General features: G+C 65.1%; 39 protein-coding genes, 4 tRNA genes, 3 rRNA genes and 1 pseudogene (2 of these 47 only partly in view). 12 read left to right on the top strand and 35 right to left on the bottom strand.

Features of this window, described 5'->3' with window-relative positions; translation table 11 throughout:
• From ACQY8M_RS25885 to ACQY8M_RS25860, 6 genes are all read right to left on the bottom strand, one after another.
• Nucleotides 1-825 carry the 5' portion of a DNA polymerase III subunit delta' gene (locus tag ACQY8M_RS25885; protein ID WP_428661661.1) on the bottom strand. The gene continues 309 nt to the left of window position 1, outside the view, so the window shows 825 of its 1,134 coding nt (coding positions 1-825); its start codon is at nucleotides 823-825; its stop codon lies beyond the left edge, outside the window.
• A 3-nt stretch (nucleotides 826-828) separates the two neighbouring features.
• On the bottom strand, nucleotides 829-1,467 hold the full coding sequence (tmk, locus tag ACQY8M_RS25880) for a dTMP kinase (protein ID WP_428661658.1): 639 nt from the start codon (nucleotides 1,465-1,467) through the stop codon (nucleotides 829-831).
• Nucleotides 1,468-1,480: 13 nt separating this feature from the next.
• Nucleotides 1,481-2,752, bottom strand: coding sequence for a D-alanyl-D-alanine carboxypeptidase family protein (locus ACQY8M_RS25875; protein WP_428661656.1), 1,272 nt, complete (start codon nucleotides 2,750-2,752; stop codon nucleotides 1,481-1,483).
• On the bottom strand, nucleotides 2,736-3,773 hold the full coding sequence (locus ACQY8M_RS25870) for a septal ring lytic transglycosylase RlpA family protein (RefSeq protein ID WP_428661653.1): 1,038 nt from the start codon (nucleotides 3,771-3,773) through the stop codon (nucleotides 2,736-2,738). The genes ACQY8M_RS25875 and ACQY8M_RS25870 overlap by 17 nt, the downstream gene beginning before the upstream one ends.
• A 34-nt stretch (nucleotides 3,774-3,807) precedes the next feature.
• Nucleotides 3,808-4,680 (bottom strand): lytic murein transglycosylase, encoded by an 873-nt coding sequence (locus tag ACQY8M_RS25865; protein WP_428661650.1) that lies wholly within the window; start codon nucleotides 4,678-4,680, stop codon nucleotides 3,808-3,810.
• A gap of 109 nt (nucleotides 4,681-4,789) precedes the next feature.
• The gene (locus tag ACQY8M_RS25860; RefSeq protein ID WP_428661648.1) at nucleotides 4,790-7,987 is read right to left on the bottom strand and encodes an AsmA family protein; all 3,198 of its coding nucleotides are present in this window, start codon (nucleotides 7,985-7,987) and stop codon (nucleotides 4,790-4,792) included.
• 120 nt (nucleotides 7,988-8,107) lie between these two features.
• Between ACQY8M_RS25860 and ACQY8M_RS25855 the strand changes: the two genes are divergently transcribed.
• Nucleotides 8,108-8,872, top strand: a complete 765-nt coding sequence (locus ACQY8M_RS25855) for a hypothetical protein (protein WP_428661645.1) — start codon at nucleotides 8,108-8,110, stop codon at nucleotides 8,870-8,872.
• A 33-nt stretch (nucleotides 8,873-8,905) separates the two neighbouring features.
• Here ACQY8M_RS25855 and ACQY8M_RS25850 read toward each other — a convergent pair whose 3' ends face one another.
• Both ACQY8M_RS25850 and ACQY8M_RS25845 read right to left on the bottom strand, forming a co-directional pair.
• Entirely contained in the window at nucleotides 8,906-11,158 is a 2,253-nt protein-coding gene (locus tag ACQY8M_RS25850; protein ID WP_428661642.1) for a hypothetical protein, read from the bottom strand.
• A 122-nt stretch (nucleotides 11,159-11,280) separates the two neighbouring features.
• The gene (locus ACQY8M_RS25845; protein WP_428661639.1) at nucleotides 11,281-11,661 is read right to left on the bottom strand and encodes a hypothetical protein; all 381 of its coding nucleotides are present in this window, start codon (nucleotides 11,659-11,661) and stop codon (nucleotides 11,281-11,283) included.
• A gap of 742 nt (nucleotides 11,662-12,403) precedes the next feature.
• Between ACQY8M_RS25845 and ACQY8M_RS25840 the strand changes: the two genes are divergently transcribed.
• A tRNA-Ser gene (locus tag ACQY8M_RS25840) sits at nucleotides 12,404-12,493 on the top strand.
• 172 nt (nucleotides 12,494-12,665) lie between these two features.
• Nucleotides 12,666-13,016, top strand: coding sequence for a hypothetical protein (locus ACQY8M_RS25835; RefSeq protein WP_428661636.1), 351 nt, complete (start codon nucleotides 12,666-12,668; stop codon nucleotides 13,014-13,016).
• A gap of 56 nt (nucleotides 13,017-13,072) precedes the next feature.
• Here the strand turns inward: ACQY8M_RS25835 and ACQY8M_RS25830 are convergent, their stop codons facing one another.
• The 3 genes from ACQY8M_RS25830 to ACQY8M_RS25820 all read right to left on the bottom strand — a co-directional run bounded on the left by ACQY8M_RS25830 (nucleotide 13,073) and on the right by ACQY8M_RS25820 (nucleotide 18,231).
• Nucleotides 13,073-13,252: a hypothetical protein gene (locus ACQY8M_RS25830; protein ID WP_428661633.1), complete on the bottom strand. Its 180-nt coding sequence runs from the start codon at nucleotides 13,250-13,252 to the stop codon at nucleotides 13,073-13,075.
• Nucleotides 13,253-13,610: 358 nt separating this feature from the next.
• Nucleotides 13,611-14,747 carry a calcium-binding protein gene (locus tag ACQY8M_RS25825; RefSeq protein ID WP_428661630.1) on the bottom strand — a complete coding sequence of 379 codons (1,137 nt, stop codon included), beginning with the start codon at nucleotides 14,745-14,747 and terminating at the stop codon, nucleotides 13,611-13,613.
• 934 nt (nucleotides 14,748-15,681) lie between these two features.
• The gene (locus ACQY8M_RS25820) at nucleotides 15,682-18,231 is read right to left on the bottom strand and encodes a tetratricopeptide repeat protein (RefSeq protein WP_428661627.1); all 2,550 of its coding nucleotides are present in this window, start codon (nucleotides 18,229-18,231) and stop codon (nucleotides 15,682-15,684) included.
• A gap of 232 nt (nucleotides 18,232-18,463) precedes the next feature.
• On the opposite strand from ACQY8M_RS25820, the gene ACQY8M_RS25815 reads away from it, so the two are divergent.
• Nucleotides 18,464-19,453: a Bug family tripartite tricarboxylate transporter substrate binding protein gene (locus ACQY8M_RS25815; RefSeq protein ID WP_428661625.1), complete on the top strand. Its 990-nt coding sequence runs from the start codon at nucleotides 18,464-18,466 to the stop codon at nucleotides 19,451-19,453.
• A gap of 4 nt (nucleotides 19,454-19,457) precedes the next feature.
• Entirely contained in the window at nucleotides 19,458-21,095 is a 1,638-nt protein-coding gene (locus ACQY8M_RS25810) for a thiamine pyrophosphate-dependent enzyme (protein WP_428661622.1), read from the top strand.
• Nucleotides 21,096-21,182: 87 nt separating this feature from the next.
• Here the strand turns inward: ACQY8M_RS25810 and ACQY8M_RS25805 are convergent, their stop codons facing one another.
• Nucleotides 21,183-22,277: a mandelate racemase/muconate lactonizing enzyme family protein gene (locus ACQY8M_RS25805; RefSeq protein ID WP_428661620.1), complete on the bottom strand. Its 1,095-nt coding sequence runs from the start codon at nucleotides 22,275-22,277 to the stop codon at nucleotides 21,183-21,185.
• Complete coding sequence (locus tag ACQY8M_RS25800; protein WP_428661618.1) at nucleotides 22,274-22,816, bottom strand: hypothetical protein; 543 nt, start codon at nucleotides 22,814-22,816, stop codon at nucleotides 22,274-22,276. The genes ACQY8M_RS25805 and ACQY8M_RS25800 overlap by 4 nt, the downstream gene beginning before the upstream one ends.
• Before the next feature lie 16 nt (nucleotides 22,817-22,832).
• Here ACQY8M_RS25800 and ACQY8M_RS25795 point away from each other — a divergent pair, with 16 nt between their 5' ends.
• Complete coding sequence (locus ACQY8M_RS25795; RefSeq protein ID WP_428661615.1) at nucleotides 22,833-23,972, top strand: alanine racemase; 1,140 nt, start codon at nucleotides 22,833-22,835, stop codon at nucleotides 23,970-23,972.
• A gap of 2 nt (nucleotides 23,973-23,974) precedes the next feature.
• On the opposite strand, the gene ACQY8M_RS25790 is transcribed toward ACQY8M_RS25795, so the two are convergent.
• From ACQY8M_RS25790 to ACQY8M_RS25780, 3 genes are all read right to left on the bottom strand, one after another.
• Nucleotides 23,975-24,736 (bottom strand): glucose 1-dehydrogenase, encoded by a 762-nt coding sequence (locus ACQY8M_RS25790; RefSeq protein ID WP_428661612.1) that lies wholly within the window; start codon nucleotides 24,734-24,736, stop codon nucleotides 23,975-23,977.
• A gap of 163 nt (nucleotides 24,737-24,899) precedes the next feature.
• A complete protein-coding gene (locus ACQY8M_RS25785; RefSeq protein ID WP_428661609.1) occupies nucleotides 24,900-26,117 on the bottom strand; it encodes an acyl-CoA dehydrogenase family protein in 1,218 nt (405 codons plus the stop codon).
• Nucleotides 26,118-26,153: 36 nt separating this feature from the next.
• Complete coding sequence (locus ACQY8M_RS25780) at nucleotides 26,154-27,029, bottom strand: MBL fold metallo-hydrolase (RefSeq protein ID WP_428661607.1); 876 nt, start codon at nucleotides 27,027-27,029, stop codon at nucleotides 26,154-26,156.
• Between the two features lie 172 nt (nucleotides 27,030-27,201).
• Here ACQY8M_RS25780 and ACQY8M_RS25775 point away from each other — a divergent pair, with 172 nt between their 5' ends.
• Nucleotides 27,202-28,137 carry an alpha/beta hydrolase gene (locus ACQY8M_RS25775; RefSeq protein ID WP_428661604.1) on the top strand — a complete coding sequence of 312 codons (936 nt, stop codon included), beginning with the start codon at nucleotides 27,202-27,204 and terminating at the stop codon, nucleotides 28,135-28,137.
• Here ACQY8M_RS25775 and ACQY8M_RS25770 read toward each other — a convergent pair.
• From ACQY8M_RS25770 to ACQY8M_RS25715, 12 genes are all read right to left on the bottom strand, one after another.
• Nucleotides 28,134-29,408, bottom strand: coding sequence for a flavin-containing monooxygenase (locus ACQY8M_RS25770; protein WP_428661601.1), 1,275 nt, complete (start codon nucleotides 29,406-29,408; stop codon nucleotides 28,134-28,136). The two genes, ACQY8M_RS25775 and ACQY8M_RS25770, sit on opposite strands and share 4 nt — an antisense overlap.
• A gap of 2 nt (nucleotides 29,409-29,410) precedes the next feature.
• Nucleotides 29,411-31,048, bottom strand: a complete 1,638-nt coding sequence (locus tag ACQY8M_RS25765) for a flavin-containing monooxygenase (RefSeq protein ID WP_428661598.1) — start codon at nucleotides 31,046-31,048, stop codon at nucleotides 29,411-29,413.
• A gap of 95 nt (nucleotides 31,049-31,143) precedes the next feature.
• Complete coding sequence (locus ACQY8M_RS25760) at nucleotides 31,144-32,277, bottom strand: acyl-CoA dehydrogenase family protein (protein WP_428661595.1); 1,134 nt, start codon at nucleotides 32,275-32,277, stop codon at nucleotides 31,144-31,146.
• Between the two features lie 23 nt (nucleotides 32,278-32,300).
• Nucleotides 32,301-33,461, bottom strand: coding sequence for a formyl-CoA transferase (locus tag ACQY8M_RS25755; RefSeq protein ID WP_428661592.1), 1,161 nt, complete (start codon nucleotides 33,459-33,461; stop codon nucleotides 32,301-32,303).
• 192 nt (nucleotides 33,462-33,653) lie between these two features.
• Nucleotides 33,654-34,487, bottom strand: coding sequence for an SDR family NAD(P)-dependent oxidoreductase (locus ACQY8M_RS25750; protein WP_428661589.1), 834 nt, complete (start codon nucleotides 34,485-34,487; stop codon nucleotides 33,654-33,656).
• A 37-nt stretch (nucleotides 34,488-34,524) separates the two neighbouring features.
• Nucleotides 34,525-35,712 (bottom strand): CaiB/BaiF CoA transferase family protein, encoded by a 1,188-nt coding sequence (locus ACQY8M_RS25745; RefSeq protein ID WP_428661586.1) that lies wholly within the window; start codon nucleotides 35,710-35,712, stop codon nucleotides 34,525-34,527.
• Between the two features lie 308 nt (nucleotides 35,713-36,020).
• Nucleotides 36,021-36,097: transfer RNA gene (locus tag ACQY8M_RS25740), tRNA-Met, on the bottom strand.
• Between the two features lie 51 nt (nucleotides 36,098-36,148).
• A 5S ribosomal RNA gene (gene rrf, locus ACQY8M_RS25735) occupies nucleotides 36,149-36,263 on the bottom strand.
• Nucleotides 36,264-36,344: 81 nt separating this feature from the next.
• A 23S ribosomal RNA gene (locus tag ACQY8M_RS25730) occupies nucleotides 36,345-39,074 on the bottom strand.
• A 235-nt stretch (nucleotides 39,075-39,309) separates the two neighbouring features.
• Nucleotides 39,310-39,385: transfer RNA gene (locus ACQY8M_RS25725), tRNA-Ala, on the bottom strand.
• Nucleotides 39,386-39,474: 89 nt separating this feature from the next.
• Nucleotides 39,475-39,551: transfer RNA gene (locus tag ACQY8M_RS25720), tRNA-Ile, on the bottom strand.
• A 152-nt stretch (nucleotides 39,552-39,703) separates the two neighbouring features.
• Nucleotides 39,704-41,192: ribosomal RNA gene (locus ACQY8M_RS25715) — 16S ribosomal RNA — on the bottom strand.
• Together the 16S, 23S and 5S rRNA genes with 3 tRNA genes alongside form the textbook arrangement of a ribosomal RNA operon.
• 429 nt (nucleotides 41,193-41,621) lie before the next feature.
• Between ACQY8M_RS25715 and ACQY8M_RS25710 the strand changes: the two genes are divergently transcribed.
• From ACQY8M_RS25710 to ACQY8M_RS25695, 4 genes and pseudogenes are all read left to right on the top strand, one after another.
• Nucleotides 41,622-42,401, top strand: a complete 780-nt coding sequence (locus ACQY8M_RS25710; protein ID WP_428661583.1) for an SDR family NAD(P)-dependent oxidoreductase — start codon at nucleotides 41,622-41,624, stop codon at nucleotides 42,399-42,401.
• 59 nt (nucleotides 42,402-42,460) lie between these two features.
• Complete coding sequence (locus ACQY8M_RS25705) at nucleotides 42,461-43,603, top strand: CynX/NimT family MFS transporter (RefSeq protein ID WP_428661580.1); 1,143 nt, start codon at nucleotides 42,461-42,463, stop codon at nucleotides 43,601-43,603.
• Complete coding sequence (locus ACQY8M_RS25700) at nucleotides 43,600-44,259, top strand: DsbA family oxidoreductase (RefSeq protein WP_428661577.1); 660 nt, start codon at nucleotides 43,600-43,602, stop codon at nucleotides 44,257-44,259. Before ACQY8M_RS25705 ends, ACQY8M_RS25700 begins: the two co-directional genes overlap by 4 nt.
• Before the next feature lie 763 nt (nucleotides 44,260-45,022).
• Nucleotides 45,023-45,145, top strand: a pseudogene (locus ACQY8M_RS25695) (hypothetical protein); the annotation flags it as partial.
• A 367-nt stretch (nucleotides 45,146-45,512) separates the two neighbouring features.
• On the opposite strand, the gene mfd reads toward ACQY8M_RS25695, so the two are convergent.
• Together mfd and ACQY8M_RS25685 are read right to left on the bottom strand one after the other, a co-directional pair.
• Nucleotides 45,513-49,067 carry a transcription-repair coupling factor gene (gene mfd / locus ACQY8M_RS25690; protein WP_428661575.1) on the bottom strand — a complete coding sequence of 1,185 codons (3,555 nt, stop codon included), beginning with the start codon at nucleotides 49,065-49,067 and terminating at the stop codon, nucleotides 45,513-45,515.
• Nucleotides 49,068-49,337 (bottom strand): succinate dehydrogenase assembly factor 2, encoded by a 270-nt coding sequence (locus ACQY8M_RS25685; protein WP_428661572.1) that lies wholly within the window; start codon nucleotides 49,335-49,337, stop codon nucleotides 49,068-49,070.
• A gap of 73 nt (nucleotides 49,338-49,410) precedes the next feature.
• On the opposite strand from ACQY8M_RS25685, the gene recG reads away from it, so the two are divergent.
• Nucleotides 49,411-51,492, top strand: coding sequence for an ATP-dependent DNA helicase RecG (gene recG / locus ACQY8M_RS25680; protein WP_428661569.1), 2,082 nt, complete (start codon nucleotides 49,411-49,413; stop codon nucleotides 51,490-51,492).
• A gap of 67 nt (nucleotides 51,493-51,559) precedes the next feature.
• Here recG and ACQY8M_RS25675 read toward each other — a convergent pair whose 3' ends face one another.
• The 5 genes from ACQY8M_RS25675 to ACQY8M_RS25655 all read right to left on the bottom strand — a co-directional run.
• Nucleotides 51,560-53,545, bottom strand: a complete 1,986-nt coding sequence (locus ACQY8M_RS25675) for a DUF4139 domain-containing protein (RefSeq protein ID WP_428661566.1) — start codon at nucleotides 53,543-53,545, stop codon at nucleotides 51,560-51,562.
• 174 nt (nucleotides 53,546-53,719) lie between these two features.
• The gene (locus ACQY8M_RS25670) at nucleotides 53,720-54,127 is read right to left on the bottom strand and encodes an iron-sulfur cluster assembly scaffold protein (protein ID WP_428661563.1); all 408 of its coding nucleotides are present in this window, start codon (nucleotides 54,125-54,127) and stop codon (nucleotides 53,720-53,722) included.
• Entirely contained in the window at nucleotides 54,124-55,344 is a 1,221-nt protein-coding gene (locus ACQY8M_RS25665) for an aminotransferase class V-fold PLP-dependent enzyme (RefSeq protein ID WP_428661561.1), read from the bottom strand. The genes ACQY8M_RS25670 and ACQY8M_RS25665 overlap by 4 nt, the downstream gene beginning before the upstream one ends.
• A gap of 111 nt (nucleotides 55,345-55,455) precedes the next feature.
• The gene (locus ACQY8M_RS25660; RefSeq protein ID WP_428661558.1) at nucleotides 55,456-57,102 is read right to left on the bottom strand and encodes an NTP transferase domain-containing protein; all 1,647 of its coding nucleotides are present in this window, start codon (nucleotides 57,100-57,102) and stop codon (nucleotides 55,456-55,458) included.
• Nucleotides 57,099-57,671, bottom strand: partial view of an XdhC family protein gene (locus ACQY8M_RS25655; protein ID WP_428661555.1) — the 3' portion only. Its footprint extends 156 nt past the window's final position; the window shows 573 of its 729 coding nt (coding positions 157-729); its start codon lies beyond the right edge, outside the window; it ends in the stop codon at nucleotides 57,099-57,101. The genes ACQY8M_RS25660 and ACQY8M_RS25655 overlap by 4 nt, the downstream gene beginning before the upstream one ends.

Here is a 57,671-nt window from a genome sequence, read left to right as displayed (position 1 = left end):
GTGCAGGCGCGGCATGTCGAGCCCGGGCAGCGTGGCCAGGACCTCGACCATCTCGCGATAGAGGCCGAGGCTGCCGGCGCTTGCGAGCTCGAGCGCACGCCCGATGCTGCCTTCCGAGAGCCGGGCGAGCGCCCTCCTCTCGTCCGGCGCCGTGTTGGGCGCATAGTCACCCAGCAAGCCGATCACGGCCTCGTCTGCGAGCGGCTGCAGGGCAAGACGGCGGCAGCGCGACCGGATGGTGGGAAGCAGTCGTCCCGGCGCGTGGGCAACGATCAGCAGCACGGCGTTGGGCGGCGGCTCTTCGAGGACCTTCAGCATGGCGTTGGCCGCATTGCGGTTCATCTCGTCAGCGGCGTCGACGATGGCGACCCGCCAGTCGCCCATCGACGGCGTCATGTGCATGAACTCGCCGAGGCCGCGCACGTCGTCGATCGTAATCTCGTTCTGGATGCGCGCCTCCTTGGGATGAAGCGTGCGCCGCAGGTGGAAAAGGTCGGGATGGGTCCGCGCATCGACAAGCGAGCGGCCCGGCGCCTCGCGCGCCACGTCGAGCGTGTCCGGCGCGCCGCCGAACAGGCCGCCGCCCTGCTGGCCGGCCAGCATGAAGCGGGCGAAGCGCCAGGCCAGTGTCGCCTTGCCGATGCCGCGCGGTCCGGTCAGCAGCCAGGCGTGATGCAGCTTGCCCGACTGCTGCGCCGCCAGCATCGCGCGTTCCGCCGGCTCGTGGCCGGCCAGCCGGTCATTGCGCCACGGCGGCGGCCAGTCGTACGGCCATTCGAGCTTCTCCATCTCGGCCGCATCGGCAGTGGTCTTGCCGCGCGCCACTGCTCAGGCTCCGAGTCGCTCGGCCACGTTTCGCGCGATCGCGGTGGCGATGGTGTCGACATCCCTGGACGCGTCGATGACGGCGCAGCGCTCAGGCTCCGACTTGGCGATCTCCAGGAAACCATTATGCACGCGCTCGTGGAAATCGCGCGGCAGGCTTTCGTAGCGTGTCTCCGTACCGCGCCGGCCGGCGGCGCGCGCAAGGCCCGTTTCGATCGGAAGATCGAGGATCAGGGTAAGGTCGGGCTGAAAGCTGCCGATCGCGACGTCATGCAGCCGGGCAAGCATGGCGAGATCGAGCCCATGGCCGTAGCCCTGATAAGCCCGTGTCGAATCGGCAAAGCGGTCGGAGATCACCCACGCGCCGCGCTTCAGCGCCGGCCAAACGGTCGACCGCAGGTGGTCGCGGCGGGCGGCATAATGCAGCAGCGCTTCGGTCGGGCCGTCCCAGCGTTCCGCCGGGCCCTCGACCAAAAGCTTGCGGATCAACTCGGCGCCGGGCGAACCGCCCGGTTCACGAGTGGCGATCACCTCACGTCCCCGCGTCCTGAGCCAATCGGCGAGGCGCACGATCTGCGTCGACTTTCCCGCCCCTTCGCCGCCCTCCAGTGTGATGAAGTGCCCCGCTCCCCCGTCCGTCACGACAGCCAGTCCGTCACGACAGCCAGCCGAAAAGGTAGTGACGCACGAGGGTCGTCATGCGTCCGACCAACCCCTGGCGTGGCACGTCGGCGCCTGCCTCGAGCGGATACTCCATCACCCGTCCATCGGGCAGTGTCAGCGCCGCGGTGCCGAGCTTGGTGCCCTTCACGATCGGTGCCGGCAGCGGACCGTCGAAGCGCGCGACCAGGCGCGGCTGCGGCGGCTGCCCGGTTGGGCTGGTGATTTGCACCGAACGCGCGACGACCAGCGGCACCTTCTCCTGCGCGCCCAGCCAGACCGGCGCCTCCACGACGGTATCGCCCGCCCGCAGGATCGTGGTGTTGGTGGAATCGCGGAAACCCCACTCCATCAGGCGCGACGTCTCCTGCGCGCGCTCGGCCATGGACGAGAGGCCGTTGACCACCAGGATCAGCCGCCGCCCGTCGCGCACCGCGGAGGTGGCCTGGCCGTAGCCGCCCTCCTCCGTATGGCCGGTCTTGAGGCCGTCGGTTCCCGGCGTGATCTTGAGCAGGCGGTTGCGGTTGTCCTGCTTGATGTTGTTGTAGGTCCAGTTGACGATCGCATAATAGGGATAGAGCTTCGGGAAATCGTTGATCGTGTGCCAGGAGAGCAGCGCAAGGTCCCGCGCCGTCGTCATCTGGCCGTCGGCGGGCCAGCCCGACGAATTCTTGAAGACCGTGCCGGTCATGCCGAGTTCCTTGGCCTTCTTGTTCATGCGCTCGGCGAAGCTCTCCTCGGTACCCGCGAGTCCTTCGGCAATCACGACACAGGCGTCATTGCCCGACAGCACGATCATGCCCTTGATCAAATCCTCGACGCTGACCTCACTGTTCAGCTCGACGAACATGCGCGAGCCCTGCATTTTGTAGGCGCGCTCGCTGACGCGAAAGCGCGTGTCAGGGTTGATCCGTCCTGCTGCCAGCTCCTCGAAGGCGATGTAGATGGTCATCAGCTTGGCCATCGAGGACGGATGCATCGGCTTGTCGGCATCCTTGAACAGCAGCACCGTCGAGGTCTGAGGATCGATCATGAAGGCGAACTGCGCCAGCGTGCCGATGCCGATCTGCGAGGGCAGCAGTGCCTCGGTCTTCGGCGGTTCGTTCTTCCCCGGCCTGGCGGCGGCCGGCTTTTGCGCAGGTTTGGCCGGCGGCTTCTGGTTTTGCCGTTTGGGCGGCTCCTGCTGCTGAGCGAGAGCTGCGGGAACGGCGCCTGCAAGAGCCAGCGCCGCCATCAGGGAGAGCAGTCGATCAATCCGCCACAACACGGGCATCACCATAGCCTGAGCGCTTCAGCCGGTCGGCGACGCTGCCGGCGGCCTCCTGCGTCGAATAAGGTCCCAAGCGCACACGATATACCTCACGGCCGCCCGAGGCCCCTTGGGAAATCTCGGACGTGCCGTAGCTGGTGATCATGCCGCGCTGCTTTTCGGCATTGCCGGCTGTCGAAAAAGCACCGGTCTGAACGTAAAATCCGCCGCCGGGTGTCCCGCTCGCAGGCGGTGGGGAGGCTGCCGTAGCGGCAACCGAGGCTACGCTCGGCGCAGCACTGGCCCCTATCCTGCCGCCCCAGCCCGGTGGGGGGCCTGGCGGCGACACCGTCGGGCTTGGCGGGCTGCTTCGATAGACCGTGACGGCGGGTGTGGGCACCGGCGGTGGCTCCACGGGTGGCGGTGGTGGCGGAGCGGGCGGTGGCGCCTGCGCGGTCGCCATGACCGCAGGTGCCCCACGCCGGCCGTTCGCGATCGCGGCGCGCTGCTCGTCGGGACCGCCGCCGCTGATGGCGATCTGCTTCACCGCCTGGCTTTCCGCCTCGAGCTGGTCGATCCGGACCCGGGCAGTGCCGTTCCGCGTCATGCCGAGCTCCTCGGCAGCCACCCGAGACACGTCGAGGATGCGCGAGCGCGCAAACGGTCCCCGGTCGTTGACCCGCACGACGGTCGACTGGCCGTTCTCGAGGTTGGTAACCCGCAGCACCGACGGCATCTGCAGGGTGCGGTGGGCCGCGGTCCTGTCGTGCTGGTCGTAGGTCTCGCCGTTGGCCGTATTCTTGCCGTGGAAGCCAGGGCCGTACCACGACGCGACCCCGGTCTCGACGTGCTTGAACTCTTCCATCGGCACGTAGGTGACGCCGTCGATCGAATAGGGCTGGCCGACCTTGTACATGCCGCGGCTCGCCACGCTGCTGCCGCCGCTTCCGGGGCTGTGCTTGCTGCCACAGGCGCCGGCCAGCATAAGAGCCAGCAAGGCCGTGCAGACGCGCGCAGTTCTCTCAAGGGCTGGGGGCATCTTCCCCCAATTATACATAATCTTGACCCGAGCGTCAGGCGGCGATGCGATCCGACAGCAGGCCCACGGCCAAGCCGAAGAAATCCGACTGGTTCCAGCGCAGGATGACCCGGAAATTCTCGGTCGTCCGGTAGGCCGGGCCATTGGGTCCGGACGGCCTCACCAGCCGCTCGCCCGGCCCGGCCGGGGCGCCGGTCGAGACTTCGCCGCCCCAGCCGAGGCCCGGCTTCCAGCCGACCCGCCGCAGGTAGTTGGCGATCGAGGCGAAGACGTCGGCCTTGTTGGTCCAGATGTCCTTGCGGCCGTCGCCGTCACCATCGGCGGCATAGGCCAGGAAGCTGGTCGGGATGAATTGGCACTGGCCCATCGCGCCTGCCCACGATCCCTTCATGGCATGGAGGCCGATATGACCCTGCGACACGATCTTGAGCGCCGCGATCAGCTGCTCGCGGAAGAACTTGGCGCGGAAATTGTTGTAGGCGAGCGTCGCCAGTGCAGCCACGACCTCGAAATCGCCGAGCCGGGCACCGTAGTTGCTCTCGATGCCCCACAGCGCGACGAGGGTCGAATCGGGGATTCCCGCGGGCGCAGCGAAGCGACTGACCAAGGCGCGGTTCTCCTTCAGCAGCGCCCGGCCGCGCGTGACCCGCTCGGGCGACACGACGATCTCGAGGTAGCGCTCGAAGGTCATCTTGAACTCGGGCTGGTTACGCGCCTGCTCGAGCACCCGAGGGATCTGCTCGACACTGCCGAGCGCGCTGTCGAGCGTCCCGGCATCGACACCGGCCTTGGCGGCGTCGGCGCGCAGGGTGCGCAGCCAGGCTGCGAACTTGGGATCACTGCTCTGTGCGTGCGCGAGGGCCGGAGCGAGGAACACGACCGAACTGAGGAGACGCCTGCTGATCATGGCCCGATTATAGGCCAGAACGCGCACCGCCTCGACCCTGCGCGCCGCCTGGTCGGTATGGATCCCTGGCCATGCTCCGGATGACACCGAGTAGCATGATAAACTCTCTTCAACGGCCAAAGATGTTCGGAAGCTGAGGCATGGGAATGTGCGGTACGGGAATCGAGAGGCTTGGCACAGGCACATGCGGCAGGTTCTGGAAGATGCTGGTCACGCCGGGCGGATCGCTGGCGGAGCCGCGCACCGCATTGAATGAGGGCGCACCCAAGGGACCGCGGGCCGTGACGATCAGGTAGGGCGCCGACGGATCCTCGTTCAGCATGAAGTTGATCGTGCTGTCGGTCGTGCCGTTGCCCAGATCGGTGCGTGTGGCGATGGTCGCCCGGGCGCCGTTCCCCTGCAGGGTCAGGTTCCGGTCGGTCAGCACGCCGCCTGCTATCTCAACATTGCCTGACAACGCATTGTCGTTGTTGACGAAGCGATTCAGCACCAGCGAGATCGCGTTCAGGAGGTTACCGACGCCGACGCCTCCCTTCTCGCCGAGGACGCTCATGACGTTGCCCAGCGTGGCGTCGATGACGCCGCCCGCCACCCCCGTCGCGGCCGACCCGAGGATTTGCAGGAACCTGTCGGCGCGTGCACGGATATGACCGTTCAACCGGGCGCCACCGGCAAGCGACTTCCTGATCTCGGCAACGGTCGTCCCATTGCCGCGAAGCGCCACACCATCGGCGCTGAGGTTGCCGTCGATCGCAATCCTGATGAGGCTGCCGATCTCGTTGGTGCCGGAGCTGCGACGCAGCACCTCGCCGACCTCGATGTCGCGTGCCTCTCCCTTGAACTCGAAGGACAGCGAAGGCTCGCGGCCGTCGACGACGCCCGCGAGGTTGATGGTTCCGCCATAGAGCCCACCCTCGAAACGGGAGACGGTGAGCACGCCGTCCTTCAGGGTCGCGGCGATTTCGGCATTGCCCAGCGGCACAGGAGCGCCGCCGAGGCTTGCCACGGAGACCTTGAGCGTCCCGTCGACGCGGCGCAGCGGTGTTCCGATGGTCTGCGAATCGAGAGTGGCCACACCGCTTTGCGGACGGCGGGCGACGCTCCCTCCTCCCAGCCGTCCGAAATCTAGCGTGGTCGTCCGGAGATCGGCGGAAATGACGGGCTTGCTGCCTGACAGGTCGGCACCGATCGCGGCCTCGATCGGCTGACCGTTGACGGCGATGCTGCCCTTGTAGGATGCCGATGTGATCCTACCCCCCTTTGCGCCGGCGCCGGGCAAGGCGAACACGCCGTTGGCCAGCACGCTCCATCCCACCGCATCGAGCGCGCAGTCGCGCAGAGTGAGGCCCTCCCAGTCGCCAGCGACGCCGCCGCGCAGGCGCAGCGGCCCCATCCCGGCCGGGGTGCCACCCGCGAGCTTCAGCACGCGATCCATGTCGGACGCCTCGAAGTCGAGGGTGAAATCGACGCGCGGTTGGGGCGTCCAGTAGCGGGCGACAGCGCCGCGGATTGCGACTCGCGCGCCGACCAGGTTCGCGACCCTGGCCTCGTTCATCCGCAGCGTGCCGGCATCCCGCGCGACATCAATGGCGACGCCGGTGATCGCATCGCCGCGGTAGTCGATCCTGCCGACCTTGAGCTTGAGCCCGATCGACGGACCCAGCAGCGCGAGGATGGGCGTGACCGAGGCCATTGCCGAAGCCTCCGGCGCCGGCGTCGAGCCGGCCGGAGGCATGTAGGAATCGAGATCGAACGCCCCGAGCTCGACCTGGGTCACGATCGACAGCGGCATGGTGAAGTTCACCACGATTCCGCCCGCCCCCTGGAGGTCATCGAGGGCGAAGATGGCGTCGGTCACCTGGACGTTGCCGCGGTTCGACCCGAGGCGTCCCTTGACACTGAGCTGCGTCAGCTTGTTGGCCGGTATCGACGAGACATCGATCGCGAGCCATGCCAGGGTTTCGCGCAGCTTTGTCCCAATCAGGCTGAAGTCACCAGACACGGTCGGTCGCGCCGGATTCCCGCCCATCGTGGATCTTGCCTGCACTGCCAGATCGCCCGGCAGGGTGGCGGTCAATCTCGGCACAGCGACGGCGCCGCCCCGTGCCTCGAGCTCCAGGGCCACGTCGCGGACGGGTTTTCTGTTGTAAATCACCTCGCCGGCCTCGAGCGACAGCCGGGCGTCGAGGGCCGCCAGCCAACCGGGACCGGACGGCGGCGCGGCCGCGGAGGGCGAACCGATCGATGCCGCGGGTGGCGCGGTTGGCAACTCTGCCAATTGGTCGGGAAGCGCGATCGCCGCCAGCCAGCGGTCGAGATCGAGCCGGGGGGCCGTGAACCTTGCCTCGACGGCGAGCGAAGGCGTTAGGGCAAGCGCGAGCGAGCCCGAACCGCTGTCTTCGCCGAGCACCAGCTTGAAGTCCTTGGCTATCACCGCCTTCGACGAAAGATCGACGGGACCATCGAACCTGAACTTGCCGGCCAGCAAGGGCGGCAAGCGAATCCGGGACTGACCGGCGATTCCGAGCAGTGTCTCGGCGAATGCCAGAAGATTGTCCGCCGACGCCGTGGCCCTGCCCGACAGGCGCGCCGCGAGTCCCAGCTCGCTCAAGGTGCCTTTGTACGAGAGCCTGCCGCCTCCTGCCTCCAGCGTGGCGTCGATGGCGTAGCCGCTGTTGGTTCTGGTGCTCGCCGCCAGGCCGATCTTCAGGGGCGCGCCGTTGACGGTCGCGCTGCCGGCCAACGAATAAGGTCCGTCGATCGACCCGACCGACGCGCTGAAGTCGGCGTTCTCGGCGGCCATCGCCAGCCCGGTCCTGGAATCATTGAAGAGAAGTGTGCCGTTCTTGACCGTGAACCGGTCGAGTGACAAGGGTTTGGACGAGCCGGGTCCTGCCGCCGCCATCGAGGGAGCGAAATCCCAGTTCGGCTTACCCTCGACATCGATCTCCAGGGCGATCTTCGGCTCCACGAGCGCCACCTCGGAGACCTCGATGTCACCTACGAGCAAGGCAAGCAGCGAAGGGGTCACGTTGACCGACTTCACCTCGACCATGTTGGGGTTCTTCGAGCCCGGCACGTTGAGAAACCTGACGCCATCGAGCTCGACGCTGGGCGTCGGCAGCAACGACAGACGGATCGGGCCATCGATGGCGATGTCGCGGCCCGTCGCCTGCTTCACCTGGGCGGCAATCTCCGGCTTGTAGGCATCGGTGTCGATCACCGAAGGCAAGACCAGCAACGCGGCGATCACCAGGCTGAGGAAGCCGGCGGCGCCGATCAGAAGCCTCTTGCGATTGAATGCCATCGAACGCCCAATCTCTCAATGACGGGATAGTAGCGCATCCCCCGTGACTGGACACAGTCGCTTCGTCGTTGCACGGATCATTGCTCGCGGTACCATCGTCCCATGTCCCGGACGATGAACATGGCAAGCCTTCAGCAGGCATGGGCCGCCTTGCGGCCCAGGCTGACAATACTGGAGCCGGTACAGTTCTCCTCCAGCCAATGGTCGATCATCGAAAGCATGCGTGCAAATTTCAATGATCGCGAGGCGCACACCCGCTTGCCCATGGCAATTGCCCGCTTTCGCGACTCTGCAAGAAAGGAGATCTACGAACACGCAAGGCGCTTCGACGAAGTCAGAACGGTATATGTCGACGACAATTGGCTGCGGGAAAATTTTGCCGACGGCGCCCCCGACACGATGGCGAACTATGCGCGTCTCTATAATGACGATGTCGATGAGATGATGAGCGTGCTCGTTCCTTCGGCACGCTATCGCAAGGAGCACTACGCGTACGGCAAATTCACCGTTCCGCAGCCGCACGGCCTGCACACCGACCATAGTGCTGAGGACCCGGCCAGCGGGGGAGAACCGATCTGCATAGCCAGAATCGAAACCCTGGGGACACACTACATTACCGGCGATTATCGGGCGCACGGCCCTGAACTGCAGAGCATGCTGAAAGCTTTGAGATACTGGATCCCCGTTCCCGAAGGCGAGCCGGAAGACATCTTCAACGCGCTGTTGAAGCGCGAAACGCTCAAGACCATTCCGCTGAACCATGTGGTGCTCATGGTCGCGGGAAACAGTTCACCGAATTCTCAGGTGACGCAGCACATCGCCGCCAGGCCGCCTGCCGGCGGGCTGCATTCGGCGTTTTTCCAGAGGCAATACAAGCTCGCCTGAGAGACTCTTTCCGCGACCGGCTGCGTCGTTGCCCTAAACTATCGAAAAGTCGCCGGCTGTCAGCGCAAGCCCGGAGGAAAGCTTTGCGAATTGTACCGCACCGCCGACCGCGCTTCCATTGCTGTCATAGAACAGCTTGCCGGTATCGGTCTCGTAGATGACCCGGTCATCGGCGTCCTGTGCGGTGCCGCTGGCATTGGCCACGAACTGGAGCGCACTCAAGGTCCCCGTGCCCACGATAGCGTCGAATATCGCGTGGCTCAGCCGGATCGTGTCGGCGGCGACACTGAAGTCGGCGATCGTGTCGATATTGCCCGCAGCCAGGCTGGTGGTGAACGCGAACACGTCCGAACCGCCCCCGCCCCTCAGCACATCGATTCCGGCGCCGCCGTCCAGCGTGTCGTCGCCGATGCCGCCGCTCAGGGAGTTGTCGAACTCATTACCCTTCAGGGCCAACCCCGCCGTCCCGAAAACCCGCAGGTTCTCGACCTCCTGGCCGGCTCCCAGGACATAGTCGACGATGCTGCGGACCGTGTCGGTTCCCTGGCCCGTGCCCTCGATGACCTGATCGCCCGGATCGTTGACGTAGTAGACGTCGTTGCCGGTGCCTCCCGCCATGACGTCGGCGCCGCCGCGGCCGCTCAGCCGGTCGTCGCCTCCGCCGCCGTTCAGCGTGTCGTGACCCGAGTTTCCGGCAATATCGTTGTCGAGCCCATTGCCTGTCAGGGTCAGCCCGGCCGCCGAATAGGCTCGCAGGTACTCGATGTCCTGGCCGTCGGCGAGGGTGTAATCGACGGTGCTGCAGATCTTGTCGATGCCCTGGCCGGTGGTCTCGGTGACCTGATCGTCCACGTTGTCGACGTAGTAGACGTCGTTTCCGCTGCCTCCCGCCATGACGTCGGCGCCGCCGCGGCCGGCCAGCCGGTCGTCGCCTCCGCCGGCGTTCAGCGTGTCGATGCCCGAGCCTCCCCTGATTCGGTTGCCGAGTTCATTGCCCGTCAGGGTCAGCCCCGTCGTCCCGCGAGCCCGCAGATTCTCGACCTCCTGTCCTGCCGTCAGGGCGTAGCTGACGGTGCTGAAGATCGTGTCGGTTCCTTCACCCACAGACTCCGTCACTCGATCGCCCGCATTGTCGACGTAATAGGCGTCGTTGCCGGCCCCACCCGCCGTCAAGTCGGCTCCGACGCCGCCGCTAAGACGGTCATTGCCTGAAGTGCCATACAGCCTGTCGCTGCCGCTCGTGGCTCGAATATGGCCCCTGCTCCACAACGGCAAGGTAAGGCCGGGCTTCAGCCCGGTCGGCCGATGAGTGCTGGGGTTGTCCGCGTAGATGCCGAACTGCTGCTCCAACCCTCCCTTCGACGGCTGGTCGAACGCGTTGAAGATGAACAGCGGTATGGTCTTGCGGCCGTTGTTGTTGTACTGGCCGTTCAGCCACGTCTTGATCTGGTCGTAGACCCTGATCTCGTTCTCCAGGGTGTAGAAGGAGGAGTAGCCCGTTTCGCCGACGTACGGCGCGAGCTTGCTGCCCAGCTTGGTGTAGAGCGACTTGTAGTACTTGATGACGGGATCGAATTCCGGACTCGCAAACTGGCCGTGCTCGTTGCTCGGCGTGTAGTCGTTGAACAGAACCACGGGGTTGCCGCCGTTCCAGGACGAGCTCCAGTGCTCATAGATGTACCGCGTGGCGCCGACCGCGACGGGGGCGCCGGCGTCCGTCCGGGTGTAGGCGGCGATGGTGGTCGAGACGGCGATGGAGCCCAGCCCCGCTTTCTTCAGCGACGCACTGAGGTTGTCGAAAGCGGAGCGGAACCAGCCCATGTACTGGCTGACGTTCGGCGGATGGTTGTCCGCCTGGTCGACTTCGTTGCCGAGGAGGATCATCGACAGGTGATCCTTCACCGCCTGCTTGCTGCCGAACGACGTGATGAGCATCTGCACCCATTTGTCGGTGTAGGCGGCGCTTGTCATCGACCCCGGACCTGACCACGCCGAGCCATAGCCTCCCTGGGCCAGGGCGCTGGTGTAGGTGCCCATCACGAGCTGGAGATCCTTCGACTGGGCGACGTACTTGATCACCTGTAGCTGGTCGGGGTCGATTACCGGATTAGCCCCTCCCGGATTCGCCACATCGTGGAACGTCTTGATCAACCCGAAGTTCTTGGTGATTGCATCGAGATCTGCGGTGATGCTGCGACCGGTTCGGCCATTCGCCCACGTCTCGTAATTGATACCGAGGTTGTAGTTGAAGGGCGTCCTGGCGGGAACGAGCGGATCAGCAGCCATTTCGTCTTCTCCCCGACTTTCATTTCTCGGGCATCGCGGATCAAGCTCGCGACCCTTTCTGCAACTAGCGCGTCCGCGGCTGTCAGGGCAATAGCGGAACTTGCGCGAAGCCCCCCTTTCGCTTATCGGGTCGGCGCCTTGGCCTTGGCGGGATAGGGCTGCCCGCGAGTCCATTCTGCGATGATGTTGCCGATCGCAGCCGCGATGTCCGCGTCTGCCATGGTTTGCGGGATCGCCAGCGCCGGTGATTTGGACGACGGTATCGCCCGTACGCGCCGCCGTCGCAATGCAACCAAGGGATGGCCCTTGCGGCGAACTCCAGGATTACAGTCGGCATGATGCTCGATCACTTCGACTTCTTCGTCTCGCAGGAAGACCGAAGCATTGTTTCTCCGGGCGTCGCGATGAGAGCAAAGATAGCTATGAAGCCGGGCGACCACCGCTGCCGCAGCCGGCAGCGGCTCGGCCGATCGTCGCGCCCCCCCCGACTTAAGCGGCACCACTTTTGCGCTCCGCTTCTCCGAGTGCGCCCTCGCGCGCCGAGATGGCGACGCCATAGATTTGCCCAGCCATAATCCGGTGCCTTCCCCGACCTGGTTGTGGTCAGGGCCGGGCGGGGAGTTTCCGAAGTTCCCCCGCCCCTGGCCCGACGAAACCGAAGCCTACGGAGGCATGATGACTGTCCAATTGCCACTGTCAGGCTCTCGGCCGCGCAACACGAGCGAGCGAGCAACCGAGGTCCGCGCACTTGCCCGTGATACCGAGCATCTCAAGGTCAGAATCATGTCGGAGCACATCGCAAAGCTGTTGGAGCAATAGCGGACAGGCAAGAAAGGAAGGGCCAGGATCACGAGGTGCGCGCGAACTGGCCAACGGCGCTGCAACCTGGGGCGCGCCGCGGCACACCCATACGCCGCAATTGATCGATGCGAACATCGACATTGTCACGATCAGCGAGCGCCTGGCCCATGCGTCGACGTTCATCACACGCCAGGTCTACGCACATCCACATCAGCGGCGCGATGACAAGGCGGGCGCGGCGGACGTCGTGGCACTCGCGCGCTTAGGATACACCCGAAAGGACGAGGTCTTGGGAATCCCGTGCCGATCGTCTTCGCGTGCTGTCGTTCCTCGGCGGGCTTATCCGGGCCGCGACCAAGCTGTAGCGGGTGGGTGCCAATCGGGTGTCATTTTCGCCTTTCGTTCCGAGCGGTGCTCAGCTAAAAGGCCCGCCACTATTGCCACGGATGGGTGGCCGAGCGGTTTAAGGCACCGGTCTTGAAAACCGGCGTGGGTTCACGCCCACCGTGGGTTCGAATCCCACCCCATCCGCCAGAACGCTATCCGCCCTGTTCCAAAGTTGTCCGAAGCATTGCTGAAAATGTGGGTTTGGTGAGGGCTATCCGTCGGTAGTTGGCTGCTGCATTGAGCGGTCGCGCGCATGATCGACTCACTCGACCCGGCCTGCCAGCATCGGCGCCAGTAGAGAGCCGATGGAGGAAAGTGCATGGAAGCTGATCCGAAGTGTCCGAAGTGCGGGAAGGACATCACGGAGTTTTCGATCCGGCATGCGATCGTAGGCCCGAAGGTCGCGACCGGACAGGCCGCGGGTGCACCAGTAGGTCCACCTGGGAATGTGGCCATGGGCGCGAATGTCACGGCGGCACCGGGCTTCTATGCGGTCGTGATGTGCTGTCCGCACTGCATGGTGATCATCAGCGTAGTCGCCGAACCGAACGCCATCGCCGCTGATGTCGTGCGACGCCTCCTCACCAATAAGACGATGCCGAGCAAAGCCGGAGGCGTCGGCGCCGTCCAGCAATCCAAGGGCAAGACATCACCCGGGGCGCCTGCATAGGCGTCCTTCGGGGCGAAAAGGGATTTGCTGCGTAAGCCGCCGGTCAATGCACGAAATCAGCGGGGCTCACGGTCTTTCTTGTTCTCGCTCTGCTCCGAGGCGCTGTAGCGGCTCGAGGCGCGCTCTACAATTTGCGCCGCTTTCTTGTCCTCCGGTGTGCCCTGCTTTCGATCCCATCGAGGATGGTTGGCGGCTTCGCCTTGGCGCTTGTCGTCGGGACGGGATGTATCGGCCATAAGGCACTCCGCTGCGGATGAATTCTCGGATTCAATGCGACGCCGTCTTCTAGGTTGCCTGGCGCACTCGTCGCCTGAAAAAATCCGGCGTGCCGTCCGGCGAATTTGAGGCTGTAGCGAGCCCAGGGCGATCGGCGGCCGGCATCATCTGGCGAGCAAACTTGGCGCCGTGGCGCGCGAGCGTGCTTGCTTTGCGTGGCGGCGGCGCAGAGCACGCCCCTGCTCGACATAGACGCCCTGTACTTGATGAACGCATGCGCCATACCGGCGCTCAACATCGCCGCGCCGAGATCCTCCCCGCGCTACATAGGGCCACGACGCGACCGTAGCGCTGGCCGACCACTGCGGTCACAGCGCCCTACTCAATCTGGAAGTGGCTGCTGGTAAGGGCAAGGCCGGCGTCCAGGGTGGCAAATTGAACGGCCGCAGCCGAGCCGCTGCCGTCGGAATCGTACGACAACGCGCCTGTGCCACTGTTGTAGATGATTCGGTCGTCGGCAGCGGCCGCGCTAACGCCAATGAAGAACGCACCGGCAGCCAGGGTTCCAGGCGCACCGGCCGCTGTGAACACCGATTGGCTTAGAAGGATGTGGTCGTCGGCGATGCTGAAAAAGCTGACGAAATCGACGTTGGTCAGCACATCAAGCGTACTGTCAAACAAGTACGAGTCCTGACCAGGGCCGCCGATCAATGTATCGTTGCCACCTCCGCCATTCAAGGTGTCGTCGCCCAATCCGGCGCTCAGCAAGTCATTTCCCGCGGCGCCATTTAGAGTGTCGTTGTCCAATCCCCCGATCACCGTATCGTTCCCGATGCCGCCACTCACAGTGTCGTTGCCCACGCCGCCGCTTACGGTATCGTCGCCTGAACCACCGTACACAGTGTCGTTGCCAGCACCGCCATCCAGGGTGTCGTTGCTCTGATCGCCGTTCAGCTCGTCATTTCCCGTTCCACCGATCAGCAGGTCGTCGCCGAACCCGCCTTTCAGCGTATCGTTGCCACCGCCGCCGAGCAGCAAATTTAACCCAGCATTGCCGGTCAAGGTGTCCCCGTACGCTGAGCCCACAAGGGTTTCGATGCTGATCAGCGCATCGATACCAGCACTGCCGGTATTCTGCGCACCGATCAGCGCCAAGCTCACTGACACCCCGGTTGTCGCGCTCGCATATGTCGCCGCGTCGGTGCCGGCGCCCCCACTCAAGATGTCGTTGCCTGGTCCGCCATCCAGCGCATCGTCACCCAAAGCACCGAGCAGAATGTCGTCGTCATTACCTCCCGACAGCACGTCGTTGCCGGCGCCTCCGTGAAGGATATCCTTCCCATTGCCCCCACTCAGGGTGTCGTCGCCAACACCGCCGAATAGAATATCTTTGCCGTTGCCCCCCGAGAAGTAATCGTCATCGTCGGTGCCGAAGCGCGTATTCTTGCCGTTGTTGCTTGAGCGCATCGCAATCCTCCCAGAAGGCTTCGACTCCACCAGCAGCCTGTCGATCACTCGTCGATCGCGGCAATAACGCTGATGCATATTGTTCGTTGCCTCTGCTCATGCGCCGTTCTGCGTGACGCTGACCTGAAAGCGCGCGACGCGCCGAGATCCTGTCGACAGACGACCCTACCCCGGCGGGCTGCCCCGGAAGTTCCCTGGCCGTAATGAGGCGAAGCAGGCGACAACCGCGCATCGTCGTGCCGTCCGGAGAGATGGGATGTTTCGCAACTCTGTTGGCCTGATCGCCCTGGCCTTTTGGCCGGCATGCGCGTGCATCGTCCTGCTTGTTGCACTTTCGTGGTTGCCCGGCAGCGCGATGGTCCGGACCGGCATGGGCGGGCACATTGAACACTTTATGGCTTACTTCGGCACAGCAATCGTAGTGGGCTTGGCCTATCGAGGGAGGGCGAGGGCTTTCGTTCTGACTGGTCTGCTTGTCGCGCTCGCGGGAATCCTAGAAGGCGGTCAGATATATATGCCTGGCCGAATCTCGGCCTTTCTTGATTTCGTGGCCAGCGGGACTGGAGCCGTCTCGGGAGGACTTCTCGTGTGGGCGCTCCGATCTGGCTTGCTCGGCTACGCAGGGCTCGATCGGTTGACAGTCGGGCGAGGCTGACGCTTGCCGCCAGGCGGCGCGCAACTGTCTCACGTGATTTTTTCGGTGAGACGAAGCCGCTGCCCTGGGCGGTCGGTGGCCGGCGACCCGCGTCAGGTCAGCCAGTGCACGAGCAGCATTTCACCGGCCAGCAGCGCGAGCGCGGCCAGGGTGATCAAAAAGACGCGGTCGCGAGGGCGATCGATCATGGCGCCTGCATAGCACCGTCGGCGGGCCTGGGCATGCGGCAGGGCGACACCGTTGGGGATGAATCGTGGGCGTGATCCTAAGTGACCGTCGGCGTGGCGCCGATCGCCGTCAAGCAAGCGGGCGAGCCGCGCCTGCTCGTCACTTCATGCCGAGGCGCGCGAAGTCCTCGGCGACCTTGGGGGCGATCTTCACGGCCGCAGCCATGTCGGCAGTCCCACCCTCCTTGTCGCCGCTCTTCGTCTTCGCCAGGCCGCGGCCGTACAGCGACCGGGCACGGTTCGGATCGAGCTGCAGCGCGGCGTTGTATTCGTTGATCGATACCGGGAAGTCGCCGAGCTTCAGGTAGATGAAGCCGCGCGTGTCGCGCGCGTCCAGGCTGGCCGGCTGGAGCTTCAGTGCCTCGTCGCAATCGCGCAATGCTTCGGTCGGGTCCTTGCCGACGATGCCGCGCGTCAGGCAGCGGTTGCTATAGGCGATCGCCATGCGCGGATTGAGCTTGATCGCCTCGCCGTAGTCGGCGATGGCGCGGTCGTATTGGCCCTTGGCAAAGTACGAGTAGCCGCGGTTGTAGTACGGGTCGGCCGCGTTCGGCAGGAGCTTGATCGCCTCGGTGAGGTCGGCAACGGCTTTGTCCTGCTGGCCGATCTGCGCATAGATCGCCGCGCGCGCGACATGGGCCTCGGCGCTCTTGGCGTCGAGCCGCAGCGCCGTGGTGTAGTCGGCTAGCGCGCGGTCGGCGCTGCCGCGCATGCTGAACAGGACACCGCGGTAATAGTAGGCGCGGGCGAACTCCGGCGACAGCTCGATCGCCCGGTTGAGATCGGCGAAGCCCTTGTCGAACTCGCCGCTGCCGCCCTCGGCGACGCCGCGATGCATCAGCGCGTTGATGTTGTCGGGCCCGAGCCGCAGCGCGGTGGTGAAGTCGACGATCGCGCGCTCGTAGTCGGCGCGGCGGGTGTACAGGATGATGCCCCGGTTAAGGTACGACGTGATGTACTTGGGGTCCCAGCGGATCGCCTGGGTGTAGTCGTCATAGGCCTTATCCGGCTCCTCGATCGCGTGATAGGCGAAGCCGCGCTGGAAATAGGCGAAGGCGTATTCGGGATCGAGCCGGATGCCCTCGTTGAAGTCGGCGATCGCGCGCTTGTATTCCTGACGGGCGAGATAGACGCCGCCGCGCGCGACGAAAACGCGGGCCTCGGTCGGGTTGAGCCGGATCGCCTCGTTGAAGTCGGCCAGTGCCAAGTCGTACTCGGTCTTCAGCACATAGGCCGTGCCGCGCTGGTAGCGCGCGTGCGCCACCTGCGCCCAGTGGCGCACCGCCTCAGGCTCCTTGGAGCCGAACTGCAGCACGTCGCCGGTCAGCAGGCCGAGGCGCAGCGCCTCCGTGAAGTCGACGATCGCCTTGTCCGGATCGCCCTTCTCGCGCCACGAGATGCCGCGGTTGATCAGGCAGTTCACTTCCTTCGGATCGATCTTCAGGCAGTCGGTGAAGTCCTTGATCGCGAGGTCGTACTGGCCTTTCTTGGAATAGTAGACGATGCCGCGATTGAGCAGCGGCGCCACGTCGAGCGGGTTGATGCGATGCGCCTCGCTGTAGTCGGCGATGGCATTGTCAGGCTCGTTGACCGAATGATAGGCGATGCCGCGATTCAGGAAGGTGTACTCGTCGCCGGGCGACAGCCGGATCGCCTCGGTGAAGTCGGCGATCGCCGCCCGGAACTCCTCCTTGTACATGTGCGCGGAGGCGCGGCCGACGAAGTGCGCCGCGGCGGTCGGGTTGATGCGGATGGCGTCGTTGAAGTCCTTGATCGCCGCATCGAACATCGGGATCGCCTGCTTCTTGTCCTTGCTGCCCTTGTCGAGAAAGACGAGGCCGCGCTGGTAGTAGGCATCGGCGAGCTGCGCGCTCTGCGTCATCGCCTGGTAGTATTGGGCGGGGAACGGCTTGCCGGACGGATCCACCGTGACCGCGGTCACCGGCGGCGAGGTTGCGGGCAGGCACTTGATGGCGTCGGTGAAATCGGCGATCGACTGGTTGAGGTTGCCCTTGCGCTTGTAGACGAGGCCGCGATTGATCCAGGCGGTCGTCTCGCAGCGATTGATCTTCAGCGCCGAGTCGAAATCGGAGATCGCGCCTTCGTTATTGTCCTTCTTGGTGTAGAGCACGATGCCGCGGTTGACGTAGGCAAGGGTTTCCCGTGGCGACAGCCGGATGGCGTCGCTGTAGTCGACGATCGCCTGATCGGCGTCGCCCATCGCGTGATAAATCAGGCCGCGCTGGAACACCAACTGGGCCGAAGGCGCCGAGCTGCGAATGGCGTCGGTGTAGAACCGCAGCGCGGTGCGATAGTCGCTGAGTGAACCCTTGGGGTCGCCGTCGTTGGCCCGCGCCAGGCCGCGATTGAAGTACGCCAACCCCAAGGCAGGCCCCTTGAGGTTGCCGCTGTCGATGACGTCGGTGCAGACCTTGATCTTCTGGCTTGGACGCAGGCCGTATCCTGCGTAGCAGATCGGCGGTGTCGAAGCCGTGTCGGCCGCGATCACCTCGGACTTTGGCTGGGCCCGAGGGGCCGTCTGAACCCTCGGCACGGAGGTCGGCGGCGGATTCTGGGCCATGGCGACGGTCGCGACTCCGCAGACGCCAAGCAGCAAGGCCAACGCGGGCTGGCAAAAGATTGTCTGCATCACCCTTCCCCAGTACTCGGACGGCGCCCCATAACCGCGCCCAAGCTCCAGCCCGCCCACACCCCACTGCCACTGCAACTCGTAGCATATAACGCGCAAGCCAATAAATAATTCCATCGGCAATGCGACAATCTTGCGGCCGTCGTGTTGACTATATTTATAGAAACTCCCCCTCGACCGGATGCTGTTGCTTTGGCACGCTTGCGCCGGAGTAATGGGAGGAAGAAAAAAAATGACAAGCGTACGTGCCGCGCTGCCGCGGCGCGCCTTCGTGGGCGGAATGCTGGGAGCGCTCGCTGCTCCCGCGATTGTGCGGGCGCAAGGCACCTATCCGAACAAGACGGTGCGGTACATCAATCCGTTCCCGGCGGGTGGCGCCACAGACACGCTTTCGCGCCTGTTCTGCGCCAAGCTGACGGAACTCAGCGGGCAGCAATGGGTCGTGGAAAATCGCGGCGGGTCGGGCGGCAATGTGGGGATGGATCTCCTCGCCCAGTCCGCGCCCGACGGCTACACGCTGGGCCTAGGCGGCATCGCGAGCCACGCGATCGCTCCCACCCTCTACGCCAAGCTGCCGTTCAAGGTGCCGGACGACTTCACCTTCATCTCGACCATCTGGTCGCTGCCCAACATGCTGGTGGTCAACCTCGACATGCCGGTCAAGACCGTCCCGGAGCTGATCTCCTTCCTGCAGAAGAACCCGGGCAAGTACTCCTATGCCTCGGCCGGCAACGGCACGACGCTCCACCTCTCGGGCGAGCTGTTCAAGGTGATGGCCAAGGTCGACATCCTGCATGTGCCTTACCGAGGCGCCGCACCCGCGATGCAGGACCTGCTGGCAGGTCAGGTGCACATGATCTTCGACAATATTCCCGGTGCGCTGGCGGTCTCGCGGCCCGGCAAGGTGCGCGCCCTCGGAGTCACGTCCAAGGAGCGCACGCCCGTCGTGCCCGATGTGCCGGCGATCGCCGAGACGCTGCCCGGCTTCGACATCAACTCCTGGACGACGCTGACAGGCCCGGCGAAGCTTCCGCCCGACATCGTCGCGAGGCTGTCGGAACTGGCCAAGAAGGCCCTCGAGAGCGAGGACCTCAAGGCGAAGTTTTTCGACCTCTCGGCGACCGCGGTCTGGCGCTCGCCGGAAGCGACCTTGGCTTACCGCGCCTCGGAAGAAGCTCGGCTCGCGACGATTATCAAGGCATCGGGCGCACGTGTAGACTAGAGGCATGCAACAGACCCTCACTACCGCTCAAGCGGTGGTGTCGATGCTGGAACTCAACGGCATCGACACGCTGTTCTGCCTGCCCGGCGTCCAGAACGATTCGTTCTTCGACGCGCTGTACGACCGGACCAATGCGGTCCGGCCGATCCACGCCCGCCATGAGCAGGCCTGCGCCTACATGGCGCTCGGCTATGCGATGGCGAGCGGCATGCCGTCGGCCTACGTGGTTGTGCCCGGGCCCGGCTTCCTGAATACGACGGCGGCGCTGTCGACCGCCTATGCGGTGAACGCGCCGGTGCTCGCCCTTACCGGCCAGATCCAGCAATCGATGATCGGCCGCAATGTCGGGCTGCTGCACGAGCTGCCGGACCAGCTCGCCATCATGCGCGGCCTGACCAAATGGGCCGACCGTATCACCACGCCGCCCGCAGCGCCGGGGCTGATGAACGAGGCTTTCCGTCGCCTTCTGTCCGGCCGGCGCCGGCCGGTCGCGCTCGAATGCGCGATGGATACCTGGGGCCGCAAGGCGCCTGTCGTGCTGCCGGCAGCGGCAGCGCAGGCCGATCCCTGCCCGGTCGACGAGGACGGCGTCGAGCGTGCGGCCAAATTGCTGGGCGCCGCGCAACGGCCGCTGATCGTGGTCGGCGGCGGCGCCCAGGGCGCGGGCGAATACGTCGCCCGGATTGCCGAGATGCTCGACGCGCCGGTCATGACCGGCCGCATGGGCCAGGGCGTGATCGACGGCCGCCATCGCCTCTCCGTCACCTCGCTGGCCGGCTATCGCTTCTGGAGCGAGGCCGACGTGGTGCTGGCAGTCGGTACGCGCCTGCAGCCGCAGCAGATGAGCTGGGGCATGGACGACGAGCTCAAGATCATCCGCATCGATATCGACAGTGAAGAGCTCGACCGCCAGAAGAAGCCCGAGATCGGCATCATTGGCGACGCTACTGCGACCTTGAAGGCACTTGCCGACAATCTCGGCGCACACAATGCCAAACGCAATGGCCGCGCCGAGGCGGTGGCCGAGACCAAGGCAGCCGCAAACAAAAAGATCCGCGACACGCTTGCCCCGCAGATCGCCTATCTCGAGGCGATCCGCGCGGCGCTGCCCGACGACGGTATCCTGGTCGATGAGCTGACGCAGATGGGCTATGCCGCCCGCCTCGCCTATCCGACCTACAAGTCGCGCACCTTCCTGTCGCCGGGTTACCAGGGCACCCTGGGCTGGGGCTACGCGACCTCGCTCGGCGCGAAGGTCGCGAGACCCGACACGCCGGTCGTGTCGATCAGCGGCGATGGCGGCTTCCTGTTCACGGCGATGGAGATGTCGACGGCGGCGCAGAACGGCATCGGCGTCGTGGCCGTGGTGTTCAGCGACGGGGCCTACGGCAACGTGAAGCGGATCCAGCAGCAGGCCTTCAGCAACCGCACCATCGCCTCGGACCTGCACAATCCGGACTTCGTCAGGCTGGCCGAGAGCTTCGGCATCGCCTCGGAACGCGCGAAGTCACCGGCCGAGCTCGGCGCCGCGATCTCGCGCGGCCTAGCCCGCGGCGGACCGATGCTGATCGACTGCCCGGTCGGCGCCTTGCCCGACCCGTGGTCGCTTGTCGCCCTACCGAGAGCGCGGCCGCGCAAATAGTCTGCGCTGGGAGCGCGGCTCTCCAGAGCCGCTCTTTCCTTTATGCTCGGACATCCCATGAGCGGCTCGGGAGAGCCGCGCTCCCAGCTATGAACCGTAGGTCCTGATCACCTCGGGGTCAGGATCGCGGCCGAGGCCGGGGCCGTCGGGCACGGCGAAGGCGCCGTTCGCCGGGTCGATCATCTCACCGTATAGGCTCGCCTCGAGGTCCATGTGATAGCGCTCGACCAGGGCCCCCGGCTGGCCGCGCGCGGCGGTGAGATGCAGCGTGGCGAGGAAGCCCGGTCCGAAATACGGTGAGTGCGGCATCAGCGTCACGCCGGCGGCATCGGCCAGTGTCGCCACTTTCAGGAATTCGGTGACCCCGCCGACCTTGGTGACGCTGGGCTGCGCGTAGTCGACCGCCTTGGCGGCCAGCATGTCGCGGAATTGGAAGGACGTGCAGTTGTTCTCGCCGGCGGCCATCGCGACGCCGGTCTCGGTGCGCAGCTTCGCGATCGCCTGGAAGTCTTCCGGCGGGAAGATCGGCTCCTCGAGCCAGTGCAGATCGTATTGCCGGAGCTTTAGGGTCATGTGGCGCGCCTCTTCCGGCGTCCACGGGCAGTTGGTGTCGACCATGATCGGCACGCCGTGACCGGCAGCCTCGCGCGCGGCGCGGACCTCGGCTTCCTCGGTCTCGTGCAGCTTGATGTATTGGTAACCCTCCGCGATCGCCTGCCTGGTCCGCTCGGCAACGCGTTCGGGATCACGATACTTGAGCAGGCTGGCATAGGCCGGCAACGACGTCTGGCCGGCACCGCCGAGCAGCCGGTGCAGCGGCAAGCCCGCCGCCTTGCCCGCGATGTCCCAGAGCGCGATGTCGAGGCCCGATAGCGCGAACAGCGTGATGCCGTAGCGGCCGAACAGGTGGAGTGCCTGCTGCAGATCGCGCGACAGCTTCGCGATGTCGCGCGCGTCGCGGCCGACCACGATCGGCGCGATCATCGAATGAAGTGCCGCCCGCACGGCGTCCGTGCAGCCGTAGCAGAAGGCCTCGCCCCAGCCGGTGATGCCGGAGTCGGTCTCGACCTTGACCAGCAGGATATTGTTGGTCGTCCAGTTGCGCCCGCCGTAGCCGGTCGGCGCGCCGCCGAAGGTGAACGGGACCTTGACCGAGATGCTGTCGACCTTCGCGATCTTCATGCCGCCTCTCCTTTCGTCCGGACATCGGCCAGCAGCCGTTCCGCATGGACGCGATCCGACAGCCGCTTGGAGCTGAAGCGCGGATCGTTGCGCGGCGCCAGCAGCAAGACGTGTGGCGCGAGGATGGCCGGCGGCGGAGGCGGCATAGTGTCGGTCTCCGGCATTTCGACCTCGGCCAGTACGAAGTAAGTGTTGCCGTCATCGGCCCGGAAGAAATCGACATCCCAGTGGAACCGCCCGTCCTGCCACGAGTAGCGCGCCTTCTGCAGGTTCTCCTGGCGGATCTTCCACAGCCGCTCGAAGTCGATCGGCGAGATCTCGGTCTCGATCTCGACCATCTGGTCGTCGACCGACCGCTTGTAGCCGAAGATGTGGCGCGTCGTGCCGCCCGAGTCGATCGAGCGGATGCGCAGGCCCGACGAATCGAGATAGGCCTGCCGCAGGTAGCTGCGCGTCACCCCGGGCGTTTCCGCCAGGATGCGCTCCAGCCCGCCGTCGTCGTCCTCGAGGACAAACTTGCGTTCGTTTTCAATCGGCATGCGCTAATAATCCTCGATGGCAAATCAGACGCTCAACGACCTTCCCACACCCGCGCTCATTCTCGACCGTGCCATCCTGCGCCGCAACCTCAAGCGCATGAGCGACCGGCTGCGCGAGGCTGGCGTGGTTCTCAGGCCGCATCTCAAGACGGCTAAATCCGTTCAGGTCGGCCGCATGGCCGTCGAGGGCCATGACGGGCGAATCACTGTTTCAACGCTTGCGGAGGCTCGTTATTTCGCCAAAGGCGGCTTCACGGACATCTTCTATGCTGTCGGCATCGTGCCGGCTAAGCTGCCGGCCGTCGCCGAGCTGCGACGGCAGGGAATCAATCTGCGCATCGTCACTGATAATATTTTCGTGGCGAGAGCGATTGCCGAAGCCGCGACGAACGGCGACAGCTTTTCTGTCTTCATCGAGATCGACAGCGGCGGCGGACGCGCCGGCCTGCCCTATCCGGAACTGCCCGGCCTGCTCGACATCGCGCGTGTCCTGCACGCTGCACCCGGCGTCGAGCTGGCGGGCGTGATGACCCATGCCGGCCATTCCTATCACGAGAACAGCGTCGACGGGATCGCCGCCGTCGCCGAACAGGAGCGGCTGGCGATCGTCACGGCGGCCGAGGCGATCCGCGCCGCCGGCATCCCCTGCCCCATCGTGTCGGGTGGCTCGACGCCGACGGCGATGCATTCGCGCGACTTCACCGGCATCACCGAGATGCGGCCGGGCGTCTACTGCTTCAACGATCTCGACCAGGAGTTCATCGGCTCGTGCGGCGCGGGCGATCTTGCCCTGTCGGTTCTGGCCTCCGTGATCGGCCACTACCCGCATCGCAACCAGGTGCTGATCGATGCGGGTGCGCTGGCATTGTCCAAGGACATCAGCGCGCAGGAGTTCCAGCCCAAGGTCGGTTTCGGCACCATCGCGAACGCGCCGGCCAGGGACATGGCTGTGATCGCCTGCTCGCAGGAACATGGCTTCGTCAGCTCGGACGACCCGATCCCCTACGGCAACCTTCCGGTCGGCAGCCGCGTGCGCGTGCTGCCCAACCACGCCTGCATCACGGCGGCGGCGTACGACCGCTACTACGTGGTCGACAGCGAGCTCGACGGCGGCAAGTCGGTCGTCGACGTCTACGATCGCATCAACGGCTGGTGAGCCTACAACGAGCTGACCGTGTGGCCGCCGTCGACGGTGATCACGCTGCCGGTCATGAACGAACCTGCTTCTGACGCAAGCAGCAGCAGGGCGCCGTCGAGCTCCTCGGGCTTGCCGATGCGGCGCTGCGGGATGCGGTCGATCAGCTTCTGGCCGCCGGGAGTCTTCCAGAAATCGCTGTTCATTTCCGTCTCGATATAACCGGGGCAGATCGCGTTGACCCGGATCCGGTAGCGCGCCCATTCCATGGCTAGCGCTCGCGTGAGATGGATGAGGCCCGCCTTCGAGGCATTGTAGGGCGCCACCTGCCCGATCGTGCGCAGGCCGAGGATCGAGGCGATGTTGACGATGCTGCCCGGCCGCCTGTCGGCCGCCCAGCCCTTCGCCGCGCCCTGCGCCACCAGCCAGGCGCCGCGCAGGTTGGTGTCGACGACCGCATCCCAATCCTTCTCGGGCATCTCGAGTGCGGGCTTGACGATCGAGATGCCTGCGTTGTTCACGACGATGTCGAGAGGGCCGGCGGCGTCGAGCGCCTTCCCGACCGATTCGGCCGACTGCACATCGAGCTCGATCGACTTCGCGGTGATGTTCCTTCCTTCGAGTTCCGCTTGCAGGGATTTGAGGCGATCCGTGCGCCGCGCCGCCAGCACGACGGAAGCACCAGCCTCCCCGAGGCATCGGGCGAAATGCGTGCCCAGTCCCGACGAGGCGCCGGTGATCAGGGCTGTCTTTCCGCAAAGGTCGAATGGTTTCGGGTTGGTCATTCAAGCGTCCGTATCGGCTGCCAAGGTCAATCCAGCTTTTCGTATATCCATAGTCGCCTACCTGCACGACATCTTACGACCTTTCAGCCGATATCGCCCCGTAGCGGGGCACCTGTATCCATCATGAAGCCTGGACTTCGACGCCACTCTTGCTTGCGGCCAGCTAGCGCAGCCGAGGGCCAGGGTCGAGCCCGAGGAAGGCGCGACCGCCGATCGGATACCACTCAGGAGCGAGCGTCGCCGCCTGGCCGACCACCTGCAGGTCGCGCCACACCTCGGCCAGGCGACTCTCGGTCTTGAACGAGGTGCTGCCGCCATGCCGATACATCAGGTCCATCGCCTGGCGGGCGCAGTCGCCCGCATGCACCGCGGCGAGCCGGCAACGGGCGCGCTGCTCGAGCGTGGTCTCGCGGCCGTCGGCGAGCGCATTCCACAGCTCGGCGATCATCGCGTTGCGATAGAGGCGTCCGGAATTGAGGATCGCATCGGCGCGCCCCACCGCATCCTGCACCTGCGGATTGTCGCACAGCCTGCCCGTGCGGCCGCGCGGTGTCTTCTCGCCGGCAAGCTCGACGAGCGCGTTGATGCCGGCGCGCGCCAGCCCGGTGATCACCGCGCATTGGTGCGGCCCGACCCACGCCTGTGCTGGCAGGGCATAACTGATGCCAGGCCAATGCGCCCACTGATTGTCGAGCGGTGCGCCGGCATGGACCGTCGTGCGCCGCTCCGGCAGGAAGAAGTCCGTCACCGTCCAGTCGAAGCTCCCGGTGCCGCGCAGCCCGCTTACCTCCCAACTGCCCGGAATGACCTCGACCTCGGCGCGCGGGAACAGGCCGCGCCAGAACATGCCGCCGTCGTCGCGGCGCCGCGGCTGGCCGTCGTCGAGAATTTGGAAGCTGCCGAGCATCCAGGCGGCTTCATGGCAGCCGCTGCCGAAGGTCCAGCGTCCGCTGACGCGATAGCCGCCCGGGACCGACACCGCCTGGCCGCCGCCCTGCACCGCGGTGCCGGCAATCACGGTGCGATGCCCCTTTGGAAAGATCTCCTGCACGCCATCTTCCGGAAGGCCGAGCGTGACCAGCGAGCCGACGCCGTTGTTGGCGACGTTCCAGCCGACCGAGCCCACGCCTTCGGCCAAAAGCTCGATGACGCGGATGTAGGTCAGCGGATCAGCTTGCAGGCCATCGAGCGACCGCGGCAGCAGGAGGCGGTAGAAGCCCGCTGCGTGCATCTGCTCGACGAGTTCGGGCGGCAGCCGCTGCTCGCGCTCGATCTCGTCCTGATAGTGCCGCAGGGTGGGCCTGAGCGCGGCGGCCGCCTGCACCACAGGCTGGGCATCGATATCTGTCGGCAGGCGGCGGTCCTCGACGACGGTCAGCATCGGCCTCTCCCGTTGCCCGCCGGCAGTTCCGTGCCTTCAGAAGCTCGCATACTCCAGGCGAAAGCCGTCATCCCAGCGCTTGATGAGGCCGACCGAAGGCGACGGGAAGTGCATCGTGCAGCACAACGTGTCAGTGTCGCAATAGCGCTCGAAGAAGCTCCGGCGCGTCCGGACACCCTGGTCGCGGTCGGTGTCGACTCTCATGACAAGGTCGGGATAGCGGGCCTGGATCGGCGAATGGATCAGATCGCCGGTGAACACCGCGGCGTCGCGGCCCTTGCCGGCGCAGACCGCGAAATGGTCGGGCGTGTGGCCCGGCGTCGGGCTCAGGCGGATATGGTCGTTGAGCGCATGGTCGCTAGTAACCAGGTCGGCCCGGTTGGCCTCGATGATCGGCAGCACGCTGTCGGTGATCTGGTCGAGCGGCGTCTTCTGATGAATCTCGCTCCAGTAAGTGTATTCCTTCTTCGAGAACAGGTAGCGCGCCTTGGGAAAGGTCGGAACCCAGCGGCCGTTTTCCAGCCTGGTGTTCCAGCCGACGTGATCGCCGTGCAGATGGCTGCACATCACGAAATCGATGTCCTCGACCCCGAGGCCGGCGGCCTTCAATGCATTCATCCAGTTGCTGTCGTTCTTCTTGTTCCAGGTCGGCCGGTTGGGGAAGTTCTTGTCGTTGCCGATACAGCTGTCGACCAGGATGTTGTGATGCGGCGTCTTGACGACGTATGACTGGAAGCACAGCACGACGTTTCCGGTCGCACTGTCGTAGCCGCCGGGCGCCAGCCACGACAGGTTCTCGTCGAGGGTTTCCTTGGACAAGGTCGGCAGGAAGTCGAGCATCGGAGTGAAGCCCGCCTCCTGCTCGACGATCCTGTGGATGGTCATGTCATTGACGGAAAAGCTCGTGCGCATTGCTGGCGTCTCCTCACTCGTTGGCTGGCTTGCGGTGTCATCCTAGCCCAGGCAGCAACCGTTGACGAAGGGCGCGTTTGAACGAGACTCGGCTTCCGATACAGTTCGCGCCAGCGGGCTTCGACCCGCGTGACTGGCGCCACTAAGACGTAGGCCATGGGAGACGAACGCAATGCCCGTTGACCCCCAGATCCGAGCCCTGTTGGACCGGGGAACCGGTGTCCCGGCAACCCATACGCTACCGGTGGCCGAGGCGCGGCGGCAGTACGAGGCGCGCATTGCCCTCATGGCACCGCCGCCCCAAATGGCAAAAGTCGTCGAGCGCTCCATCGACGGGCCGGGCGGGCCGCTCAAGCTTCGCATCTACACGCCCGATGGCAGCGGGCCCTTCCCGCTGATGATTTTCTTTCACGGCAGTGGCTTCGTGCTGTGCAGCCTCGATACGCATGACGGCATGTGCTGTAACCTGGCGACGGGAGTCGGGTGCGTGGTGGTGTCCGTCGACTATCGGCTTGCGCCCGAGCACAAATTCCCCAACGGACTGAATGACTGCCTGGCAGCGACGCGCTGGGCGGCGGCAAATGCGGTCGAACTCGGCGCCGATCCGTCACTCATAATGGTGGCCGGAGATAGCGCCGGCGGCAACATGGCGGCGGTTACCGCGCTACGCATTCGCGATGAAGGCGGGCCGGCGCTGTGCGGACAGGTGCTGCTCTATCCGGTGACCGACTATCACACCCCGGGGACGCCCTCCTACACCGAGAACGCCGACGGCTTCGGCCTGACCCGCGACACCATGGAATGGTTCTGGGAGCATTACCTCACCGATCCCGTGGAGGCGGAGAATCCGCATGCTTCGCCTTTGCGCGCACGTGACCTCACGGGCTTGCCGCCGGCCTACGTGCTCAGCGCGGAGTTCGACCCTTTGCGCGACGAGGCCGAACTCTATGGAATGAGGTTGCGGGCAGCCGGCGTGCCAACCGAGATCATCCGACGGCCGGGCATGAACCACGGCTTTCTGTTCTGGGTGGGCCTTGTTGCCGGTGCCGACGCCGCGATGGCCGAAACCTGCGCCTGGGCTCGGCAGGCGTTCCGGAAGGCACGCTAGAGTGCCTTTCGCTGCGACGCATCACGATAAGCCAGATATTGCCGCCGAATGACGATTTGATCGGCCACGTATTTTGCGTCGTGCCAAACGCCCCAGATGAAGCTCGACCCTCTGCGCGACTGGTACGGCAACCCAAGGAAGTAGAGACCGGGCTCACTCGCAACGCCGCGCTGATGCCGTGGCCTTCCATTCGCGTCGAAGGTGTCGACCTGCACCCAACTGTAGTCGGATACGTATCCGGTTGCCCAGATGATGGATGAGATCCCCGCCCTGGCGAGGTCGAGCTCCAGGATGGGATGGGTGACACATTCAGGTTCAGGGTAAATCCGGCGCGCTTCCGGTTCGGGCGGAAGGTCGAGGCCGTTGCGTTCGACATAGGCATCTGCCCGATCGAGCACCGCGAGATAGTGCCTGTCGCCTCGTGCGATGTTCTCGGCCAGATCCGGACGGAACGTCGCTCGCCCAGCGCGGAAGGATTCGGTGCGGCCGACCAACGTGACGCCTTCGAGTGCGAGCCTGCGGAAGTCGATGGTGTGTCCGCCACGAGTCCCGCTCACCGCGATCGTCACATGCTCCCGGCCGGGCGCGGGGGTAGACGCATCCCATTCCCCGAACACGCCCAACCACCAGCAATAATCGCGGTTTCGATAGCCACGCGGCGGCCTGTCATGCGGCCCGACCGACAGGTACACTTTTCGGCCGGACTCGTTCAGCTCTTCGGCGATCTGAACGCCCGACGAGCCTGAGCCCACAACCAGTACGGCGCCCTCCGGCAGCTTCGAGGGATTGCGGTAGTCGACCGAATGGATCTGAGTCAGTGCTCCGCCCTTGGGCGCGATCGGCGGAATCTTCGGACGCTGGAAAGCCCCTGTCGCCACCACCACATTGTTCGCCTCGCAGAGACCGTCCGTCGTTACAATGGCGAATCCTGGCCGGCCCTCATTGCGGCGAAGCGCGCGAACTTCCACGCCGGTTCGCACGGGCGCCGCGCATTTCCGGGCATACGCCTCAAGATATGCAACGACGCGATCCTTGCCCGGAAAACCATCGGGATCGAAATCCTGGAACTCGAGATCGGGGAAGCGGTCGTGCCAGGCAGGGCCGTTGGCCATGAGCGAATCCCACCGCCCTGACCGCCAGCATTCGGCAATGCGGTCGCGTTCCAGGACGAGGTGCGGCACGGCATTTCGGCTCAGATGCTCGCTCATCGCGATGCCGGCCTGGCCAGCGCCCACAACCAGCGTATCGATGAGCGTCTTCTCGCCCATCATTCTTAGTAGGCAAGCTTCCGGTAGCCCTCCGCGGCGACGGCGTCGCAGTACTGACGATAAGCCGGGTGTCCGCCGCTGTAGCGCATGATCCGAGGCTTCTGCTTGCCTTCAACGTTGCGGTTGACGCCCGTCATCCAGGAGCCGACTTCATTCATCAGCTGGCCCTGGCCGAGGGCCAGGACGTGATTGGTCCATTCGTCGACGGCCGACGGCGTGGCCTCGATGCGCTTCAGCCCTCGCTCGGTCGCAAACCGGATCACGTCGGTGACCCATTCGACGCTATATTCCGCGGTGCGCGTGTAATTGCTGAGCCCGGCGTGCGGACCCATCGCCATCAGAAGATTCGGGAACCCTGTCACGAAGACGCCGAGGTAGGTTTGCGGGCCGTCCTTCCACACCTCTTTGAGCCGCACGCCGCCGACGCCGCTGATATCGATCCGGTCGAAGGCGCCGGTAATGGCATCGAAGCCGGTCGCGTAGATGATGATGTCGAATTCGCGCTCGCGGTCCGACGTCCGGATGCCGCGCGGGGTGATGCGCTCGATCGGCGTCTCGTTGACGTCGACCAGCTCGACGTTCGGCTGGTTGTAGACCTCGTAGTAGCCGCTTTCGAGCGGGATCCGACGCGTGCCGAAGCCGTGGTTCTTGGGGATCAGCTTCTCGGCGACGACGGGATCGTTGACCCGTTCGCGGATCTTGCGTGCGGCAAACTCGGAGGCGAGCGCATTGGCCTCGCGGTCGGTCAACATATCGCTGAAGTTGCCCTGCCATTGGCCGAAACCCGGCGTGCGGTACAGCTTTTCCCAGAAGGCTTCTCGGTCCTCGGGTGTCACCTCGAGCGTCTTGCGCGGGTCCGGGGCGTGGACGTAGCAACTCGGCGTCTCGCGGCAGCGCGCCAGGATCTCGGGATAGCGGGCGCGGATGTTGCTCATCTCCTCCGGGGTGATCCTGCTGTTGTTCAGCGGGAAGCACCAGTTCGGGGTACGCTGGAACACGGTCAGGTGACCGACCGTCTTGGCAATCGTCTGGATCGTCTGCACCGCGGTCGCACCGGTGCCGACGATGCCGACGCGCTTGCCGGCGAACTCGATGCCCTCCTTCGGCCAGCGCTGGGTGTGGCACGACTGGCCCGCGAAGCTCTCGATGCCGGGGATGGTCGGCATCACGGCCGCTGAGAGAACGCCAATCGCGGTGACGAGAAAGCGCGTCGAATGGCGCGCGCCGCTCTCCAGCACGAGTTCCCAGCTGCGCGTCTCCTCGCGCCAGTGCGCGGCGACGACGCGGCTGTTGAACTGGATGTCGCGCCGCAGGTCGAACTTGTCGGCGACGTAGTTGAGATATCGCTCGGTGTGGGGTTGGGCCGAAAAGTGCTCTTCCCACTCCCATTCTTCGAGAAGCTCCTTCGAGAACGAGTAGCCGTACGTCCAGCTTTCCGAGTCGAAGCGCGCGCCCGGATAGCGGTTCCAGTACCAGGTGCCGCCGACCGCGCTGCCCGCCTCGAAGGTCCGGACCCGCAAGCCGAGCTCGCGCAGCCTGTAAAGTTGATACAGACCGGCGACTCCAGCTCCGATAACGATCGCGTCGAAGTCCGGGCTGGTTTCCGTTCGTGCCTCATGCCGGAGCGCTGTCACTGTATCCATGCTGTCCTCCCTTGTCTGTCAGGCCCGTTAGGTCGCCAGGAGCAATGCTGCTCCATCTCCCAAAGATCGGCTAGTTCCCGCCTCGTCCGTCCAACCTAGAAAATATTCTCCGGCGACACGCCAAGCATGACCTGGCCGACCGTCTCGTAGTGCAGTATGCGCCCCTGGCCCTGTTGCGCGACCGTGTCGATGTCGCGCAGGCGGCGTTCGAACGGATTTTCCTCGAACACCGCCATCGCGCCGCAATCGTGAAACAGCGTATTGACGATCTCCCGTGACGACTGAATGGCCCAGGTGGAGGCGAGGCGCAGGCGGGTCCGTTGATCCAAGTCCATCTCGCCACCCTCCTCGATCGTCTCGAATGCTTCGTCCGCCGCAGCGTGAAGGAAATAGCGCGCGGACCGCCACTTCGCCTCCGACTGCGCCACGTGCGACTGGATCACGTTGTTCTCCACCATCGGTTTGCCCGCGCCGAGGCGCGTCTTCTCCCGCGGCAGCGCCAGGAACGCGTCCATCGTTCCACGGGCAATACCAAGGGCTACTCCCCCGAACCCGATCGAGTAGAGCTGGGTGCTGGTGAAACGGTAAAGCGGGCTGTCGGTCCGGCGATCGCGCGGACCGTCGCGATAGATAGCGCGCTCGTGCGGAATGAACAGATCGTCGACGGAGTACTCGTTGCTGGCCGTGCCGCGCAGCCCCAGCGTGTGCCAGATATCGTGGAACGTGGCGCTCGATTTTGGGTACAGGAAGGTCTTCATTTCCTTGGTGCCCGCCACCCGCAGATGCGCACCAAGCCAGGTGGCATTCTGGCTGCCGCTCATGAAGCGCCATTTTCCGGTGATGCGGTAGCCGCCATCCACGGGCGTGGCCTCGTACGGCGACCCCGGAGGCCCCCAGGCGACGATGCCATCCGGCTTGCCGAAAATCTCCTGGGCAATATGCGGCTGGAGATAGGCGCTCGTGGTCGAGCAGCCGTTGCTCTGGCACACTACCCAGCCGGTGGATCCATCCGCGGCGGCAAGCGCCTCGGTCACCTGGGCGAAGATCGAGGGTTTCAGCTCCATCCCGCCGGTGGATTTCGTCTTCAGCATGGTGAAGAACCCGCCGTCGACCAGGGCCTTGACGACGGGCTTGGTGAGTTCCCGGATCTGGTCGTTCTCCTCGGAGGCAGCAGCGACGAGGGGCATGAGGTCGCGCGCCTTCTGGACCTGCGGGTGGATGGCCGGCATGACGCGTCTCCCGCTCTGCCCGCTCAGACGACCCCCTCCCGATGCAAACGCTTCGCCTCATCCGGCTCGACCCCGCACAGGGCCTCGAGCAATGCGTCCGTGTGCTCGCCCAGCAGGGGCGGACGGACCACCGCGACAGGTGAGTCAGATAATTTGATCGGGCAGCCCACCGTCTGATAGGTACCGCGCGTCGGGTAATCCACGTCGACGATCATCTCGCGCGCCTTGAGATGCGGATCTGCCAGCACCTCGCCGGTGTCCTGGCAGGCGCCGCAGGGAACACCGGCATCCCCCATCAGGCGCATGACGTCGTGCTTGCTGCGCTGGCGCGTCCACGCCTCGATGATCGCGTTGAGCTCTGTCCGATTGTTCCAGCGCGCTTCCGCGGTCTTGAAGCGCGCGTCCTCCGTCAACTCTGGCTGCCCCAGCACTTTCGCCACCGCCGGCCACATCTGCGGCTGTGCGTAAAGGAAGACGTAGTCATTCGGGCCGCCCGGCGCGCAGGCGTAGGTCGTGCCGGGCACGTTGGTCCCGAGCTGATTGCCGCTGCGCGGGCTCGGGCGGCCGAAGCGCTGATGGTCGCGCAGGCTCACCCGCACCAGGTTGACGACCGCGTCCTGCATCGAGACCTCGACATGTTGGCCGCGGCCGGTCGCGTGGCGCTGCTGCAGCGCTGCCAGTATCCCGATCGCCATGTGCATGCCGGTGCCGGAATCCCCGATCGCCGGATAGACGTAGGTCGGCGGATTTTCGGGGAAGCCGGTAACGCTCATCGCCCCGCCCATGGCCTGAGCGACCGGCTCGAAGCTCTTGAATCCGCTGTAAGGCCCGTAGGTGCCGAATCCCTTGATGGTGGCGTAGATCAGTCGTGGGTTGATCTTGGCCAAGGCTTCGTAGCCGAACCCCAGGCGATCGAGCGCGCCCGGTCCGAAATTCTCCACCAGCACGTCCGATTGGGCGATCACCTTCCGGAACAGATCCTTGCCTTCGTCTGTCTTGAGATTGAGCGTCAGGCTGCGCTTATTGGCGTTCAATATCAGGAAGAACAGGCTGTCGCTGTTTTTGTGGTCGCGCATGTTCACCCGAGCGATGTCACCACCCTTGGGTTCCTCGAGCTTGATCACGTCGGCCCCGAGGAAGCCAAGAATTTGCGTGCAGGCGGGGCCCGCCTGGTTGTGCGTCATGTCGATGATACGGACGCCAGACAAGGCTTGATTCATGGTCGCGCTCCCTCTCCCCGAGTCGCTCATGCTAGTCGGGTGACTGCTGGCGATCACCCCCTTGATAGCAATTTCTCTGACGAACCGATTGACGTCTGCCGATGTGCGGAAATCAGCCGGAAGCAGACACGAGGGCAGACTTTATGGGCTTTGACCTTAGTACTGCGTCGTCCAGCGCGTCTCGAGCGCTGCCTCGATGCGGCGGTGGCGTGCCTTGATCACGTCGGCCGGCACGGCGCTGACGAAGGCGTAGAAGGTCTTGTTCCGGATCGCATCGATCACCCGCTCGCCGACCAGCTTTGGGTCGATGCCGGTCCGCGCCAGGCGTTCCGCCAGGACCGCCTCGTCTGTCGGACGCTGCTGCGGACCGCCGAGATGATCGGGACGGTTGCGCGCGCCGTGCGCGATGTTGGTGGCGATCGGACCGGGGCACAGCGCGGTCACGCCGACATTGGTGCCTTCGAGCTCGAGCTCAAGCGCCTCCGACAGCGACAGCACGGCGTACTTGCTCATCGAATACGGCCCCTGGTTCGTGCCGCGACGATTCTGCGTGGCTGCGACCGAGGCAGTGTTGACGACGTGCCCGGCCTCGCCGTGCTTCAGGATCGCCGGGACGAAGTGGCGGATGCCGTGGATGACGCCCCACACATTGACGCCGATGACAAACGCCCAGTCGGCCACCGACACGTCCACCAGCGGCGTGCCATGCATCGGCACGCCGGCATTGTTGCAGGCGATGTGGAGCTTGCCGAAGCGGCGCTCCGCCTCAGCCAGCGCGTCGATCACCGACTGCTCCTGGGTGACGTCGATCCTGACCGGCAGCACCTGCTTGTTGGTGCCGGACAGCCCGTGCGCCGCTTGCTCCACCGCGTCCTTCTGGATGTCGGCCATCACCACGTTGGCGCCGGCTTCGGCAAGCGCAGTGGCGATGCCCAGGCCGATGCCGGAAGCGGCGCCGGTGACGATGGCTGTCTTGCCGGAAATTTCCATGGCTCATTACCTCCAAGAGCGCAGCGGCGCGATTGACTTAGATCGTACCTCCTTGCCTGAGCGCAGCGATATCCTCGGCAGAGAAGCCGAGGTCGTCGTGCAGAATTTGATCGCTGTGCTCGCCGAGCGACGGAGGGGCGGATGTGGCGATACCGCCGCCGTCCTCGACCTTGAAAGGCGTGCCGAGTCCCTTCCACGCCTCGCCACTGGCGTCATGTGCGGCGACCACCATGGCATTGGCCAGCACCTGCGGGTGCGCCATGACCTGGTCGAGCGTCTGGATGGGGGCGACCGCGACGCCGTGCTTTTCCAGCAGGACCACCCAGTGCGCCGCATCGTGCCGCTTCAGATGCGTCTCGAGCAGGGGCACGAGCTCGTCGCGATGACGCAGGCGGCTTTCGTTGCTGGCAAAGCGTGGGTCGGCCTTCAGGCCCTCATCCTCGAGCGCCGTGCAGAGGCGCTGCCACGCCGCGTTGTTGGGCGCGCCCACCAGCACGAAGCCGCCGGCGCAGTGAAAAGCCTGGTAGGGTGCCTGGTTGGCACCGCCCGAGCCCTGCTTGCGCGGTTGGATGCCGGCCTGCAGCCAGGCGACGCCATGGTAACCCAGGATGGAGACGGCGGTCTCGAGGAGCGACGCCCGCACCCAGTTGCCGCGTCCCGTGCGCTCGCGGGCGTAGAGGGCGGTGGCGATGGCGCCGTAGGCGCTCATGCCGGTGGCCATGTCGACGAACGACACGCCGGTTCGCACCGGCGGTCCTTCCTCGTAACCGGTCACCGACATCGGGCCGGCGAACGCCTGCACCATGAGATCGTAGCCGGGCTTGTTCGCAAGGTCGCCGCGCTCGCCGTAGCCGGTGATGGAGCAGAAGACCAGGCGCGGATTGAGGACGTGGAAGCGCTCGTAGGAGATGCCGAGGCGGTCTGCCGTCGCCGGCAGGAAGCTGTGCAGCACGACGTCGGCCCGGCGTACCAGCCGTTCCAGCACCTCCGCCGCGCGCGGTGCCTTCATGTTGAGGGTCAGTGCCCGCTTGCCGCGGTTGACGCTGGCGTAGTTGCTGCTGAGGCCGTTCGGCATGAGCGGCGGCCATCGACGGTTCTCGTCGCCCTCGGGCGCTTCGACCTTGATGACGTCGGCGCCCATGTCGGCCAACAGTTGCGCACAGAATGGCCCTGCCAGCACACGGCTGAGATCGAGCACCTTCAAGCCTTCGTAGATCCGCGCCATCGTCTCCTCCCGATCGTCATTCGTGCGGGGCGCGCAGCCCGAAGCCGACCGGCCCGGACTCCGCAGCAGCGCCCTCATGTTGGCAGAATCGCGGAGCAGCCGCGGCGTGTCGCGCGGATCGACGATCTCCTCGACCCGGATCCACCAGTGCTGGCCGCAGAGGAAGCTGGGTTCCGCGAACCTCGGATCGCAGCGTCCCCGGAAGAAGGCGTCGGAACACCGCTTAAGTTTCTGTGGAGATGCCTGACGGGATTGTGGTGTTGAGCGGAACGCAGGAAAGCCGCCCTTTGCGGGGGCGGCTTATTAGTTGGTTGCGGGGGCAGGATTTGAACCTACGACCTTCAGGTTATGAGCCTGACGAGCTACCGGGCTGCTCCACCCCGCGTTGGGTCCTGGGTGCGCGTTGTCGTTTATCGGAAGGGCGTGCGCTTGGAAGACCTGGCAGCGACCTACTCTCCCGTGCCTTGAGACACAGTACCATCGGCGCTGAGGGTTTTCACGGCCGAGTTCGGAATGGGATCGGGTGTTCACCCCTCGCTAGTGCCACCAGGTCGTCGAAGCGCAAGCATGAGGTCTCGTGCAGTCCAGAGCAAGAAGCCGGCAGCGGATGTCGACCGCTGCACGGAACGATTGAGATCAAGCCGATCGAGCTATTAGTACCGCTAAGCTGAATGCATCGCTGCACTTGCACATGCGGCCTATCAACGTGGTGGTCTACCACGACTCTCAGCGAGACCTGGTTTTGAGGCGGGTTTCACGCTTAGATGCTTTCAGCGTTTATCCCTTCACTACATAGCTACCCGGCGCTACGGCTGGCGCCATAACCGGTACACCAGAGGTAAGTCCATCCCGGTCCTCTCGTACTAAGGACGGCTCCTCTCAAGTCTCGAACACCCACAGCAGATAGGGACCAAACTGTCTCACGACGTTTTGAACCCAACTCACGTACCACTTTAATCGGCGAACAGCCGAACCCTTGGGACCTGCTCCAGCCCCAGGATGTGATGAGTCGACATCGAGGTGCCAAACACCACCGTCGCTGTGGACGCTTGGGTGGTATCAGCCTGTTATCCCCGGCGTACCTTTTATCCGTTGAGCGATGGCCCACTCACGCGGAACCACCGGATCACTATGGCCGACTTTCGTCCCTGCTCGACTTGTCAGTCTCGCAGTCAGGCGGGCTTGTGCCATTGCACTCAGCGGCTGATTTCCGACCAGCCTGAGCCCACCATCGCGCGCCTCCGTTACTCTTTGGGAGGCGACCGCCCCAGTCAAACTACCCACCATGCAGGGTCCCGGATCCGGATAACGGACCGCGGTTAGACATCAAAGATCAAAAGGGCGGTATTTCAAGGGTGCCTCCACCCGAGCTAGCGCCCGGGCTTCAAAGGCTCCCGCCTATCCTACACATCCAATCTCTAATGCCACTGCAAAGTTGTAGTAAAGGTGCACGGGGTCTTTCCGTCTAACTGCGGGTACCCCGCATCTTCACGGGGAATTCAATTTCGCCGAGCCCATGTTGGAGACAGCGGGGAAGTCGTTACGCCATTCGTGCAGGTCGGAACTTACCCGACAAGGAATTTCGCTACCTTAGGACCGTTATAGTTACGGCCGCCGTTTACCGGGGCTTCAATTCAAGGCGTGAACCTCTCCTCTTAACCTTCCGGCACCGGGCAGGCGTCAGACCCTATACTTCGCCTCACGGCTTAGCAGAGCCCTGTGTTTTTGTTAAACAGTCGCCACCCCCTGGTCTGTGCCCCTCTGGCGAGACCGCCAGAGGCCCCCTTATCCCGAAGTTACGGGGGTAAATTGCCTAGTTCCTTCAACATGGTTCCCTCAAGCGCCTTGGTATACTCTACCAGTCCACCTGTGTCGGTTTAGGGTACGGTCTATACGCTGGAGTTATTTCCTGGAACCCTGGAGCCGCCCGAGCATTCGCCAACGAGCTCGGGCCACCTTTCGGATCCGTCACTTCCAGCAGGCCCACGAATATTGACGTGGTTCCCATCGGCTACGGCTGTCGCCCTCACCTTAGGGGCCGGCTAACCCTGCGCGGATTGACCTTGCGCAGGAACCCTTGGACTTACGGCGGAAGCGTCTCTCACGCTTCTTGTCGCTACTCATGTCAGCATTCTCACTTCCGATACCTCCAGGAGCCCTCACGGGTCTCCCTTCACAGGCTTACGGAACGCTCCGCTACCACTCTTTCGAGTCCGCAGCTTCGGTGCATGGCTTTAGCCCCGGTACATCTTCGGCGCAGGATTGCTTGTTTAGACCAGTGAGCTATTACGCTTTCTTTAAAGGATGGCTGCTTCTAAGCCAACCTCCTGGTTGTTATGGCCTTCCCACATCCTTTTCCACTTAGCCATGACTTGGGGACCTTAGCTGGCGGTCTGGGCTGTTTCCCTCTCGACGACGGACCTTAGCACCCGCCGTCTGTCTGCCGTGCTGTACTCATCGGTATTCGGAGTTTGGTTAGGTTTGGTAAGACTTTGGATCCCCCTAGCCCATCCAGTGCTCTACCCCCGATGGCAATCACACGACGCACTACCTAAATAGTTTTCGCGGAGAACCAGCTATTTCCGAGTTTGGTTGGCCTTTCACCCCTAATCACAGGTCATCCGATACCTTTGCAACGGTAACCGGTTCGGTCCTCCAGCGCGCGTTACCGCGCCTTCAACCTGCCCATGACTAGATCACCCGGTTTCGGGTCTACTCCGTGCAACTAAGCGCCCTATTCAGACTCGCTTTCGCTACGCCTACGCCTATCGGCTTAAGCTTGCTGCACAGAGTAAGTCGCTGACCCATTATACAAAAGGTACGCCGTTAGCCTTGCGGCCTCCGACTGTTTGTAGGCGTTCGGTTTCAGGTCTGTTTCACTCCCCTTGTCGGGGTGCTTTTCACCTTTCCCTCACGGTACTTGTTCACTATCGGTCACTGAGGAGTACTTAGGCTTGGAGGGTGATCCCCCCGTGTTCAGACAGGATTGCACGTGTCCCGCCCTACTCGAGGATGCAACTGCTTTCTACCCGTACGGGGCTATCACCCGCTATGGCCACCCTTTCCAGAGTGTTCCGGTTCTTACAATCGCATCACTGGCCTGGTCCGCGTTCGCTCGCCACTACTAGCGGAGTCTCTGTTGATGTCCTTTCCTCCAGGTACTGAGATGTTTCAGTTCCCTGGGTTCGCCTCGCCGACCTATGAATTCAGTCGGCGATCATCCTGATGGATGGGGTTTCCCCATTCGGAAATCTTCGGATCAAAGTGTATTGGCAACTCCCCGAAGCTTATCGCAGCCTATCACGTCCTTCATCGCCTCTCAGTGCCAAGGCATCCGCCAAACGCCCTTATTGTGCTTGATCTCTCTTTGTCAGCGAAGCGGCGATTCTCATCGCCGCCTCGGCTCGTTCCGTGCAGGGGACGACCCCCACCACGACAACGGCCTCTTACCCATTCCTGCGACCCCACCTAGGCAGTGGAGCCCGGAATAATCTAGACTTCTAAGACCTCATACTTCCGATAAACGATGTCAAAGAACCATACCGCACCGCTCGCACGGTGCCGTGTTCTATGCCGCGCGCTCTCGCACGCAGGTGATGGTGGAGGCAGACGGGATCGAACCGACGACCTCCTGCTTGCAAAGCAGGCGCTCTCCCAACTGAGCTATGCCCCCGTTTGAGAACTCAGGTCTCGATCGCGATCTCGCTTCGTCCGACCCGGTCCAATCGCGGCCTGTCCCTAAGGACGGCCGACCGCGCAACTTGGTGGGCCAGGGAGGATTTGAACCTCCGACCTCACGCTTATCAAGCGCGCGCTCTAACCAGCTGAGCTACTAGCCCGGTTCGGTGACGAAGCGACAAACCCAACACGGATCTGTCGCGCCAATTACCATCACAGGAAAGGGATGCGTCGACGGCGGCGGCCCGGCTTGAGATACCAGGCTTCGATTTAGTGTCAAAGTAAGGTCAAGATTGCTCAAGACCTTCCTTAGAAAGGAGGTGATCCAGCCGCAGGTTCCCCTACGGCTACCTTGTTACGACTTCGCCCCAGTCATTGATCCTACCGTGGCTGGCTGCCCCCTTGCGGTTAGCGCACCATCTTCGGGTAGAACCAACTCCCATGGCGTGACGGGCGGTGTGTACAAGGCCCGGGAACGTATTCACCGAGGCATGCTGATCCTCGATTACTAGCGATTCCACCTTCATGCACTCGAGTTGCAGAGTGCAATCCGAACTGAGACGGCTTTTCAGGATCGGCTCCGGGTCGCCCCTTCGCATCCCACTGTCACCGCCATTGTAGCACGTGTGTAGCCCAGCCCGTAAGGGCCATGAGGACTTGACGTCATCCCCACCTTCCTCCGGCTTGTCACCGGCAGTTTCTCCAAAGTGCCCAGCTTAACCTGATGGCAACTGGAGACGAGGGTTGCGCTCGTTGCGGGACTTAACCCAACATCTCACGACACGAGCTGACGACAGCCATGCAGCACCTGTGTTGGCTCCGGCCGAACCGAAGGCTCCGTCTCTGGAGCCGGCGAGCCACAAGTCAAGGGCTGGTAAGGTTCTTCGCGTTGCGTCGAATTGAACCACATGCTCCACCGCTTGTGCGGGCCCCCGTCAATTCCTTTGAGTTTCAACCTTGCGGCCGTACTCCCCAGGCGGGGTGCTTAACGCGTTAGCTGCGACACTGACGGGCAAGCCCGCCAACGTCTAGCACCCATCGTTTACGGCGTGGACTACCAGGGTATCTAATCCTGTTTGCTCCCCACGCTTTCGAGTCTTAGTGTCAGAAACCGTCCAGATAGCCGCCTTCGCCACTGGTGTTCTTCCCAATCTCTACGTATTTCACCACTACACTGGGAATTCCACTATCCTCTCCGGTCCTCTAGCTGCCCAGTATCAAGCGCATTTCTTGAGTTGAGCTCAAGGCTTTCACGCCTGACTATGACAACCACCTACACTCGCTTTACGCCCAGTAATTCCGAACAACGCTAGCCCCCTTCGTCTTACCGCGGCTGCTGGCACGAAGTTAGCCGGGGCTTATTCTGCGGGTACCGTCATCATCGTCCCCGCCAAAAGAGCTTTACAACCCGAAGGCCTTCATCACTCACGCGGCATGGCTGGATCAGGGTTGCCCCCATTGTCCAATATTCCCCACTGCTGCCTCCCGTAGGAGTCTGGGCCGTGTCTCAGTCCCAGTGTGGCTGATCGTCCTCTCAGACCAGCTACCGATCGTCGCCTTGGTGCGCCGTTACCACACCAACTAGCTAATCGGACGCGGACTCATCTTTTGGCGATAAATCTTTATCCCGTAGGAACCATTCGGTATTAGCCCTAGTTTCCCAAGGTTATCCCGAACCAAAAGGCAGATATCCACGCGTTACTCACCCGTGCGCCACTAACGTATTGCTACGTTCGTTCGACTTGCATGTGTTAAGCCTGCCGCCAGCGTTCGTTCTGAGCCAGGATCAAACTCTCAAGTTTAACGTGCCTCCAACCCCTCCGAAAAGAAGCGGAAGCCATAGATCCCGTCACTAGATTTTACCACCCAGCCCGAAGGCCAGGTCTCGAACTAGCGACGACGAAAACATCGCCCAACCCGAAGGCCAGACAAATGATCGCCGCCGCCGGCGTATCCCTTTCCCAACAAACGATGCATAGAACACACGACCAAAAGGTCGAGACCTCAAGTTCACAGGATCACTTCCAGGTCCTCAGACCCCGCGCCACTCACAGTCCGTGGCGCCTTTCGGTGACCCCGTTCGTCTCGGGAGGCGCGCTTATATGAGCGCCCTTCCGGAGTGTCAAACGTAAATATTCAATCGTCTTTGCCGGCCTCTGAGGATAACTGACATCGAATGCATCCTGGGGCTTCATGCCACCCTCCCAGCGAGCGCATCCATCGGAGGACACATGGACCTGGGTCTCAAGGGCAAGCGCGTATTGATCACTGGCGGCACGAAGAGCATCGGGCGGGCCATCGTCGACGCCTTCGTGGCGGAGGGCGCCGTCGTCGGCTTCTGCGCACGTGACGCCGCGCTGGTGAAGCAGCGCGAGGATGAGTGGCGCGGCAAGCAAGCCCGCGTTCAGGGCACCGCGCTCGACGTGACCGACGATCCCGCCCTCAAGCAATGGATCGACGGCTTCGCGGCCGACGGCGGCATCGATCATTTCGTCGCCAATGTCAGCGCGCTCGGCACCGACGACACGCCGGAGGGTTGGCGCAAGAGCATCGCCATCGACATCGTCTCGACTGTCGAATCGGTTCGCCACGTCATGCCGCATCTGGTGAAGAGCGGGCAAAACGGCAACCAGCGGGGCGCCACCTGCACCATCATCGGCACGGTGTCGCTCAACGAGGCATCGGCCGGGCCGGTGCAACCCTATCGCTCGGTCAAGGCGGCGCTGGTGCCGATGGTGAAGTCGCTGGCGATCGACATGGCGCCCAAAGGGGTGCGGGTGAACATGGTGTCACCCGGCTCGATCCTGGAGGATGGCAACACCTGGGGCCGCCAGCGCGATGCCAACAGCGAACGCTACCAGCGCACCCTGGCGCGCAATCCGATGGGCCGCATGGGCACACCGCAGGAAGTCGCGGCCTGCGTCGCCTTCCTCGCGGGCGCGCCGGCGTCGTTCGTGAGCGGCGCCAACTTCATCGTCGACGGCGCGATCACCACGCGGGTGCAGTACTGACCTCACCGTCGCGCTGCACGCCCTGGGGACTGGTCGCGCTCCTGGTCGCGGCCGGCATCGTGGCGGCCTTCCATGTCGGCAAGGTGCCGCCGTCCCTGCCCTCGATCCGGGTCGAGCTCGATGCCAGCCTGCGCCAGGCCGGATGGCTGCTGTCGACCTTGAACCTCGTGACGGCGCTGGGCGGCATGGCGATCGCGCTGACGGCCGACCGCTTCGGCCATCGCCGGCTGGTCATCCTAGGCACGGCGCTGTGCCTCGTCGCGAGCCTGTTCGGCGCGATGAGCGGCAGCGTCGAGACGCTGATCACCGCCCGAATCTTCGAGGGCCTGGGTTTCATCACGGTCGTGGTCGCCATCCCGACGCTGCTGCTGCGCATCGCAACACCGCACGACCAGAGGCTCGCAATGGCCTTGTGGACCACATACATGCCGGCCGGCGCCGGGTCGATGATGCTAATCGCGGCCCTCGTCCTGCCGGGCACGTCCTGGCGGATCGCCTGGCTGGTGGCCGCCGCCGCCTCCGCCGCGATGCTCGCCGCCTTGCTGCTGCGGGCGCGGCCCCGGCACGAACTCGACCCGATCGCTGCACTGCGTCGTCCCGTGCTGTCCGAGATGGCCGAGGTCGCGACCAGCGGAGGATCGCTCGCGATCGCGATTTGCTTCGGCGCCTATTCGTGCTGCTGGTTCGCCGTGGTCGGCTTCCTGCCGACCCTGCAGGTCGAGCGGCTGGGCTTCCCGACCTCGACGGCCGCGATCGTCACCGCGGTCGTGACGATCGTGAACGTCGCCGGCAATCTCGCCGCCGGCTGGATGCTGCAGCGGCGGGTGCCGAGGGTCGCGATCATCGTCGGCGCGACCGTCTCGATGGCGGTCTGCGCCGCGGGAATTTTCCTAGACGGCGTGCCGGACCTTGCGCGGCTTGTGCTGGCCGGAGTCTATTCCGCCGTGATCGGCGTCGTGCCAGGCTGCCTGTTCACCGCGATCCCACTCCATGCACCACGGCCGCAGCTGGTCGGCGCGGCAACCGGGCTGCTGATGCAGGTCTCGAACCTCGGCGCCCTGCTCGGACCCCCGATCACGGCCGCGCTGGTTTCGGCCGGCGGATGGCCGGCTGCCGCATGGCTGACCAGCGTTGCGCTCGGGATCGCCGCCGTGGCCGGTCTCTTCCTGCATTGGCGCGAAAAGCGTAAGCTTGCGGCATGATTTACGTCGACATCGTCTCCGACACGATCTGCCCGTGGTGCTACATCGGCAAGCGACGCTTCGAGCGCGCGCTCGATCTCAGCGGGCGCAACGACATCGCCATCTCCTGGCGACCGTTCCAGCTCAATCCCGACATGCCGCCAGAAGGCATGACGCGCGACGATTACGTGCGGGCCAAATTCGGCGGCGGCGACCGCCCGCGCCAGATCTACCAGGCGATCGCCGAAAGCGGCCGCGAGGCAGGCATCGAGTTCCAGTTCTCGAAGATCAAGCGCACGCCCAACACCGTGCTGTCGCATCGCCTGGTCCACTGGAGCGCCAAGCAGGAGCGCCAGGACGAGGTCGTGGCCGAGCTCTTCCGGGCCTATTTCGAGGACGGTCTCGACGTTGGCGACCTCGAGATCCTGGTGGAGTGCGCCCGGCGCGCCGGCCTCGACCGCGAGCTGGCGCGCAAGTTCCTGCTGAGTGAGGAAGGCCGGCAGGAAGTCGTCGCCTCCGACGTCTACGCACGCCGCCTCGGCATCAACGGGGTGCCGTGCTTCATCGTCAACCGCAAGTACGCGGTGTCGGGCGCGCAGCCGCCGTCGGCCTTCGTCGAGGTCTTCAATCTGGCCGAGCGCGACGCCGCCACCAGCGCGGCCCAGTCGACCGCCTGAGGGGCGCGCGAATCCCGTCGCCTCGACCGGAGCGCCAAAGGCGCGTAGCGGAGAGGCCCCGTTCCGACGAGTACGGCCGATGTGTTGAGGCAACGTCCCTCCACTATGCCGAGCCACGCTTGGCGCCGGTCGGGACGACAAATCAAACATAAGTCCGAGCTCTGCCCACCTGTCGCCCCGAGCGAAGGACCTGGCGGAACGACCACCGAGTCCGTTGCCGGCGTGAGCCCTTCGCTTCGTTCAGGACGACAGGTGCTTGACGGGCGCCACCGGAGCCGCGCGCTCCAATGAAGGCATCTACCGATCGTAATATGTCATATAACATACCATATGTTATATGACATATTACGCTTCCAGGTCCGCCTGCGTCGGGCCGAGAATAGCGCTCCGTGACGCACCTCTGTCGTCCTGAGAGCCTGTGAATTTTTCAATCCAGCTTCTTCAGTCGTGGAGTCGACGAAACGAAAGATCCCTCGCTGCACTCGGGATGACAACAATGCTGTCATCCCGAGCGCAGCGAGGGATCTTTGGTTCTTCAATCAGCCGCCGAGGACAAGACCGACGAAAAATTTACAAACTCTGAGCGGAACGAAGGACTTGACGGAATTTACCCCCGAGTCTGCTGCCGACGTGAGGTTCTTCGCCTCGCTCAAGACGACGTGTACGTGATGAGCGCCACTGGAGCGGCGCACTCCGATGAGGCAAAGCGGTTTTGAAGCGGCGTGATATGTCGTTGAGCATATGATATGCTATTCGACATACAATGCCTCCAAGCCCAACCCATACCGCCCGCGTCAGGGCAGAGATCTTCCAGCACGCCGGCCGCCTGTTCCGGCTACGCGGCTATGCCGGGACCAGCATCGACGACATCATGCTGGCGGCAGGCCTGACGCGCGGCGCCTTCTATGCCCATTTCGACTCCAAGGAGGATCTGTTCGCCGAGGTGATCCGTGCCGGCGACGGACTGCTCCGGACGCTACGCGCCACGGACGCTACGGTTGGCGGTGTGCTCGGCGCCTATCTCGCCAAGGACGATCTCTTGGCCAATGCGCTGGGCTGCACCCTGGCGGCGCTGGCGGGCGACGTCGCCCGGGCTCCCCTGCCCGCCCAGCTCGCCTACGCCAACGTCCTGCATGGCGCGATCGGCGAGATGGCGCGCGGCCGCCGGCGCAAGCTCGATCCCGACGCCACGGCGGCGGCAATCCTCGCGGTCGGCGCCTTGAGCCTGGCCCGTGCGAGCGGCGACCGGCGGCTCAGCGATTGGCTGCTGCGCTGCGCGCTACGGGCGGCGCAGGCTCTGCTGGCGCCGAAGCCGCCCCGGCGAGCTTCGCCAAAGCCGAAACGATCCCGGTCACGCCCGAAAGCCGCTGTCGCTCGTCCTTCCAAACGCGCTGCACGATCACGCGGTGGTCCGGCCTGAGCTTCACCAGCGGCGCGTTCTTCTGAATCCAGCCGATAAGCCGGTCCGGCCTGGGGAACTTGTTGTCGTGGAAACTGAAGACCACGGCCTTCTCGCCGGCATCGATCTTCTCCACGCAAGCCGCGCGGCACAGCAGCTTGAGCGAGATCGTCTTCAGCAGGAACTCGGCTTCGGGCGGCGTCTGGCCGAAGCGGTCGACCAGCTCGGCCGCAAAGGAATCGACTTCGCCCTGGGTGTTGAGGCCGCCCAGCCGCCGATAGAGTCCCATGCGCACCGACAGGTCGGCGACATATTCTTCCGGAATCAGGACCGGGATGCCGAGATTGATGGTCGGCGACCACTCGGCCTTTTCCGCCTCCTGCGCCCGCCCCCGCGCCGAGGCGACGGCCTCCTCGAGGAGCTGCTGATACAGCTCGATGCCGACCTCGCGGATATGTCCCGACTGCTCTTCGCCGAGGAGATTGCCGGCACCGCGGATGTCGAGGTCGTGGCTGGCGAGCTGGAAGCCGGCGCCCAGCGTGTCGAGCGTTTGCATAACCTCGAGCCGCTTCGATGCCGCCTCGCTCAACGCCTTGCCTGGCGGGACGGTGAGATAGGCGTAGGCGCGGGTCTTGCCGCGGCCGATGCGGCCGCGCAGCTGGTAGAGCTGGGCCAGGCCGAAGTTGTCGGCGCGATGGATGATCATCGTGTTGGCGTTGCGGATGTCGAGGCCGCTTTCCACGATGTTCGTCGAGAGCAGCAGGTCGAACTTGCCCTCGACGAACTCCTGCATGGTGTTCTCGATCTGGGTCGGCGGCATGCGGCCATGCGCCAGGGCCATGCGGATCTCAGGCACCAGCTCGCGGATCTCCTCGGCGACCGTGGCCAGGTCCTCGATGCGCGGACAGACATAGAAGCTCTGCCCGCCACGATACTGCTCGCGCAGGAGCGCCTCGCGGATCGTGACGCCGTCGAACGGCGTGACGAAGGTGCGTACCGCCAAGCGGTCGACCGGCGGGGTGGCGATCACGCTCATGTCGCGCACGCCGGTCAGGGCGAGCTGCAGGGTGCGCGGGATCGGCGTCGCGGTCAGCGTCAGCACGTGGACATCGGCGCGCAGCTCCTTCAGCCGCTCCTTGTGGGCGACGCCGAAATGCTGCTCCTCGTCGACGATCAACAGGCCGAGATCCTTGAACTCGATGCTCTTGGCCAGCAGCGCGTGCGTTCCGACGACGATGTCGACCGTGCCTTCCTTGAGCCCGACCCTGGTCTCCTTGGCTTCCTTGGCCGCCACGAGGCGCGATAGCCGGCCGATCCGCACCGGCATGCCCTGAAAGCGTTCCACGAAGTTGCGATGGTGCTGGCGTGCCAGCAACGTGGTCGGGCCGATGACGGCAACCTGCTTGCCGGACATGGCCGCCACGAAGGCCGCCCGCAGCGCCACCTCGGTTTTGCCGAAGCCGACATCGCCGCAGATCAGGCGGTCCATCGGCTTGCCCGACGACAGGTCGTCGAGCACGTCGGAGATCGCCTGCAGCTGGTCGTCGGTCTCGACATAGGGGAAGCGCGCGCAGAACTCCTCGTAGAGGCCTTCCTGCGGGCTCATCGTCTCGCCGCGCTGCACCGCGCGCTCGGCGGCGATGGCGATCAGCCGGTCGGCCATGTCGGCAATGCGCTGCTTCAGCCGCGCCTTGCGCGACTGCCAGGCGACTCCGCCCAGCCGGTCGAGCACGGCATTCTCTTCCGACGCCCCGTAGCGGCTCAGCACGTCGATGTTCTCGACCGGGACGAACAGCTTGTCGCCGCCGTCGTAGCTGAGCTTGAGGCAGTCGTGCCGCGCGAAGTGGATGTCGAGCGTGACCAGACCGTCGTAGCGGCCGACGCCGTGCTCGCGATGAACCACGAGGTCGCCCTCGCTCAGCGCCGAGGCTTCGGCGATGAAGCGCTCGGACGGCCGCCGCTTGCGCTGTGGCCGGGACAGGCGGTCGCCGAGGATGTCCTCCTCGCCGATGACCTCAAGCCCATCCAGCAGGAAGCCGTGCTCGAGCGGCCAGACCGCGATGCCCACCACGCCCGGCGGTAGGCCTTGCACCATTGCAAAGTCGGCGACCGGCACCGGCGTCGTGCCGCCATGCTCCTGCAACAGATGCGTGAGACGAGTCGCCGAGCCTTCGGTGAAGCCCGCGACCACGACACGTCGTCCAGCCGCGTTCGCGCCCTTGACGTGATCGGCGACCATGTCGAACAGATTCACACCCTGCGCGGTGCGCGCCTTCGCGAAGCCTTCATGGCGTCGCCCGCCGAGATCGACGGCATTCGGCGCCTCGAGGGGAGCGTCGAAGCTCGTAAACTGGCCGATGCTGTGGCCTCCGAGCAAGTTGTCCCATTGCGACGGCTCGAGATACAGCCGTTCCGGCGGAAGCGGCTTGTAGTCCGCCCCGCCGGACATGCCGCCCTTTGCGCCGGTCTTCACGCGAGCGTCGTAGTAGTCGGCGATCAGCTCCCAACGTGAGTCGAATGCCTCCTTGATCTGATGGTCCGAGGTGACGATCGCGCCAGCGCAATAGTCGATCAGTGTTTCCATCCGCTCGTGGAACAGCGGCAGCCAGTGCTCCATGCCGACATGACGCTGCGCGGCAGACACCGCTTCGTAGAGGATGTCGTCGCCCGCGACATTGCCGAACAGTTCGCGATAGCCGGTGCGGAAGCGCTCGATGCTGTCGGGCGTCAGCAGCACCTCGCTGACCGGTAGCAGCACGACCTCGTCGCGTTCGCCGGTGGTGAGTTGGCTCATCGGATCGAATGAGCGGATCGATTCCAGCACATCGCCGAACAGGTCGAGTCGCAACGGCTCGTTCGTACCAGGGGGATAGAGATCGACCAGGCCGCCGCGGATCGCGAACTCGCCCGGCTCCATTACCGTGTCGGACCGGCCATAGCCGTTCGCGCCGAGGTACTTCGTCAGGCCGGCGATGTCGACGCTCGAGCCCTTGCGCAGCACCGTCGCCGCCTCGGCATAGAGGGCACGCGGTGGTACCTTCTGCAGCACTGCCCCGGCGGAGGCGAGGATGATACGCGCCGGCGCACCGGGCTTCTTCGGCGTGGCGAGACGCACCAGCGTCTGGAGCCGCTCGGCCACGATGTCGGGATGGGGAGAGAGCCGGTCGTACGGAAGGCAGTCCCAGGCCGGGAAGGCCAGGACCTGGCGCTCGGGCGCGAAGAAGTGGAGTCCGTCCTGCAGCCGCTCCAGCCGCTGGCCGTCGCGCGCCACGTGCAGGATGTCCTGGCCGCCGGTGGTGCGGGCGATCTCGGCCAGCACCATCGCATCGGCGCCCTCGGGCAGGCCAGCCAGGGTCCAGCGGCCGGCTTTACGATGCAAACTGGCGAGGCGTTCGGCGAGGGTGGACACCTAGAACCTCACGCGAAATGCGAGAAGCTTGCGCAGCACCATGGAATCGGCTTCCGCCGGCACGGCCGTCTTGCCCGAAACCCAGTCGTAAATGTCGTTGTCGCCGGCACTGAGCAGACTTTCGTACTGATCCAGTTCTGCGGCACCAAATTCCGCAATATGGGCGCGCGCGAACTGGCCCAGGAGAATGTCGTTCTCCTTGTTGCCTCGATAGACGCTGCGATAGAGCAAACGCTTCCGCCGCGTCTCCAGTTCAGTCTCGTCGGCCATTTTTTCCCCAGGTCCTGGCGAAAAGGGCCGTAGCATATAGGCGGCGACGGGTGCGAAGTCACGCACCACAGCCATGCGTCCAGCCAGCCTCACCCCACTCTTCGCCCAGGTCACCTCGCTGCCCGGAATCGGCCCACGGCTGGGCACGCTCGTGGAGCGCCTGGCGGGGCCGCTGGTCGTCGATCTGCTGTGGCACCTGCCGCTCGGCGTTATCGATCGCCGCAACGCGCCCAAGGTCGCCGAAGCCCGCGCCGGCATGGTGGCCACCCTTACTGTCACGATCGAAGAGCACATCGTGTCGCGCGGCCCGCGCGCACCTTACCGCGTATGGTGCAGCGACGAGACCGGCCGGCTCACCCTCACCTACTTCAACGGCCGCGAGGATTACCTCAGGAAGCTGCTGCCGCCCGGCGAGCGACGGGTCGTCAGCGGCCGGATCGAGCTCTACCAGGGCGAGGTGCAGATGACGCACCCCGATCATGTCGTGCCGTTGGAGGAACTAGAGTCCATCCTGCGGGTCGAACCTGTCTATGGCCTGACCGGCGGCCTCACCCAGCGGCCTCTGCAGAAGGCGATCGCTGCCGCTGTCGAGCGCGCACCGGAGCTGCCGGAGTGGCAGGACGCGGCCTACCTGAAGAAGCAGAAATGGCCGGGCTGGAAGGCGGCGCTCGAGGCCGCTCATGCCCCGGCCGACGAAGCCGATCTGTCGCCGATGCATCCGGCGCGCGCGCGGCTCGCCTTCGACGAGTTGCTGGCGAGCCAGCTCGCGATCGCACTGGTGCGCCATCACAACCGCACGCTTGCCGGCCGGGCGACCAAAGGCGACGGCGCCCTGCAGAAGCGTGCACTGGCGGCCCTGCCCTTTCAGCTCACCTCGAGCCAGCTCTTCGCCTCGGCGGAGATCGCGGCCGACATGGCCAGGCCCGAGCGCATGGTGCGGCTGCTACAGGGCGACGTCGGCAGCGGCAAGACGCTGGTCGCCTTCCTCGCCATGCTGACCGCCGTCGAGGCCGGTGCACAGGCAGCCCTCATGGCGCCGACCGAGCTTCTCGCGCGGCAGCACTTCGCGACCATCGCGCCGCTCGCCGAGGCGGCCGGCGGCCGGCTCGCGCTGCTGACCGGGCGCGATGGCTCGCGCCAGAAGAAGCAGACGCTGCAAGGCCTCGCCGACGGCACGATCCAGCTCGTCGTCGGCACGCATGCGCTGGTGCAGGAGGACGTCGAATTCGCCGATCTCGCACTGGCGGTGGTCGACGAGCAACACCGCTTCGGCGTGCACCAGCGCATGGCGCTGTCGTCGAAGAGCCATTCCGTGGACCTGCTGGTGATGACCGCGACGCCGATTCCGCGCACGCTGATGCTGGCGGCCTACGGCGATCTCGACGTCTCCAAGCTCACCGAGAAGCCCGCCGGCCGCCAGCCGATCGACACCCGGACGATTCCGCTCGAGCGGATCGGCGAAGTGGCCGACGCGGTGGGCCGTATGGTCGGGACCGGCGCGAGGGTCTACTGGGTCTGTCCGCTGATCGAGGAGTCCGAGGACATCGACCTCGCCAACGCAGAAGAGCGCCATCGCCTCTTGAGCGCGCGCTACCCCGGCAAGGTCGGGCTGGTGCACGGCCGGCTGAAGAGCGCCGAGCGCGAGGCAACCATGGCGGCCTTCACCTCGGGAGAGCTGTCGATCCTGGTGGCGACGACGGTCATCGAGGTCGGCGTCGACGTGCCGGCCGCGACGGTGATGATCATCGAGCATGCCGAGCGCTTCGGCCTCGCCCAGCTCCATCAGCTGCGCGGCCGCGTGGGACGCGGCAGCGCCAAGTCGAGCTGCCTGCTGCTCTACGCCCAGCCGCTCGGCGAGACGGCCAAGGCGCGGCTGGCGATCATGCGCGAGACCGAGGACGGCTTCCGTATTGCCGAGGAGGATCTGAAGCTGCGCGGCGCGGGCGAGTTGCTGGGCACCCGCCAGAGCGGCCTGCCCGACATGCGGCTCGCCGACCTTGCGGCCCATGCCGAGCTGCTGCAGGCCGCGCAGGACGATGCCCGCCTGATCGTCGACCGCGATCCGGAGCTGCAGTCCGAGCGCGGCGCGGCGCTCCGGGCCCTGCTCTACCTGTTCCGCCGCGACGATGCCGTGCGCACGCTGCGCGCGGGCTGATCAGTCTCTTCCGGACCGCGAGCGTCTCGCTCGCTCATGATCATGAGCGAGCGATGACTAGACAATTTCAGCCCAGCTGCGACACGTAGCTTCGGAGCGTGTCGCGAGCCGCCTGCACTGCCTTTTCGGCGTCGGCGCGGCGCTTGGACATCGCTTCCAGCTCGGTTTCCTGTTTGTCGAGGGTCGCGAGGTAGCGGCGTTGCAGGTCGCTGTTCTCCGGCACGCGACCGAGGTTGTCCCTCAGGCGGGCCTGCTCCTGGACGATGTTCTGCCGCTCGGCGTCGATCTGCGCCATCTTGCGCTCGGCCTCGCTGACGGCCTGCTGGAGCTGCAGAATCCTGGTCAAGGCCTCGCGGGTCTTGGCATCGAATTCCTGCGCCTGGGCAAAGACCCTGATCTGGTCGCTGCCGGTATCGAGCAGCCGCAGCTCCTGATGCTGCGTCTGCTCCTGCGCCACCTCAAAGACCTGGGTCTGATCGCTTCCCGGAAGCTGGAACGGGATCCGGTAGGAGCCCTCACTGAGCTCGATGCCCTTCGCGTCGGGCCTGGTCAGCGTCCAGCCCGGCAGCCGGCGCTGCAGGACGACGAGTTGCCGCGGCTCCCGCGCCGGTCCGCGCACCCGGTAGGTCGTGGTCTGGCGGACCACCCGGCTGTAGCGCAGCACGCCGTCCGCGATCGTGCCGGTCGCCAGCCGATCGGTCTGCGCGGCGTCGCGCTCGACCGTGATCTTCTCGTCCAGCGCATAGGCCAACAGGCGCTGCTCGCCGATCGGGAAAGCCGACAGGCGCGCATCGCCGACATAGGACACCATGCCTGCCGCGTCGCGCTCGTAGATCGTCAGGATGCCGGGCGGCAGTCCGGTGTCGCCGTCATTGGTGAGGCGCACCGCTGCCATCGGATTGCGCGCCGTCGGATCGGCGCCGAAAAGCGCCAACCGTTGCGCCGGCACCTGCCGGTCGATCACCGGCAGGGAAAGCGTGCGGCCGTTGACGACGCTCACCGGATTGGGGAACCGGAACGTCACTTGCGTCGCTGCATCCGTGGCCTGGATCTGATTGGCGCCGGCCGCTTGTGCAGGAGGTGCGGCCGCGGCTTCATACTGCGCGTCACGCGACTTCATCGTAGGCGCCCCTGCGGGCGCGGGAGGTGGCGGTGGCGCTGCGCGCCGCAACTCGGCCGCCGCGACGCCGCCGCGATCGATGTACGGATTGAGCCGGCCCGCTACCTCGACGGGCACTTCCGGCCGTGTGACGTAATAGGCGTCGTACAGCGCCTGATGGAACGCGACCGGCCGGCCGGAAACCAACGTCAGCTCGACCTCCTTCCAGTCCTGTCCGCTGAGATTCTCGACGGTGGCCCAGCCCTGCAACGCGGCCTTCGGCGATGCCGCATCGCCCGGCAAGGTGAGACGGTACGAGGCCTTCCACACCGGCACGGTGACGATATAGGCGACTCGCACGGTGCGCCGGCCCTGGCCGCGCGTCGCCAGGTCGAGCGTGCGCGCGTCTTTCGCGCGGTTGGCCTGGATTGCCTGCAGCGCCTGGCCGATCTTGTCGCGTAGCGCGGGATCGGCGAACTGCAGGTTTTCGGCATCCTCGAGGATGAACTGTTGCAGTCCCATGTCAGTTAGAACTGCAACCCGCGTGCGCTTGGTCGTGGTCTTGCCGTCGTTGAGGGTGTGCGTCTCCTCCTCGACCGAGACGATGCGGCCCGAGACGGCGCGCGTGCCGCCCACCGAAATCTGCGCACCTTTGAGAGCCCCGAGTAGCGCGGCGGGCGAGTCGAGAGCCGATTGGTCGAACGGCATGTCCCTGAAGGTCTGCCGCAGCGGTTCCTTACCGGGCAGGCTCAGACCGCCGACGCCGCCCATGTCGTCATAGACGACCAGACTCTTCAGCACGTCGTCGACCTGATCGAGGGAAACCGTGAGCTTCAGGGTGGCGTCGCCCTCGACTGCCGCCTCGTACTCGAAGTAGCCGAGACCGCCCGAGGAAAGCATCACGCGCTTGAGTGCGAGATCCTGCGCGAACGCAGGGAATGCAGTCAGACTCACCAGAATCACCATCAGCCAAGGCCGCATGTCGTCTCCCCTTCAGTGCAAATGCACGCTGGGCGCCGACTGTGACGCAACCGCGGCAGCGGCGAGGAAAACTCGGGCTCATTGGACCGTGCGCATCCCTGCGCGCTCGAGATCATGAGCGCGCAGGGATGCGCACGGTCCACATGACTAAGACAATGCGTCCTTCAGCGCCTCGAACGGCAGCAGCACGCATTCCTGCCGCGACTTGTGCGCCGCGACGGGCTCGAAGGCGTCGAACGGCTCGTGCGCCTTGCCGGCTTCGCGGCCCACCGCTCGCTCCGCGTCGTGGCGCAACTCGGTTATGCCGGCAGCGTCGCGGCCAACGGCAATCGAGGCGAGCGCCGCGGCCGACGCCTGGCACAACAGGCAGCCGCGCACCTGATGGGCGATCTCGGCAATGCGGCCGGTATCGTCGAGCTTTACGTCGATCGTGACCCGATCGCCGCACAACGGGTTGTCGCGCCGCGCCGATTTTGTCGGCGCCGCGAGCCTGCCGGCACCGGTCTTCGACTTGGCAAGCGCCACGATGCGCGTCTGGTAGAGCTCGTCGCTCATCGCAAGGTCGCCGCCGCGTGTTTCACGCCAGCCAGCAGCGCGTCGATGTCGGTATTGTCGTTGTAGGGCGCGATCGAAACGCGTGTCGTGCCGTCGAGGTCGAAGCGGTCCATCAGCGGCTGGGCGCAGTGATGGCCGGCGCGCACCGCGACGCCGAACGAATCGAGCGTTTGCGCCACGTCGTGCGGATGCACGCCGTCGAGCATGAAGGACACCACCGGATAACGGTTCTGCAGGCTGGTCGGTCCCAGGATCTGCGTGCCGTCGATCCGCTGCAGCCCGTCGAGCACGCGCTGCACGAGGCCCATCTCGTGATCGTGCGTCGCCGTCCAGTCGAGTGCGGCCATCCAGTTGCAGGCGCTGCCCAGGCCGATCGCGGGACCGATCGGCGGCGTTCCCGCCTCGAAGCGGCGCGGCGCCGGCGCCCAGGTCGTCTCGGCCAGGGTCACGCGGCCGATCATCGAGCCGCCGCCCATGAACGGCGGCATTGCTTCGAGCAGCTCCGGCCTGGCCCACAGCACGCCGATGCCGTTCGGGCCATAGGCCTTGTGGCCGGCGAGGACGTAGAAATCGATGCCGAGCGCGCGCAGGTCGACCGGACCGTGCGGCGCGCGCTGGGCGCCGTCCAGCATCACCTTGGCGCCAACCGCTTTCGCGGCATCGACCACCCTACGCACATCGAGCAGCGCGCCGGTGACGTTCGAGACATGCGCCAGGGAGACGAGCCTGGTCTCGGAGGTCAGCACCTTCGGCAGGGCCTCGAGATCGATCTGCCCGTCTTGCGTCAGCGGCAGCATGTCGAGTTCGACGCCGCTCCGCTCCCTGAGCAGCTGCCACGGCACGATGTTGGAATGGTGCTCGAGCTCGGAAATTAGGATGCGGTCACCCTTCTTCAAGAGCTGGCCGTAGGAATAGGCGACGAGGTTGATCGCCGCCGTGCAGCCGCCGGTGAAGACGATCTCCAGCGGCTGCACGCCGAGGAACTTCGCGACATCGGCGCGGGCGTTTTCGTACAGCTCGGTCGCCCGCTCGGCGAGGCGATGGACGCCGCGCAGCACGTTGGCGCGGCCGGTCGTCTCGTAGCTCCGCACCGCATCGAGCACGGCAAGCGGTGTCTGTGCCGACGCGCCATTGTCGAGATAGTGGACTGGCCGGCCGTCGATGATCTCGGACAGGATCGGGAACTGGCGCCGGACCGCAGCGACATCGAAACTCATGCCGCAGCCTTCTTATCTTCGTCTTCCGGACCGCGCGCGTCGCGCTCGCTCATGATCATGAGCGAGCGGGACGCTCGCGGTCCGGAAGAGCATGAAAAATGAACGATCATCTCAGCTCTTCCGCACCCGCCAGGCGGCGAGCGCCTCGGGCGTGTCGATGTCCGTGATTGCGGCCTCTCCGGTCATCTCGACTTCGCAGACGAGATCGGCGTGTTCGCCGATCAGGTGCTTGGCGCCGGTGTCGCCTGAGACCTTCGCCATCTCGGCAAAGAAGCGGCGGTCCCACAGCACGGGGTTCCCCCGCTTGCCGCCGACGGTCGGGACGCAGATCGAGCGGCCTTCAACGGGGCTGAACGCCGCCATCAGCCGATCGAGCAGCGCCGCGTTGACGCCCGGCATGTCGCCGAGCTGCACGATCGCGGCGTCGATCTCCTTGCCCAGCGCGGCGATGCCGGCGCGCACCGACGTGCTGAGGCCGTCAGCGAAATCGGGATTGGTGACGAACCGCAGGCGTTTGTCCGCGCCGATCGCCCTTTCGATCGCAGGCTTCACCTGATCGGCCATATGGCCCAGCACGACCACGACCTCGACGGCCTGCGATGTCAGCGCCGCTTTCACGGCGTGCACGACGAGCGGCAGGCCGTCCGCCTCCTGCAGGAGCTTGTTCGGACCGCCCATGCGGGTCGATCGGCCGGCCGCCAGCACCAGCACGGCGACCCGCGGCGCCTGCTGCGGCGCCGCCTCGTCGTCGCCGTCGTCGCGCGGCTGCGGACGGGTCGGGATTTCGGCAAGCAGGCCGCCTGCCCCCATCTTCACGATCTCGGCACGCCCGACCGGCAGGCCGGCCGCCAGACGCTCCAGCACCATGTCGAAGCCGTTGTATTTCGGCGACTTGGCGCAGCCCGGCAGCCCCAGCACCGGCTTGCCGTCGAGTTCCGCCGTCAGCAGCAGGTTGCCGGGATCGACCGGCATTCCGAAATGGATGACCTTCCCGCCCGCCTGCTCGATGCCGGACGGCACCACGTCATGGCGGTCGACGATCGCGGAGGCGCCGGCGACGAGGAAGATGTCGCAGCCCTCACTTTTCAGTTCCACGAGCGCCTCGGCGATCGAGGCGGCGTCATGCCCGCATCGGCGCTCGCCGACCAGCGTGCTGCCGAGCGAGGTCAGCCGTTTGCCGGTCGTGTTGACCGCCTTGTCCAGGACCTTGTCGCGCGTGCCGGGCAGCCGCGTCTGCACCAGCCCGGCGCGCATCGCCTTGAACGGGGCTACGGAGATCAGCGGCTGGTTCGCGGCTTTTGCGACTTCGATCGCCCGGTCGACCGCCGTGCGCGGCGCGGCGTAGGGAATGATCTTCACCGTCGCCACCATCTGGCGCGGCGTCACGCGAGCGTACGGCGGCAGGGTTGCGACCGTCACCGACTCGTCCAGCTCGTTCAAGGCGTCGACCCTCTCGTGATCGACGACAGCGAGGCCAGCCTCGCGCGCGAAGTGGTTGCAGCGGCCGGTGAAGGGCGCGGTGATGTCGATCCCCACCCCTGCCAGGGCCTTGGCGATCGCCTCTGCGGCCTGGTCTTCGTGAACGTCGTCCGGATCGAGGCGCGCCGCCACGATAGAAGCGACGCCGGCCGCCTTGAGCTTGTCGACGTCCTCGGCCGACAGCCGACGGCCCTTGGAGAAGTTGATCCCGTCCGCACGCCGGCTATGCGCCAGGATGGCGCCGGTCGCCTCGTCGATCGGCGTTTCCCCGAACCTCACGCAGCCGCGACCTTCGGCGCCGACAATGCTTCGAGACGACGGGCACGCACCTCGATGATCTGCCCGAGGATCGACACGGCGATCTCGGCCGGCGACTTGGCGCCGATGTTGAGGCCCACCGGGCCGTGGATGCGGGAGAACATCTCGTCGGTGATTCCGACCTCGGCCAGCCGCTCCTTGCGCTTGGCATGGGTGCGCCGGCTGCCCAGCGCGCCGATATAGAACACGTCCGATTTGAGTGCCGATTCGAGCGCAGGATCGTCGAGCTTCGGATCGTGCGTCAGCGTCACCACGGCGGTCGACACGTCGAGGCCCATTTCCTGGAAGGCCTCGTCCGCCCAATCCTTGATCACTTTCACACCGGGAAAGCGGTTGGCGGTCGCCCAGGCGCCGCGCGGATCAACGACGGTGACGTCGAACTCGAGCAGGGTCGCCATCGGCGCCAGCGACTGCGCGATATGCACCGCACCGACAATAATGAGGCGCGGCGGCGGCACGTAGACGTTCAGGAAGATCTTCTGGCCGCCGACATCAACGGTCTCGCTGCGGCCGACGTCCATGGCGCGACG

Source organism: Reyranella sp. (assembly GCF_965279465.1).
Classification (GTDB): domain Bacteria; phylum Pseudomonadota; class Alphaproteobacteria; order Reyranellales; family Reyranellaceae; genus Reyranella.
The sequence above is the reverse complement of the archived record's forward strand: the minus strand, read 5'-3'. Positions and strand labels throughout refer to the sequence as shown.

Bases quoted from the DNA above. Each gene is read 5' to 3' on its own strand.
- ACQY8M_RS25870 (WP_428661653.1), bottom strand. From the start codon at position 3,773: ATGCCCCCAGCCCTTGAGAGAACTGCGCGCGTCTGCACGGCCTTGCTG.
- ACQY8M_RS25865 (WP_428661650.1), bottom strand. From the start codon at position 4,680: ATGATCAGCAGGCGTCTCCTCAGTTCGGTCGTGTTCCTCGCTCCGGCC.
- ACQY8M_RS25860 (WP_428661648.1), bottom strand. From the start codon at position 7,987: ATGGCATTCAATCGCAAGAGGCTTCTGATCGGCGCCGCCGGCTTCCTC.
- ACQY8M_RS25855 (WP_428661645.1), top strand. From the start codon at position 8,108: ATGGCAAGCCTTCAGCAGGCATGGGCCGCCTTGCGGCCCAGGCTGACA.
- ACQY8M_RS25850 (WP_428661642.1), bottom strand. From the start codon at position 11,158: ATGGCTGCTGATCCGCTCGTTCCCGCCAGGACGCCCTTCAACTACAAC.
- ACQY8M_RS25835 (WP_428661636.1), top strand. From the start codon at position 12,666: ATGGAAGCTGATCCGAAGTGTCCGAAGTGCGGGAAGGACATCACGGAG.
- ACQY8M_RS25830 (WP_428661633.1), bottom strand. From the start codon at position 13,252: ATGGCCGATACATCCCGTCCCGACGACAAGCGCCAAGGCGAAGCCGCC.
- ACQY8M_RS25820 (WP_428661627.1), bottom strand. From the start codon at position 18,231: ATGCAGACAATCTTTTGCCAGCCCGCGTTGGCCTTGCTGCTTGGCGTC.
- ACQY8M_RS25815 (WP_428661625.1), top strand. From the start codon at position 18,464: ATGACAAGCGTACGTGCCGCGCTGCCGCGGCGCGCCTTCGTGGGCGGA.
- ACQY8M_RS25810 (WP_428661622.1), top strand. From the start codon at position 19,458: ATGCAACAGACCCTCACTACCGCTCAAGCGGTGGTGTCGATGCTGGAA.
- ACQY8M_RS25805 (WP_428661620.1), bottom strand. From the start codon at position 22,277: ATGAAGATCGCGAAGGTCGACAGCATCTCGGTCAAGGTCCCGTTCACC.
- ACQY8M_RS25800 (WP_428661618.1), bottom strand. From the start codon at position 22,816: ATGCCGATTGAAAACGAACGCAAGTTTGTCCTCGAGGACGACGACGGC.
- ACQY8M_RS25795 (WP_428661615.1), top strand. From the start codon at position 22,833: ATGGCAAATCAGACGCTCAACGACCTTCCCACACCCGCGCTCATTCTC.
- ACQY8M_RS25790 (WP_428661612.1), bottom strand. From the start codon at position 24,736: ATGACCAACCCGAAACCATTCGACCTTTGCGGAAAGACAGCCCTGATC.
- ACQY8M_RS25785 (WP_428661609.1), bottom strand. From the start codon at position 26,117: ATGCTGACCGTCGTCGAGGACCGCCGCCTGCCGACAGATATCGATGCC.
- ACQY8M_RS25780 (WP_428661607.1), bottom strand. From the start codon at position 27,029: ATGCGCACGAGCTTTTCCGTCAATGACATGACCATCCACAGGATCGTC.
- ACQY8M_RS25775 (WP_428661604.1), top strand. From the start codon at position 27,202: ATGCCCGTTGACCCCCAGATCCGAGCCCTGTTGGACCGGGGAACCGGT.
- ACQY8M_RS25770 (WP_428661601.1), bottom strand. From the start codon at position 29,408: ATGATGGGCGAGAAGACGCTCATCGATACGCTGGTTGTGGGCGCTGGC.
- ACQY8M_RS25765 (WP_428661598.1), bottom strand. From the start codon at position 31,048: ATGGATACAGTGACAGCGCTCCGGCATGAGGCACGAACGGAAACCAGC.
- ACQY8M_RS25760 (WP_428661595.1), bottom strand. From the start codon at position 32,277: ATGCCGGCCATCCACCCGCAGGTCCAGAAGGCGCGCGACCTCATGCCC.
- ACQY8M_RS25755 (WP_428661592.1), bottom strand. From the start codon at position 33,461: ATGACGCACAACCAGGCGGGCCCCGCCTGCACGCAAATTCTTGGCTTC.
- ACQY8M_RS25750 (WP_428661589.1), bottom strand. From the start codon at position 34,487: ATGGAAATTTCCGGCAAGACAGCCATCGTCACCGGCGCCGCTTCCGGC.
- ACQY8M_RS25745 (WP_428661586.1), bottom strand. From the start codon at position 35,712: ATGGCGCGGATCTACGAAGGCTTGAAGGTGCTCGATCTCAGCCGTGTG.
- ACQY8M_RS25710 (WP_428661583.1), top strand. From the start codon at position 41,622: ATGGACCTGGGTCTCAAGGGCAAGCGCGTATTGATCACTGGCGGCACG.
- ACQY8M_RS25700 (WP_428661577.1), top strand. From the start codon at position 43,600: ATGATTTACGTCGACATCGTCTCCGACACGATCTGCCCGTGGTGCTAC.
- ACQY8M_RS25685 (WP_428661572.1), bottom strand. From the start codon at position 49,337: ATGGCCGACGAGACTGAACTGGAGACGCGGCGGAAGCGTTTGCTCTAT.
- recG (WP_428661569.1), top strand. From the start codon at position 49,411: ATGCGTCCAGCCAGCCTCACCCCACTCTTCGCCCAGGTCACCTCGCTG.
- ACQY8M_RS25670 (WP_428661563.1), bottom strand. From the start codon at position 54,127: ATGAGCGACGAGCTCTACCAGACGCGCATCGTGGCGCTTGCCAAGTCG.
- ACQY8M_RS25665 (WP_428661561.1), bottom strand. From the start codon at position 55,344: ATGAGTTTCGATGTCGCTGCGGTCCGGCGCCAGTTCCCGATCCTGTCC.